The 55,340-nt window shown below is 64.0% G+C and carries 55 protein-coding genes and 1 pseudogene (1 of these 56 cut by a window edge); 34 read left to right on the plus strand and 22 right to left on the minus strand.

All coding sequences use genetic code 11. From position 1 onward, the window contains the following. From DBIPINDM_RS14755 to DBIPINDM_RS14820, 14 genes are all read left to right on the plus strand, one after another. On the plus strand, positions 1-643 hold the end of the coding sequence (locus DBIPINDM_RS14755; protein WP_318036938.1) for a sensor histidine kinase. It extends 1,142 nt beyond the left edge of the window; 643 of the gene's 1,785 nt are visible here — the last part of the coding sequence; the start codon falls outside the window, past its left edge; its stop codon occupies positions 641-643. An 84-nt stretch (positions 644-727) separates the two neighbouring features. After that, positions 728-1,189: an HPr kinase/phosphorylase gene (locus tag DBIPINDM_RS14760; RefSeq protein ID WP_258587941.1), complete on the plus strand. Its 462-nt coding sequence runs from the start codon at positions 728-730 to the stop codon at positions 1,187-1,189. A 164-nt stretch (positions 1,190-1,353) separates the two neighbouring features. Then, entirely contained in the window at positions 1,354-1,755 is a 402-nt protein-coding gene (locus tag DBIPINDM_RS14765; RefSeq protein ID WP_010912939.1) for a PTS sugar transporter subunit IIA, read from the plus strand. Then, positions 1,752-2,063 carry an HPr family phosphocarrier protein gene (locus tag DBIPINDM_RS14770; RefSeq protein ID WP_258587942.1) on the plus strand — a complete coding sequence of 104 codons (312 nt, stop codon included), beginning with the start codon at positions 1,752-1,754 and terminating at the stop codon, positions 2,061-2,063. The genes DBIPINDM_RS14765 and DBIPINDM_RS14770 overlap by 4 nt, the downstream gene beginning before the upstream one ends. Before the next feature lie 181 nt (positions 2,064-2,244). Continuing rightward, a complete protein-coding gene (gene ahcY, locus DBIPINDM_RS14775; protein ID WP_027040652.1) occupies positions 2,245-3,645 on the plus strand; it encodes an adenosylhomocysteinase in 1,401 nt (466 codons plus the stop codon). A gap of 199 nt (positions 3,646-3,844) precedes the next feature. Beyond that, complete coding sequence (locus DBIPINDM_RS14780) at positions 3,845-6,400, plus strand: sensor histidine kinase (RefSeq protein ID WP_258587943.1); 2,556 nt, start codon at positions 3,845-3,847, stop codon at positions 6,398-6,400. An 8-nt stretch (positions 6,401-6,408) separates the two neighbouring features. Beyond that, complete coding sequence (tsaE, locus tag DBIPINDM_RS14785) at positions 6,409-7,920, plus strand: tRNA (adenosine(37)-N6)-threonylcarbamoyltransferase complex ATPase subunit type 1 TsaE (protein WP_258587944.1); 1,512 nt, start codon at positions 6,409-6,411, stop codon at positions 7,918-7,920. Beyond that, positions 7,917-8,663 carry a nucleotidyltransferase family protein gene (locus tag DBIPINDM_RS14790; RefSeq protein ID WP_258587945.1) on the plus strand — a complete coding sequence of 249 codons (747 nt, stop codon included), beginning with the start codon at positions 7,917-7,919 and terminating at the stop codon, positions 8,661-8,663. The genes tsaE and DBIPINDM_RS14790 overlap by 4 nt, the downstream gene beginning before the upstream one ends. Beyond that, positions 8,660-11,794: a double-strand break repair protein AddB gene (addB, locus tag DBIPINDM_RS14795; protein WP_258587946.1), complete on the plus strand. Its 3,135-nt coding sequence runs from the start codon at positions 8,660-8,662 to the stop codon at positions 11,792-11,794. Before DBIPINDM_RS14790 ends, addB begins: the two co-directional genes overlap by 4 nt. Next, positions 11,791-15,303, plus strand: coding sequence for a double-strand break repair helicase AddA (gene addA, locus DBIPINDM_RS14800; protein ID WP_258587947.1), 3,513 nt, complete (start codon positions 11,791-11,793; stop codon positions 15,301-15,303). The genes addB and addA overlap by 4 nt, the downstream gene beginning before the upstream one ends. Before the next feature lie 76 nt (positions 15,304-15,379). Continuing rightward, complete coding sequence (gene trxA, locus DBIPINDM_RS14805) at positions 15,380-15,706, plus strand: thioredoxin (RefSeq protein WP_258587948.1); 327 nt, start codon at positions 15,380-15,382, stop codon at positions 15,704-15,706. Positions 15,707-15,839: 133 nt separating this feature from the next. Then, a complete protein-coding gene (locus DBIPINDM_RS14810; RefSeq protein WP_019862676.1) occupies positions 15,840-16,121 on the plus strand; it encodes a cupin domain-containing protein in 282 nt (93 codons plus the stop codon). Between the two features lie 120 nt (positions 16,122-16,241). Then, positions 16,242-16,490, plus strand: a complete 249-nt coding sequence (locus DBIPINDM_RS14815; RefSeq protein WP_172220780.1) for a type II toxin-antitoxin system VapB family antitoxin — start codon at positions 16,242-16,244, stop codon at positions 16,488-16,490. Further along, positions 16,487-16,900 (plus strand): type II toxin-antitoxin system VapC family toxin, encoded by a 414-nt coding sequence (locus DBIPINDM_RS14820; protein WP_258587949.1) that lies wholly within the window; start codon positions 16,487-16,489, stop codon positions 16,898-16,900. The genes DBIPINDM_RS14815 and DBIPINDM_RS14820 overlap by 4 nt, the downstream gene beginning before the upstream one ends. A 47-nt stretch (positions 16,901-16,947) precedes the next feature. Here DBIPINDM_RS14820 and DBIPINDM_RS14825 read toward each other — a convergent pair whose 3' ends face one another. From DBIPINDM_RS14825 to DBIPINDM_RS14850, 6 genes are all read right to left on the minus strand, one after another. Beyond that, positions 16,948-18,273 (minus strand): bifunctional folylpolyglutamate synthase/dihydrofolate synthase, encoded by a 1,326-nt coding sequence (locus DBIPINDM_RS14825; protein ID WP_258587950.1) that lies wholly within the window; start codon positions 18,271-18,273, stop codon positions 16,948-16,950. Continuing rightward, entirely contained in the window at positions 18,270-18,407 is a 138-nt protein-coding gene (locus DBIPINDM_RS14830) for a hypothetical protein (RefSeq protein WP_258587951.1), read from the minus strand. Before DBIPINDM_RS14830 ends, DBIPINDM_RS14825 begins: the two co-directional genes overlap by 4 nt. Positions 18,408-18,461: 54 nt before the next feature. Further along, the gene (gene accD / locus DBIPINDM_RS14835; protein WP_258587952.1) at positions 18,462-19,388 is read right to left on the minus strand and encodes an acetyl-CoA carboxylase, carboxyltransferase subunit beta; all 927 of its coding nucleotides are present in this window, start codon (positions 19,386-19,388) and stop codon (positions 18,462-18,464) included. 48 nt (positions 19,389-19,436) lie between these two features. Next, positions 19,437-20,276, minus strand: coding sequence for a tryptophan synthase subunit alpha (trpA, locus tag DBIPINDM_RS14840; protein ID WP_258587953.1), 840 nt, complete (start codon positions 20,274-20,276; stop codon positions 19,437-19,439). 2 nt (positions 20,277-20,278) lie between these two features. Further along, positions 20,279-21,529, minus strand: coding sequence for a tryptophan synthase subunit beta (gene trpB / locus DBIPINDM_RS14845; protein WP_258587954.1), 1,251 nt, complete (start codon positions 21,527-21,529; stop codon positions 20,279-20,281). Between the two features lie 87 nt (positions 21,530-21,616). After that, positions 21,617-22,276: a phosphoribosylanthranilate isomerase gene (locus DBIPINDM_RS14850; RefSeq protein ID WP_258587955.1), complete on the minus strand. Its 660-nt coding sequence runs from the start codon at positions 22,274-22,276 to the stop codon at positions 21,617-21,619. A gap of 132 nt (positions 22,277-22,408) precedes the next feature. On the opposite strand from DBIPINDM_RS14850, the gene DBIPINDM_RS14855 reads away from it, so the two are divergent. Further along, positions 22,409-22,627, plus strand: a complete 219-nt coding sequence (locus DBIPINDM_RS14855) for a hypothetical protein (protein ID WP_258587956.1) — start codon at positions 22,409-22,411, stop codon at positions 22,625-22,627. Here the strand turns inward: DBIPINDM_RS14855 and DBIPINDM_RS14860 are convergent, their stop codons facing one another. From DBIPINDM_RS14860 to DBIPINDM_RS14875, 4 genes are all read right to left on the minus strand, one after another. After that, entirely contained in the window at positions 22,628-23,386 is a 759-nt protein-coding gene (locus DBIPINDM_RS14860; RefSeq protein WP_258587957.1) for a M48 family metallopeptidase, read from the minus strand. A 98-nt stretch (positions 23,387-23,484) separates the two neighbouring features. Continuing rightward, positions 23,485-23,967, minus strand: a complete 483-nt coding sequence (locus tag DBIPINDM_RS14865; RefSeq protein ID WP_258587958.1) for a DUF2852 domain-containing protein — start codon at positions 23,965-23,967, stop codon at positions 23,485-23,487. A gap of 117 nt (positions 23,968-24,084) precedes the next feature. After that, positions 24,085-25,227: a benzoate/H(+) symporter BenE family transporter gene (locus DBIPINDM_RS14870; RefSeq protein ID WP_258587959.1), complete on the minus strand. Its 1,143-nt coding sequence runs from the start codon at positions 25,225-25,227 to the stop codon at positions 24,085-24,087. 2 nt (positions 25,228-25,229) lie between these two features. Further along, positions 25,230-26,000 carry an alpha/beta hydrolase gene (locus tag DBIPINDM_RS14875; protein WP_258587960.1) on the minus strand — a complete coding sequence of 257 codons (771 nt, stop codon included), beginning with the start codon at positions 25,998-26,000 and terminating at the stop codon, positions 25,230-25,232. Between the two features lie 221 nt (positions 26,001-26,221). Between DBIPINDM_RS14875 and infC the strand changes: the two genes are divergently transcribed. The 8 genes and pseudogenes from infC (at position 26,222) to DBIPINDM_RS14915 (ending at position 33,345) form a co-directional block, all read left to right on the plus strand. Beyond that, entirely contained in the window at positions 26,222-26,758 is a 537-nt protein-coding gene (infC, locus tag DBIPINDM_RS14880; protein ID WP_010912915.1) for a translation initiation factor IF-3, read from the plus strand. Between the two features lie 294 nt (positions 26,759-27,052). Next, positions 27,053-27,679 (plus strand): methyltransferase family protein, encoded by a 627-nt coding sequence (locus tag DBIPINDM_RS14885; RefSeq protein ID WP_258587961.1) that lies wholly within the window; start codon positions 27,053-27,055, stop codon positions 27,677-27,679. Between the two features lie 183 nt (positions 27,680-27,862). After that, a complete protein-coding gene (gene rpmI, locus DBIPINDM_RS14890) occupies positions 27,863-28,066 on the plus strand; it encodes a 50S ribosomal protein L35 (RefSeq protein WP_006201248.1) in 204 nt (67 codons plus the stop codon). Positions 28,067-28,154: 88 nt separating this feature from the next. Then, a complete protein-coding gene (gene rplT / locus DBIPINDM_RS14895; protein ID WP_006201247.1) occupies positions 28,155-28,556 on the plus strand; it encodes a 50S ribosomal protein L20 in 402 nt (133 codons plus the stop codon). Between the two features lie 142 nt (positions 28,557-28,698). Then, positions 28,699-29,796 carry a phenylalanine--tRNA ligase subunit alpha gene (pheS, locus tag DBIPINDM_RS14900; protein ID WP_258587962.1) on the plus strand — a complete coding sequence of 366 codons (1,098 nt, stop codon included), beginning with the start codon at positions 28,699-28,701 and terminating at the stop codon, positions 29,794-29,796. Beyond that, positions 29,793-30,215: a GFA family protein gene (locus DBIPINDM_RS14905; protein ID WP_258587963.1), complete on the plus strand. Its 423-nt coding sequence runs from the start codon at positions 29,793-29,795 to the stop codon at positions 30,213-30,215. The genes pheS and DBIPINDM_RS14905 overlap by 4 nt, the downstream gene beginning before the upstream one ends. Continuing rightward, complete coding sequence (gene pheT, locus DBIPINDM_RS14910) at positions 30,212-32,620, plus strand: phenylalanine--tRNA ligase subunit beta (RefSeq protein WP_258587964.1); 2,409 nt, start codon at positions 30,212-30,214, stop codon at positions 32,618-32,620. Before DBIPINDM_RS14905 ends, pheT begins: the two co-directional genes overlap by 4 nt. A 123-nt stretch (positions 32,621-32,743) precedes the next feature. Further along, a pseudogene (locus DBIPINDM_RS14915) lies at positions 32,744-33,345 on the plus strand (nucleotidyltransferase family protein). An 811-nt stretch (positions 33,346-34,156) separates the two neighbouring features. Here DBIPINDM_RS14915 and DBIPINDM_RS14920 read toward each other — a convergent pair. Then, complete coding sequence (locus DBIPINDM_RS14920; RefSeq protein WP_258587965.1) at positions 34,157-35,152, minus strand: aldo/keto reductase; 996 nt, start codon at positions 35,150-35,152, stop codon at positions 34,157-34,159. 96 nt (positions 35,153-35,248) lie between these two features. On the opposite strand from DBIPINDM_RS14920, the gene DBIPINDM_RS14925 reads away from it, so the two are divergent. The 9 genes from DBIPINDM_RS14925 to dapA all read left to right on the plus strand — a co-directional run bounded on the left by DBIPINDM_RS14925 (position 35,249) and on the right by dapA (position 42,343). Beyond that, entirely contained in the window at positions 35,249-36,139 is an 891-nt protein-coding gene (locus tag DBIPINDM_RS14925; protein WP_258587966.1) for a LysR family transcriptional regulator, read from the plus strand. 183 nt (positions 36,140-36,322) lie between these two features. After that, positions 36,323-36,895, plus strand: a complete 573-nt coding sequence (locus DBIPINDM_RS14930) for a cytochrome b (protein ID WP_258587967.1) — start codon at positions 36,323-36,325, stop codon at positions 36,893-36,895. Positions 36,896-36,963: 68 nt separating this feature from the next. Continuing rightward, on the plus strand, positions 36,964-37,539 hold the full coding sequence (locus DBIPINDM_RS14935; protein ID WP_258587968.1) for a YceI family protein: 576 nt from the start codon (positions 36,964-36,966) through the stop codon (positions 37,537-37,539). 78 nt (positions 37,540-37,617) lie between these two features. Continuing rightward, positions 37,618-38,604, plus strand: a complete 987-nt coding sequence (locus DBIPINDM_RS14940; RefSeq protein ID WP_258587969.1) for a Gfo/Idh/MocA family protein — start codon at positions 37,618-37,620, stop codon at positions 38,602-38,604. Positions 38,605-38,647: 43 nt separating this feature from the next. Next, entirely contained in the window at positions 38,648-40,306 is a 1,659-nt protein-coding gene (locus DBIPINDM_RS14945) for an FAD-binding dehydrogenase (protein WP_258587970.1), read from the plus strand. A gap of 191 nt (positions 40,307-40,497) precedes the next feature. After that, entirely contained in the window at positions 40,498-40,689 is a 192-nt protein-coding gene (locus tag DBIPINDM_RS14950; protein ID WP_258587971.1) for a hypothetical protein, read from the plus strand. A 16-nt stretch (positions 40,690-40,705) separates the two neighbouring features. Then, positions 40,706-40,927 carry a hypothetical protein gene (locus DBIPINDM_RS14955; protein WP_258587972.1) on the plus strand — a complete coding sequence of 74 codons (222 nt, stop codon included), beginning with the start codon at positions 40,706-40,708 and terminating at the stop codon, positions 40,925-40,927. A 38-nt stretch (positions 40,928-40,965) separates the two neighbouring features. After that, a complete protein-coding gene (locus DBIPINDM_RS14960; RefSeq protein WP_258587973.1) occupies positions 40,966-41,550 on the plus strand; it encodes a hypothetical protein in 585 nt (194 codons plus the stop codon). Next, positions 41,471-42,343, plus strand: coding sequence for a 4-hydroxy-tetrahydrodipicolinate synthase (dapA, locus tag DBIPINDM_RS14965; RefSeq protein ID WP_258589272.1), 873 nt, complete (start codon positions 41,471-41,473; stop codon positions 42,341-42,343). Before DBIPINDM_RS14960 ends, dapA begins: the two co-directional genes overlap by 80 nt. Here dapA and DBIPINDM_RS14970 read toward each other — a convergent pair. The 8 genes from DBIPINDM_RS14970 to DBIPINDM_RS15005 all read right to left on the minus strand — a co-directional run bounded on the left by DBIPINDM_RS14970 (position 42,302) and on the right by DBIPINDM_RS15005 (position 51,124). Further along, the gene (locus DBIPINDM_RS14970; RefSeq protein WP_258587974.1) at positions 42,302-42,622 is read right to left on the minus strand and encodes a hypothetical protein; all 321 of its coding nucleotides are present in this window, start codon (positions 42,620-42,622) and stop codon (positions 42,302-42,304) included. The genes dapA and DBIPINDM_RS14970 overlap by 42 nt on opposite strands. Before the next feature lie 674 nt (positions 42,623-43,296). After that, positions 43,297-44,235, minus strand: coding sequence for an alpha/beta hydrolase (locus tag DBIPINDM_RS14975; RefSeq protein WP_258587975.1), 939 nt, complete (start codon positions 44,233-44,235; stop codon positions 43,297-43,299). Between the two features lie 118 nt (positions 44,236-44,353). Then, complete coding sequence (locus tag DBIPINDM_RS14980; RefSeq protein ID WP_258587976.1) at positions 44,354-45,136, minus strand: carnitinyl-CoA dehydratase; 783 nt, start codon at positions 45,134-45,136, stop codon at positions 44,354-44,356. Then, positions 45,129-47,207, minus strand: coding sequence for an acetate--CoA ligase family protein (locus DBIPINDM_RS14985; protein WP_258587977.1), 2,079 nt, complete (start codon positions 47,205-47,207; stop codon positions 45,129-45,131). Before DBIPINDM_RS14985 ends, DBIPINDM_RS14980 begins: the two co-directional genes overlap by 8 nt. An 86-nt stretch (positions 47,208-47,293) precedes the next feature. Continuing rightward, positions 47,294-48,457: an acyl-CoA dehydrogenase family protein gene (locus DBIPINDM_RS14990; RefSeq protein ID WP_023772121.1), complete on the minus strand. Its 1,164-nt coding sequence runs from the start codon at positions 48,455-48,457 to the stop codon at positions 47,294-47,296. A 4-nt stretch (positions 48,458-48,461) separates the two neighbouring features. After that, the gene (locus DBIPINDM_RS14995) at positions 48,462-49,556 is read right to left on the minus strand and encodes a carnitine 3-dehydrogenase (protein ID WP_258587978.1); all 1,095 of its coding nucleotides are present in this window, start codon (positions 49,554-49,556) and stop codon (positions 48,462-48,464) included. Further along, on the minus strand, positions 49,553-50,185 hold the full coding sequence (locus tag DBIPINDM_RS15000) for an HD domain-containing protein (protein ID WP_258587979.1): 633 nt from the start codon (positions 50,183-50,185) through the stop codon (positions 49,553-49,555). The genes DBIPINDM_RS14995 and DBIPINDM_RS15000 overlap by 4 nt, the downstream gene beginning before the upstream one ends. 15 nt (positions 50,186-50,200) lie before the next feature. After that, complete coding sequence (locus DBIPINDM_RS15005; RefSeq protein ID WP_258587980.1) at positions 50,201-51,124, minus strand: 3-keto-5-aminohexanoate cleavage protein; 924 nt, start codon at positions 51,122-51,124, stop codon at positions 50,201-50,203. Positions 51,125-51,202: 78 nt separating this feature from the next. Here DBIPINDM_RS15005 and DBIPINDM_RS15010 point away from each other — a divergent pair, with 78 nt between their 5' ends. Continuing rightward, a complete protein-coding gene (locus DBIPINDM_RS15010; RefSeq protein ID WP_258587981.1) occupies positions 51,203-52,183 on the plus strand; it encodes a GlxA family transcriptional regulator in 981 nt (326 codons plus the stop codon). Here DBIPINDM_RS15010 and DBIPINDM_RS15015 read toward each other — a convergent pair. The 3 genes from DBIPINDM_RS15015 to xylA form a co-directional block, all read right to left on the minus strand. After that, positions 52,164-52,925: a TIGR01458 family HAD-type hydrolase gene (locus tag DBIPINDM_RS15015; RefSeq protein ID WP_318036939.1), complete on the minus strand. Its 762-nt coding sequence runs from the start codon at positions 52,923-52,925 to the stop codon at positions 52,164-52,166. The two genes, DBIPINDM_RS15010 and DBIPINDM_RS15015, sit on opposite strands and share 20 nt — an antisense overlap. 60 nt (positions 52,926-52,985) lie before the next feature. Further along, positions 52,986-53,189 (minus strand): hypothetical protein, encoded by a 204-nt coding sequence (locus tag DBIPINDM_RS15020; RefSeq protein WP_258587983.1) that lies wholly within the window; start codon positions 53,187-53,189, stop codon positions 52,986-52,988. A gap of 205 nt (positions 53,190-53,394) precedes the next feature. Continuing rightward, positions 53,395-54,720 (minus strand): xylose isomerase, encoded by a 1,326-nt coding sequence (gene xylA / locus DBIPINDM_RS15025; protein ID WP_258587984.1) that lies wholly within the window; start codon positions 54,718-54,720, stop codon positions 53,395-53,397. 107 nt (positions 54,721-54,827) lie between these two features. Between xylA and DBIPINDM_RS15030 the strand changes: the two genes are divergently transcribed. Beyond that, positions 54,828-55,190 (plus strand): nuclear transport factor 2 family protein, encoded by a 363-nt coding sequence (locus DBIPINDM_RS15030; protein ID WP_258587985.1) that lies wholly within the window; start codon positions 54,828-54,830, stop codon positions 55,188-55,190. Positions 55,191-55,340 lie beyond the last annotated feature (150 nt).

The raw sequence follows: 55,340 nt of genomic DNA on the forward strand, positions 1-55,340 counted from the left end.
GGAAACCTTGCCGCTGGCCAAGAACGACAATTCGCGCAGCCGGCTGATGGACATCATCCAGCATGACGTCCGGCGGCTGGACCGGCTGATCACCGACATCTCCGACGCCTCCCGTCTCGACGCCGAACTCGCGCGTGAGGATGCCGGGACGGTGGACCTGAAGAAATTCATCACCGACCTCGTCGCCGTGTCGCGCGAGGCCACGCGCAACAAGAAGGCGGTTGAGATCGAACTCAAGGTCGCCAAGCTGCCGCAGGGCGTCAAAGGCTATATCGTTGTCGGCCATGATCTGCGCATCGGCCAGGTCGTCACCAATTTGATCGAGAATGCGCGCTCCTTCGTTCCCGAGGACCATGGCCATATCAGCCTGTCGCTGGCGCGCGCCGGCAAGTTCAATATCCTCACCGTCGACGACAATGGTCCAGGCATCCGCGCCGACAACATCGACCGCATCTTCGAACGCTTCTACACCGACCGGCCAGCCGGCGAGGCGTTCGGCCAGAATTCGGGGCTTGGCCTGTCGATCTCCAGGCAGATCGTCGAGGCCCATGGCGGCACGCTGACCGCCGAGAACATTCCCGGCACCAAGCCCGGCGAGATCAAGGGCGCGCGCTTCGTCGTGACGCTGCCCGCCGAAGCATGATCCCGAAAAGTGGACACCGGTTTTCTCGGACGAACGGTTCCGTTCGTCCAGAGATCATGTCCAAAAACATGATCGGGCAAGATCGTGCCTGATCCAGTTGCGCCGCCAGAAAACATTCACGGAACCGCGATCCTGATCGGCGAGCGCGGCGTCCTTATCACCGGGCCGTCCGGCGCCGGCAAGACGACGCTGGCGCTGACACTCCTGGACCATTGCCGCGCGCGCGGGCTGTTCTCGCGGCTGATCGGCGACGACAGGCTGCTTGCCGCGGCTCGCGCCGGGCGGCTGGTCTGTCGCGTGCCGGCGACCATCGCCGGTCTCGCCGAAGTGCCTGGGTTCATGCCGCGCCCGCTGCCGTTCGAGCCGGGCGGAGTGATCGACCTGCATGTGAGGCTGGTGCCAAAGGCAGAGATGGCCCGTTTCCAGGAGGAAATCAGCGAGCCGGTCGCAGGCTGCCCAGTGCCGCGTATCGACCTTGCCGAGCGTAACGCCGCCACAGCCCTGCCTGCCGTGATGGCGCGGCTGTCGATCCCGCCTTTTCTATGATCCGCCCCGGGTTTTTTGCTGCAATGCGTCAAAATGGCATGGGCCGGCGCAATTTTGGGCTTGTCAACGGGCCGCGCGTCGACAAGATAGCGCTCCCGCCGCCTGGAATGGCTGGCGAGCATAAAATGCGCCTGTGAAGCGGCGATGACGGGAGCCACCAAAGAATGATCGGACTCGTGCTTGTAACGCACGGTCAACTGGCCACCGAGTTCCGACATGCCGTCGAACATGTCGTCGGGCCACAAGACAATTTCGAAACCGTGGCGATCGGTGCCGACGACGATATGGAACAGCGTCGCCGCGACATCGTCGACGCCGTCGCCCGTGTCGATACCGGAGCGGGCGTCATCGTGCTGACCGACATGTTCGGCGGCACGCCGTCGAACCTCGCCATCTCGGTGATGGAGTCCGGCCGCACAGAAGTGATCGCCGGCATGAACCTGCCGATGCTGATCAAGCTGTCCTCGATCCGCAAGGGCGACAACATGGCAGCGGCTCTCGACGAGGCGCAGGCCGCCGGCCGCAAATACATCAATGTCGCCAGCCAGCTTCTGAGCAGCAAATGAACGCGCTATCCCCGGAAAGAGACCAGATCGCCAAAGATCCGATCACCAGGGAGTTTCCGATCGTCAACCAGCGCGGCCTGCATGCGCGCGCCTCGGCCAAATTCGTCCAGCTCGCCAGTGGCTTCAACGCCGCGGTCCATGTCGAGAAGGACGGCGTCAAGGTCGGCGGCACGTCGATCATGGGCCTGATGATGCTTGCCGCCAGCCCCGGCTATTCGATCCGCGTCACCGCCAGCGGGCCGGAAGCACTCGAAGTCATGGACGCGCTTGAGCAGCTTGTAGCGTCGCGCTTCGGCGAGGAATGCTGATCCCGTACACCGCCCAATCATGTCCGAGAGACATGCAGGGATAAAGATTTCTTTATATCCCATTGTCGTCTCGATGCCGATCTGCTAGTCAGGCCGGCAATTCGCGCCCTTCGACGCGCCGACCGGCGCGGGCGCATCCGCAACCAATTCGCAGCATAACAATTCGCATCGGAGCACTGCCATGACGGGTAGCAAGGATTATGTGGTCGCCGACATCTCGCTTGCCGGCTGGGGCCGCAAGGAACTCGATATCGCCGAAACCGAAATGCCGGGCCTGATGGCCTGCCGCGAGGAATTCGGCGCCAAGAAGCCGCTGAAGGGCGCGCGCATCACCGGCTCGCTGCACATGACCATCCAGACCGCGGTGCTGATCGAGACGCTGAAGGCGCTCGGCGCCGACATCCGCTGGGCCTCCTGCAACATCTTCTCGACCCAGGACCATGCCGCCGCGGCGATCGCCGAAGCCGGCATTCCGGTCTTCGCCGTCAAGGGTGAGAGCCTCGAACAGTACTGGGACTACACCGACCGGATCTTCCAGTGGACCGACGGCGGCCTCTCCAACATGATCCTCGATGATGGCGGCGACGCCACCATGTACATCCTGATCGGCGCCCGCGCCGAGGCCGGCGAGGACGTGCTGTCCAACCCGCAGAGCGAGGAAGAGGAATATTTCTATGCTCAGGTCAAGAAGCGCCTGAAGGCTTCGCCCGGCTTCTTCACCAAGCAGAAGGCCGCGATCCGCGGCGTCACCGAAGAGACGACCACCGGCGTCAACCGGCTCTATCAGTTGCAGAAGAAGGGGCTGCTGCCCTTCCCCGCCATCAACGTCAACGACTCGGTCACCAAGTCGAAGTTCGACAACAAGTATGGCTGCAAGGAATCGCTGGTCGACGGCATCCGTCGCGGCACCGACACGATGATGGCCGGCAAGGTCGCGGTCGTCTGCGGTTATGGTGACGTCGGCAAGGGCTCGTCGGCCTCGCTCAAGGGTGCCGGTGCCCGCGTTAAGGTCACCGAGGTCGACCCGATCTGCGCCCTGCAGGCGGCGATGGACGGCTTTGAGGTCGTCACGCTGGAAGATGCGGCTCCGACCGCCGACATCGTCATCACCACCACCGGCAACAAGGATGTCGTCACCCTCGACCATATGCGGTCGATGAAGGACATGGTGATCGTCGGCAATATCGGCCACTTCGACAACGAGATCCAGGTGGCGTCGCTGCGCAATCTGAAATGGACCAACGTCAAGCCGCAGGTCGACATGATCACCTTCCCGGACGGCAAGCGGATGATCCTCTTGTCGGAAGGCCGCCTGCTCAATCTCGGCAACGCCACCGGCCATCCGAGCTTCGTCATGTCGGCCTCCTTCACCAACCAGGTGCTGGCCCAGATCGAACTGTTCAGCAAGGGCGAGCAGTACCAGAACCAGGTCTATGTCCTGCCCAAGCATCTCGACGAGAAGGTCGCGCGCCTGCACCTCGACAAGCTCGGCGCCCGCCTGACCGAATTGTCGGGTGAGCAGGCCGCCTATATCGGCGTCACGCCGCAGGGTCCGTTCAAGCCGGAACACTACCGCTATTAACCAAAGCTAATTTTACTACCAGATATTGACGCCGGGCGATTGACTTTTCGCCCGGCTTTATTTTTGCGCGCGATCAGCCTTCACGGCGATTCGGCGAGGGTTTATTGTCACGTGATTCGCGACGCTTCCGGCCCGAGAGGGGATCAGAGAGGCGCGTTTCAGGGCGGTCTTGCATTCAGGCGGCGGAGAGGACCAAGACATGCCGGGGCAAAACCCGCACGGAGCGGGATCGGCCGTTTCCGGCGGCCATGACGATTCGGGGACTGTAAGCTCGGCCACCCAGGGCGGGCGCCTTTCCTGGCGTGCCCGCGCGGGCGTTTTCCTGGCCAGCTCCGCGCTGGCCGGTCCGTTGGCCAGCGCTGTCGCGCATGCCGAGAACGCCGCCGTGGCCACCGCCGGGCTGTCGATCAACACGGTCGAAGTCATGCAGCTTGCCGTGTTCGTCGGTGTGACCGGCGCGGCATTTCTGTCGGCCATCGTTCTCATCCGCGAACGGGCCCGCACCTCGGCGGAGAATGTCGAACTGAGAAGCCGCGTAGCCGACGTCAACGCAGCACTGCGCCGTTCGGAAGCGCTGCTCAATCTGCGCGACCAGCGTGTGGTCGTCTGGGCCTCGGAAAACAAGAAACCCGAACTCATCGGCACATTGCCGGTCGAAAGCGGCGCACCAGAGGAGCGGGCGGCTTTCCTTGCCTTCGGCCGTTGGCTGATGCCGCGCTCGGCGGCGGCGCTCGAGCATGCCATCGCGGGCTTGCGCGAAAAGGCGAGGCCGTTCGACCTGGTCATCGAATCGCAGGCCGGCGCTCCGCTCGAAGTGCATGGCCGCAAGAGCGCCGCGCACATCCTGGTGCGGTTTGTCTCGCTTTCCGAGACACAGCGCAGCCAGGCCCGGCTGAAGATCGACAACCAGCGGCTGGCCGCCGACCATGACACGATGATCGGCCTGCTCGAGGCGCTGAAGATGCCGGCATGGCTGCGCGACGAGCACGGACGCCTGAAATGGGTCAACCGGGCCTATGCCGACGCGGTCGAAGCCGAGAGTGCCGAAGCCGCCGTTCGCGACGCCAAGGAGTTTCTTGGCGGCCAGGCGCGCGAGGCGATCGGCGCCCAGCACAAATCACATCCGGTCTTCGAGCAGTCGCTCTCCACGGTGATCGAAGGCGACCGCCGCGTCTTCGCGGTGACCGACTTCGCCGGTGCCGACGGTTCAGCCGGCCTTGCCTGCGACACCAGCGCCATCGAGACCATTCGCGGCGAATATGAGCGGACGGTGCGCAGCCACGCCGACACGCTCGACCAGCTCAACACCGCCGTCGCCATCTTCGACACCGACGAGAAGCTGCGCTTCTTCAACCAGGCCTTCCAGAAACTGTGGGGGCTGGACAGCGGCTTCCTGCACAGCGCGCCTGACAACGCGCTTTTGCTCGACCGGCTGCGCAGCGAAGGCAAGATCGCCGAGCAGCCCGAATGGCGCCGCTGGAAGGAAGGCCTGCTCGGCGCCTACCGCGCGGTCGAATCGCAGGAACATTGGTGGCATCTGCCTGACGGCAAGACCATCCGCGTCGTCGCCAACCCGCAGCCCAAGGGCGGCGTCACCTGGGTGTTCGAGAACCTGACCGAGAAGATGGACCTGGAAAGCCGCTATCGCACAGCGGTGCGGGTCCAGGGCGAGACGCTCGACAATCTCGCCGAAGGCGTGGCGGTGTTCGGTCCCGATGGTCGGCTCCGCCTGTCGAACCCGGCCTTTGCCACGCTCTGGGGATTGAGTGGCGACGCCGCCAAGCCCAATGTGCACGTCTCCACCATACGCGACCTTTGCGACCGCCAGGCGGTCGACAGCCCCTGGCCCGGCTTCGTCGCCGCCATCACCGGTTTCGACGACGAGCGCCGCGAACGCCATGGCCAGAGCGAGCTCAACAACGGCACCGTGCTGCGTTACGCCGTGATTCCACTGCCCAACGGGCAAGTGATGATGACCTTCGTCGACGTCACCGACAGCGTGAATGTCGAACGCGCGCTGAAGGACAAGAACGAGGCGCTGGAAAAATCAGACCAGCTCAAGAACGACTTCGTCCAGCACGTGTCCTACGAACTGCGTTCGCCGCTGACCAACATCATCGGCTTCACCGAACTGCTTTCCGTGCCGACGACCGGCCCGCTGAATCAAAAGCAGCGCGAGTATGTCGAGCATGTCAGCTCGTCCTCCTCGGTCCTGCTGACCATCGTCAACGACATACTCGACCTTGCGACAGTCGACGCCGGCATCATGCAGCTCGACATTTCCGAGGTGCATGTCGACCGCACCATCGCGGCGGCTGCAGAACTGGTTGCCGACCGGCTGCAGGAGCATTCGATCCGGCTCGAGGTCGATGCCGCTGCTGCGCCGAAGACGTTCCACGGCGACGAAATCCGCATCCGCCAGATCCTCTACAATCTGCTCAGCAACGCCGCCAACTACGCGCCGGAAGCCAGCACCATCCGTCTCGCCTGCCGCCATCTGGCGGATGGGGTGGAATTCTCGGTGCATGACGACGGTCCCGGCATGCCGCCGGATGTTCTGGATTCGGTGTTCCGCCGCTTCGAACCGCGTACAAATGGCGGACGCCGGCGAGGTGCCGGCCTCGGTCTGTCGATCGTCAAAAGCTTTGTCGAACTGCATGGCGGCCACGTTCGCATCGAAACCGGCAAGGACAAGGGCACGACCGTCATCTGCACCTTCCCCGACATGCCGGGCATCCGCGCCGCGGCCGAGTAGCGCGCTCGATGACGGGCCTGGTGCTGGAGCGGTTGCTCATCGACGAGACACAGACAGCGCGATTGGGTGAAGACCTGGCGCTGGCATTGCGTGCCGGCGACGTGCTGGCGCTCAAGGGCGATCTCGGCGCCGGCAAGTCCACTCTCGCACGGGCCCTGATCCGGACGCTGGCGGACGACACCAGCCTCGACGTGCCAAGCCCGACCTTCACTTTGGTGCAGAGCTACGACACGCGCATCCCGGTCCATCATTTCGATCTCTACCGCTTGTCCTCGGCAAGCGAGCTCGACGAGCTCGGCTTCGACGAAGCGCTGACGCAAGGTGCTGCCCTGGTCGAATGGCCCGAGCGGGCCGAAGGCTATCTGCCTAAGACAACGCTTTCGATCGAACTCGTCCAACATGGCGAGGGCCGGCTGGCGCGAGTGTCCGGGCAAGGGGCGACCTTCGACCGCGCAGCGCGATCGCTGGCCATGCGCGGTTTTCTGGAAGATGCTGGCTGGGGCGAAGCGCGGCGGCGCCATTTCATCGGCGACGCCTCGGCCCGCTCCTATGAGATCGTCACGCTCGCCGGCCACGAGCCGCGCGTGCTGATGAACTCGCCGCGGCTGCTGCTCGGCCCCCCTGTGCGCGACGGCAAACCCTATGCCGTGATCGCGCACACCGCCCAGTCGGTCTCCGCCTTCGTCGCCATTGACCGCGCCTTGAAGGCCGGCGGCGTCAGCGTTCCGGAAATCCATGCCGAGGACCAGGACCAGGGCTTCCTGCTCATCGAACATCTCGGTGCTGAAGGATTTCTCGGCAAGGACGGCGAGCCCATAGCGGAACGCTACGCCGCCGCTGCCGAACTGCTGGCCATGATGCATGGCCGGACCTGGCCACGGCGCCTGCAAGCCGGACCAGGCAGCTTCCACGAGGTGCCGCCCTTCGACCGCGACGCGATGATGATCGAAGCCGATCTGCTGGTCGACTGGTATGTGCCGGCGATATCGGGCGACCCGGCCAGCGACGATCTGCGCACTGGCTACGCCAGGGAATGGAATGCGCTTTTCGACCGGCTGCATGGCAGCGAATACACGCTGATGCTGCGCGACTTCCATTCGCCCAACATCATCTGGCGTCGCGACCGCGCCGGCCATGACCGGCTGGGCATCGTCGATTTCCAGGATGCGCTGATCGGGCCTTCAGCCTATGACGTGGCTTCACTGGCCATGGATGCCCGCGTCACCCTATCGCCCGAAATCGAAAAGCGGACGCTCGAAGCCTATGTCGCGGCGCGCCATGCAGCGGGTGCCTTCGACGAAGCGGGTTTCCTGGAAGCCTATGCAATCATGGCCGCACAGCGCAATTCCAAGATCCTCGGCATTTTCGTGCGGCTCGAAAAGCGCGATGGCAAACCTTATTATCTGAAGCACCTGCCGCGCATCCGCGACTATCTGCGCCGGGCGCTGTCCCACCCAGCGCTCGCCAGCCTGCGGGATTTCTATCACGCGCATGGCTTGCTTGAGGAACGAACGCTGTGACAGCAAGACCGGACACTGCCATCGTGCCCAAAACTGCAATCGTACTCGCCGCCGGGCTCGGCAAGCGCATGCGGCCGATCACCGACACCATCCCCAAGCCGCTGGTCAGGATCGCCGGCAAGACGTTGCTCGACTGGGGACTCGACAGCCTCGCCGCCGCTGGCGTCGCCAAGGCCGTGGTCAACGTCCACTATCTGCCAGAACAGATCGTCGCCCATGTCGCCGCGCGCCATCTGCCCCACATCATCATTTCCGATGAGAGCGACCGGCTGCTCGATTCGGCCGGCGGCATCGTCAAGGCGCTGCCGGAACTGGGCGAGCAGCCCTTCTACATCCTCAATGCCGACACGTTCTGGATCGACCACGGTCCGCTCAATCTTGGCCGCCTCGCCCTTGCATGGGACGCCGCGAAAATGGATATTCTGCTGATGCTGGCGGATCTCCATCAGGCGACAGGACACTGTGGCAGCACCGATTTCCTGGTGGCGCCGGACGGTGCCCTGCGGCGTTCGAAAGGCGATCCCGCTGGGCTGATCTATGCCGGCGCGGCGATCATCCATCCGCGCCTGTTCGCGGACGCATCGGCCGAACCGCATTCGCTCAACGCCTATTTCGACAAAGCCATTGCCGCCGGCCGCCTGTTCGGCATGCCGATGCACGGCCATTGGATCACCGTCGGCACGCCCGATGCCATTCCGCAGGCGGAAGCAGCGGTCGCCGGCGCGTTAGCCGAGATGCAATGAGCGGCTCGAGCCGCGTTTTCTCGATTCCTTCCGGAGCGCCGTTTCTGCCGACGCTGGCCGAGGCGCTGCTTGCCGGCCGGCTGGTTCCGGGATTTCGGTTCGACGGCGACCCGCTCGCTCTGGCCGATGTCACCATCTATGTGCCGACGCGCCGCGCCGCGCGTGCTTTGCGCGGTGTCTTCGTCGACAGCTTGAAAGCACGCGGCGGTGGCGGTTCGGCGATCCTGCCGGTCATCCGTCCGCTCGGCGAGTTCGATGAGGACGAGGCCGCGTTCGACGCCGAACCATCGGCGGCAATCGATCTCGCGCCGCCGATCTCGGCAACCGAACGCCTGTTGCTGCTGACGCCGCTGGTGCGGGCGTGGAAACGCCGGCTGCCGGAACATGTGGTGAAGCTTTTCGCGGAGGAAATCGTTATCCCCGCTTCCACCGCCGACGCGATCTGGCTGGCGCGCGATCTTGCCGGGCTGATGAATGAGATCGAGACGGAAGGCACCGACTGGGCAAAGCTCAAGGACCTGGTGACCGGCAGCCTTGCCGGATGGTGGCAGGTGACGCTCGAATTCCTCGGCATCGTCACCGATGCCTGGCCGAAATTCCTGAGCGAGAGCGACCGCTCCAATCCGGCCGCGCATCGCAGCGCGCTGATCCGCTTCGAGGCGGAGCGGCTGCGGCGCAACCCGCCGGCCGGACCGGTCATCGCCGCGGGATCGACCGGTTCGATACCGGCGACGGCTGAACTGCTTGCGGCGATCGCCCGCTTGCCCGGCGGCGCCATCGTGCTGCCCGGGCTCGACCGGACGCTGGACGAAGCGTCTTTCCAGGCGCTCGTCGCACCCGGCGCGCGGCCGGCCGTGCTTGGCCACCCGCAATATGGCCTGGCCAGGCTGATCGGCAAGATCGGCGTGCTGCGCTCAGATGTCGAGGAGATCGGCGTGGCCGAACCGCGGCTGGCGCTACGCGCCGCCCTTGTCGGCGAAGCGCTGCGGCCGGCCGAAACAACTGAGCTATGGGCCGAGACGCGCAACGGGTTTTCGGCGTCCGACATTGCCGGCGCCTTCGCCGACGTGACGCTGCTCGAGGCAGCCAGCGAACGCGACGAAGCGGTCGCCATTGCGGTCGCGCTGAAGCAGGCCGTCGAACAGCCCGGCCAAAGGGCGGCTCTCGTTACCGGCGACCGGGCGCTGGCGCGCCGTGTCTCGGTCGAACTCCAGCGCTTCGGCGTCGTCGCCGACGATTCCGGCGGCACGCCGCTCGCCAACAGCCCAGCGGCCAGTCTGCTCCGACTGGCGCTGGAAGCGGTGTTCCGGCCGGGCGATCCGGTCGGCCTTTTGTCGCTGCTCAAGCATCCGCTGCTCGGCCTCGGCCTCGAACGCGCCGCTGTGCGCCACGCGGCGGAACTGGTCGAACTGGTGGCACTGCGCGGCGGCACCGGCCGCCCCGACATCGTTTCGCTGCCGGAATTGTTCGAAAACCGTCTCACCGGACTGGGCGATGACAGCCGGCCGCCCTTCTGGTTTTCCCGGCTGACCGTACGTTCAATAGAGGATTCGCGGAACCTTCTTGCACGCCTGGCAGAAGCGCTGGCGCCGCTTTCGGCCTTTCGCAGCCAGGCGGATGCCGATCTTGCCGCACTGGTCGAAGCCAGCGTCATGGCCCTGGAAAATCTCGGCCGTTCCGCCGATGGCGGCCTGGGCGACCTCTATGCCGGCGACGCCGGCGAAAAGCTCGCCGACTTGTTGCGCGGGCTGGTCGCGGCATCGGCGCCGCTGTCGTTTGCCGCCGGCGAATGGCCCGATGTGATGGACGCGCTGGTCGCGCCCGAGACGGTCAAGCCGGCGCAAGGCACCGACAGGAACATCGCCATCTGGGGTGCGCTGGAAGCGCGGTTGCAGGATGTCGACACGCTGGTCATCGGCGGCCTCAACGAAGGTGTCTGGCCGCGCAAGCCGGAGAGCGACCGCTTCATGTCGCGGCTGATGAAGACCGGCATCGATCTCGAACCGCCCGAACGGCGCATCGGCCTTGCCGCGCATGATTTCCAGATGGCCATGGGCGCGAGACATGTGGTGCTGGCCCGCTCGGCGCGTTCCGGCGACGCACCGGCCGTGCCATCGCGCTGGCTGCAGCGCCTCTTGACCTTCATCGGCAATGACCATGCGGCAACCTTGCGCCGGCGCGGCGACGAGCTGCTTGCCTGGGCACGCGCGCTCGATACCGGTCCAAAGCAGGATTTCGCGCCGCGGCCGCAACCGAAGCCGCCGCTTTCAGTGCGCCCAACGCATTTCTCGGTCACCGAGATCGAGACGTTGCGTCGTGATCCCTACGCCGTCTATGCGCGAAGAATCCTCGGCCTGATGCCACTCGACCCGGTCATCCGCGATCCCGGTGCCGCCGAGCGCGGCACGCTTTTCCACGCCATCCTGCATCTGTTCTCCAGCCGCGTGGCCGATCCGCGCGCGCCCGATGCGCTGACCAGCCTCATTGCCGCCGGCCGCGCCTGTTTTGCCGAGGCCGCCCTTCCGGCCGATGTCGAGGCGGTGTGGTGGCCGCGCTTCGAAAAGCTCGCCGCCAACATCATCGAGTGGGAGCGCACGCGCGCCGATGCGGTGGTTCGCCGACATGCCGAGGAGCGCGCGGGGAAGACCACCGTCGGACAGTCCGGCGTCACGCTGTCCGGTTATGCCGACCGCGTTGATCTGCTGGCCGGCGGCATGGCCGATATTTTGGACTACAAGACCGGTTCTTCGCCCTCCAAGGCGCAGGCGCACACGCTGCTGACGCCACAACTGGCGCTGGAAGGCGCACTGCTGCGGCGTGGCGCGTTCAAGGATTTGGGCGCGCGCGAACCGTCGCAGCTGGCCTTCATCAGGCTGAAGCCGAATGGCGAAGTGTTCGAAGAGTCCATCCTTGAACACAACCGCCAGCCAAGGACCGCCGCCGATCTTGCCGAAGAAGCCTGGGCGCGGCTGGAAAAGCTTTTGATCCACTATGGCGACCCGGCGACCGGCTATCTGTCGCGCGCTCTGCCGTTTCGCGAAGGCGAGACCGACGGCGACTACGACCATCTCGCCCGTGTGCTCGAATGGTCCGCGGGCGGCGATGCCGGTGACGAGGGAGGGGAGGCATGAAGAAGGCCTATCCCATCCCGAGCGATACCGCGACCAGCCAGGCCCGTGCCGCCGATCCCCAGAATTCCGCCTGGGTGTCGGCCAATGCGGGCTCGGGCAAGACCCATGTGCTGGCCCAGCGCGTCATCCGGCTGCTGCTCAACGGCACCGACCCGTCGAAAATCCTGTGCCTGACCTATACGCGCGCCGCCGCCGCCAACATGTCGAACCGGGTCTTTTCCACGCTGTCGGACTGGACGGTCCTCGGTGACGCCGAGCTGGCCGCGAAGATCGAGGCGCTGGAAGGACGGCGGCCCGACCGTGACACCATGCGCCGGGCGCGACGTCTGTTCGCCGAGGCGCTGGAAACGCCTGGCGGGCTGAAGATCCAGACCATCCACGCCTTCTGCGAATCCGTGCTCCACCAGTTCCCGCTGGAGGCCAACATCCCGGCCCATTTCGAGATGCTCGACGGCCAGATGGAGGCCTCGCTGTTCGCCGCAGCGCGCCGCGAGATGATTTCCGGCACGGCTGCCGGCAACGCGGATCTTGCCGACGCCTTCGCCACCGTGCTGGAACGTGGCGGCGAGGCCGGTCTCGACGCCTTGCTTAGCGAGATCGTGCGCAAGCGCGACGGGCTGCGCCAGTTCCTCGATGCGGTCGGGCTTGACGGATTCCAGCCACTATTCGATGAATTCCATTTCCGCCCCGGCCAGACCGCTGAAGGGCTGGCGGCATCGGTGTGGCCGCTGCCCGGCTTCCTGCCGGACTATTTCGTCGGCTTCGCTCAAGCCGCCGAAGCCACCGACGCCAGATCGGTGTTGAACAACATCCTGCCCTATGCGCGTCAGGCTTTTGCAGAGAGCGATCCCGTTCGCCGGCTGCAACTGCTCGCCAGAGCCTTCCTGAAGACCGATGGCGATCCCTACGATCCGTCAAAGGCCTTCAAGAAAGCCCTGACCGATCGCCTGCCCGATCTGGCCGAGCGCTATCTCTCGGCATCCAGCGCCATCATCGAAACCGTCGACCGGCTGGCGCTGTTCCGCATGCTGGAAGGCACCCGCGCGGCGCTGACCATCGCCGACTGGCTGATCGCCCGCTACGAAGTGCTGAAGCGCAGCCGCGGCTTTCTCGACTTCAACGATTTGATCACCCGCACCGTCAACCTTCTGGCACGGCCCGATGCCGGCCCCTGGGTGCAGTACAAGCTCGACCAAGGCATCGACCACATCCTGCTCGATGAGGCGCAGGACACCAGCCCGGATCAATGGGAGGTGGTGAAGCGGCTGGCGGAGGAATTCTTTGCCGGCTTCGGCGCGCGCGACCGGGTCCACCGCACGGTGTTTGCCGTCGGCGACGAAAAGCAGTCGATCTACTCCTTCCAGGGGGCTGCCCCGGACTCGTTCGCCGACAGCCGGCTGCTGTTCGCGGGACGGGTGCGCGATGCCGAAGCGTCCTTCGCCGACCTCAAGCTGACCTGGTCGTTCCGCTCGACCGACGACGTGCTGGCCGCCGTCGACCGCGTCTTTGCCGATCCGATCGTACGGCGGGGCATCAGCCATGATCCCGACCCGCTGAGCCACAAGGCGATCCGCACCGATGCGCCGGGCTATGTCGAAGTTTGGCCATCGATCGGCGCCGATGTGGTCGATGAGCCCGACGACTGGACGCAGGCGATCGACCATGCTCACGCGCCGGCGGTGCGCGTTGCCGAGAATGTGGCGGCGACCATTGCCGGCTGGATCGGCAAGGGCGAAATCATCGAAGGCCGAGGCAAGCGGCTGCGGCCAGGCGATGTTCTGGTGCTGGTGCGCAAGCGCGACAGTTTTGTCCATGCGCTGACGCGAGCCCTCAAGCGCCGCGACATCCCGGTCGCTGGCGCCGACCGGCTGAGCTTGCCGGGCCATATCGCGGTCAAGGACCTGATCGCGCTCGGCCATCTGCTGATCCAGCCACAGGACGATCTGTCGCTCGCCGCCGTGCTGCGCAGCCCGATCTTCGACCTGCCTGAGGAGACGCTGTTCACGCTCGCCGCGCAGCGATCGCCCGGCGTGTCGCTGGCCGCTTCGCTGCGCCAGCGCGCCGGCGAAAGCGAAGCCCTCGCAAAGGTCGTCGCCCAGCTTGATCTCTGGTCTAATGAGGCCGCCTTCAAGCCGGTGTTCGAGTTCTATGCTGGCCTGCTGGCTCGCGATGGCGTGCGCCGAAAAATGATCGCGCGGCTCGGTCCGGAAGCCGGCGATATTCTCGATGAGTTCCTGAGCTTCTGCCTTGCCGAGGAACGGACCGGCCTGCCCGGACTGGAAGCTTTCCTGTCGACGCTGGAGAACGCCGGCCCCGAGATCAAGCGTGAGATGGACCAGACGCGTGACGAGGTGCGCGTCATGACCGTGCACGCCGCCAAGGGGCTGGAGGCGCCGGTGGTGTTCCTGGTCGATGGCGGCTCCGCCCCATTCAGCGACCAGCATCTGCCGCGCCTGATGCCCTTCGGCGGCTCGGGCCGCAACTTTGACGGCAAGGGCTATCTCTGGCGCTCGGCCAGCGATGTCGCCAACGGCTTTTCGAAAGCGGCGGCCGCGCGTGCACGGGAACTCGCCGACGACGAATACCGCCGGCTGCTCTATGTCGGCATGACCCGTGCCGAGGACCGGCTGATCGTCTGCGGCTATCACGGCAAGCGGGCGCCGAACACCGGCACCTGGCATTCGATCGTCAGCCGTGCGCTGATCGGTGCGCCCGAGAGCGAACAGCGTCCGCACCCCGCCGGCGGCGACCCGGTGCATCGTTTCCATGTCACCAACCTGCCCCCGGTCGCGCCAGGCGTCAGTGAACAGGCGCGGCAGGCCGATGCTTTCGAGCCGTTGCCGGTGACCCTGTTCCGGCCCTTGCCGCCTTACGAGGACTTGCCGCGTCCGCTGTCGCCATCCGGTGCCTCGGCGCTGATCGAGGAAGGTAAGGAAGCCGTGGTCGACAAGGCCTCGCCGGTGCTGGACGCCGACGCCGAGCCTGGCTTCGCCGTGCTGCGCGGGCTCGCCCTGCACAAATTGCTGCAGATGTTGCCTGGCATTGCCGAGGATGAGCGCCCTGGCGCAGCGGAGCGCTACCTTGCGCGGGTCGGTGCAGAATGGTCCTCGTCTGAACGGGAAAAGGCTCTGGCATCGGTCATCACCATCCTTGCCGACCCACGCCTCGGCCAACTGTTCGCGCCATCGTCGCGCGCCGAAGTGGCGATCATGGGTAGCCTGGAGGTCCGAGGAAAAAAGCGTTCCATTTCCGGCAAGATCGACCGGCTGGCGGTGACAGCGGACACGGTCTCGATCGTCGATTACAAGACCAACCGGCCGGCGCCGGCCTCGCTGGCCGAGGTTCCACCGGCCTATCTGCTGCAACTGGCGCTCTATCGCGCCCTGCTGCAGCCGCTTTATCCCGGGCGCGAGGTCAAGGCGGCCTTGCTGTTCACCGAAGCGCCACGGCTGATCGAACTGCCGGCCAGCGCTATGGATGACGCCCTTGCCCGACTCACAGGAGCGTGACACAAGACCTGCTTGAAGAAGGGCGCGACAACCACCACATTTGGTGCGACAAAGAACTCTCGAAAGGATTTTCCGCATGGGTGCCACCGTCAAGGTTGACAAGAACAATTTCCAGGCCGACGTGCTCGATGCCAACGTCCCGGTCGTCGTCGACTTCTGGGCGGAATGGTGCGGCCCGTGCAAGATGATCGCGCCGGCGCTCGAAGACATCGCCACCGAACTTGGCGCCAAGGTCAAGATCGCCAAGCTCAACATCGACGAGAATCCCGAGCTGGCCGCGCAGTTCGGCGTGCGTTCGATCCCGACTCTGATGATCTTCAAGGGCGGCGAAATGGCCGACATGAAGGTGGGTGCGGCACCGAAGACCGCGCTGTCGCACTGGATCAATGGCAACCTCGCCTGATCCCAACTGAATTCCCGATGTCAAAGCCCGGCCATCGCGCCGGGCTTTTTGTTGGCGCCATCGCTAGGCCGTTCTGGCCCTCACGTCTGGCCACTCCATGTCTTCTGTTGGCAGCAGAACCAGGGAGAACGCTATGACCGGATCCGCCAAGGCCACCGTCTTCATCGACAATGAGCGCGTCATCGTCACCGAGTACCGCTTCCAGCCGGGCGACAACACCGGCTGGCATCGCCACGGCCACGACTATGTCGTGGTGCCGCTGATGGATGGCAAGCTGAAGCTGGTGACCAAGGACGGCGAAACCTTCGCCGAGATGAAAAAAGGCGCGCCCTATTTCCGCAAGGAGGGCGTCGAACATGACGTTATCAGCGCCAATGACGGCGAGTATGCATTCATCGAGATCGAGTTGAAGTGAATCCGCTTATCGCGCACTGGAAATCCATCAGCCGGTCGAGCAGGTGATGGCGTGCCATCACCTGCCATCTTGATGGCAAGGACGGATCGGCCTATATTTCTTCCAGCAAGGGAGTTTTACATGGCCGAACCACAGCTCTCAGTCCGCAGCGCAAAAGCACGCGACCTGGCTCATAGGCTTGCTCGTCGTGAAAATCGTTCGATAGCCGACGTGGTCGAACGCGCGCTTGAATCCTACGAGATTCGTGAAGCTGGACGTGAACCCGCCTCCACCTTCTACGCCAGCCTGACCGCAAGCAGTGGTGTCGACATCGATCTGGAGAAAGTTATTCGCGAAGGGCGCGAGGTTCATCCAGGAGTTGAGCTTTGATTTTCGTCGATACCAACGTGATTTCGGAGTCTCTGAAGAAGGCGCCAAACTCGGCAGTGCTGGCGTGGCTTGTCCGTAATGACGCTGAACTGGCCCTTCCCACAGTGACGATCGCTGAAATCGCCTTCGGTATTCAAAAGATACGACCTGATGAGCGTGCCGATCGGCTGGAACAGGGACTTTCCCGATGGCGCCATCGATTTGCCGGCCGGATTTTTGGACTGACGGAAGATGCGGCTTTGGCTTACGGCGAGATCATGGGGGCCGCGACGCGCCAAGGTCGCGGCATGTCGGCTCCCGATGGCATGATTGCGGCGATAGCGCGCGTGAATGGAGGCCGGCTGGCAACACGCAATCTCAGCGACTTTGGCACCACCAGCCTTGACCTGATCTCACCGTGGGATTTCTGATCGGGCTCTCGGACCACTCGGATTAAAGCCGAACCATCTAAGGCACCTCAGGTCGGTGGCGTGCCGTTCTCGGCCAGCACCGCCCCAGCCAGGTAAAGCGACCCGCCAATCAGGATGCGCGGCGGCGGGCCGTCCCAGGTGTCGCGCAGCAGCATCAGCGCACTGGCGACGGAACTCACCGGCTCGGCCGTCAGCCCGGCTTCCGTGGCGCGGATCGCCAGTTCGTCGTTGGGCACGCCGGCATCGCTCAGGCTCACCGGCACGGTGTAGACATGCCGGACGAGGCCCTTGAAGGCGCGGAAATAGCCGCTCTGGTCCTTGGTGTTGATCATGCCCGAAATGAGGAACAGCGGGCGCGGGTTCTTTTCCTCCTGCTCGGCCAGCGCTTCGGCAACGACCACGCCGGCGCCCGGATTGTGGCCGCCGTCGAGCCAGATGTCGGCGCCCTTCGGTGCCAACTCCGCCAGCCGGCCCTGCGCCAGTTTCTGCATGCGGCCGGGCCAGGCGACATGGGTCATCGCCTTCTCGGCGGCGCGGTGGCTGATCTCGAAGCCGGCCGCCTTGACCGCGGCGATCGCGGCGGCCGCATTGGCGAACTGGTGGCGCCCGGGCAGCCGCGGCGGCGGCAGGTCCATCAGGCCGTCCTCGTCCTGGTAGACCATGCGGCCGTTTTCCTCGAAGGCGAGGAAATCCTGGCCGTAGACGAAGGTCGGGCACTCCAGCCGCTCGGCGGTTTCGATCAGCACCTGCAGCGCCGTCTCGCTCTCCTGCGCGCCGATCACCACCGGGCAGCCGCGCTTCATGATGCCGGCCTTTTCGGCGGCGATCAGTTCGACACGGTCGCCGAGATAGGCCTCGTGGTCCATCGACACCGGCATGATCACCGACACGGCGGGTCTCGCGACAACATTGGTGGCGTCGAAGCGGCCGCCAAGACCGACCTCGATGATGGCGACGTCGGCCGGATGTTCCGAAAACAGGATGAAGGTGACGGCGGTGAGGATCTCGAAGACGGTGATCTTCTGGCCGTCATTGGCCTTGGCGACGCGGGCGATGGCCTCGGCGAAGACATCGTCGTCGACCAGCCTGCCGCCACCCTCGGCGGCAAGCCGGTAGCGCTCGTGCCAGCTGACCAGGTGCGGCGAGGTGTGGACGTGGACAAGACTGCCTGAAGCCTCAAGCAATGCCCTGGAGAAGGCGGCGCAGGAGCCCTTGCCGTTGGTGCCGGCGATGTGGATTACCGGCGGCAGCAAGTCCTGCGGGTTGCCAAGCCGCTCCAAGAGCCGCGTGATGCGGTCGAGCGAAAGGTCGAAGCCTTTCGGGTGAAGCGCCATCAGGGCTTCGATTTCGCGGTCGGCGGCAAGCGTTGTCATGGCAGAATCCCGGCGCATGGCCCGAGGACCAGAATCAATCCCGGAATGGCCATGGCAATCAAAAGGCTACAGCGCGCCATGGACATGACGCAATCGCTGTTCGCGGCGGCCAAAGCCGCCTTGTTTTTGTGCATGTCGTCTTCCCAAAACCGAGGTCACTTTTGGGCGACATACACAGTGTCGCGTCCTCAGACCTGCGGCCTGGCTTCGGCCGCAATGACGGCGGGCGGCAGGATTTCCGGCTCGAGCGGCTTTTGCTCGACCGGCATCTTGAGCAGCATCTTCAACAGCCGCGCGATCGTTTCGCGCATCTCAAGCCGCGACACCACCATGTCGACCATGCCGTGCTCCATCAGATATTCGGAGCGCTGGAAGCCATCCGGCAGTTTCTCGCGGATGGTCTGTTCGATGACGCGCGGTCCGGCAAAACCGATCAGCGCACCAGGCTCGGCGATGTGCACGTCGCCCAGCATGGCGTAGGAGGCGGTGACGCCGCCGGTGGTCGGGTTGGTCAACACGACGATGTAGGGCAGGCCGGCTTCCTTCAGCCGGTCGACGCCGACCGTGGTGCGCGGCAATTGCATCAGGGACAAAATGCCTTCCTGCATACGGGCGCCGCCGGAGGCGGCAAACAGGATCAGCGGCCGCTTGCGCTGCAAGGCGACTTCGAAACCGTGGACAATGGCGTCACCGGCGGCCATGCCGAGCGAGCCGCCCATAAAGGCGAAATCCTGCACCGTCACCACCACCGGCAAGCCTTCGACGGTGCCCAGTGCATTGATGATCGCGTCTTCCAGGCCGGTCTTGGCCTTTGCATCCTTCAGTCGGTCGACATAGCGCTTCTCGTCGCGGAATTTCAGCGGATCCTGCATGACCTTGGGGTTGTCCAGGGTCTCGTACTTGCCGTCGTCGAAGAAGAATCTCAGCCGCTCCTTGGCCGAGATCTTCATATGATGGCCGGATGACGGGATGACGAACTGGTTGGATTCCAGGTCCTTGTGGAACACCATTTCGCCGGTCTCGGGATCCTTGATCCAGAGATTCTCGGGCATGTCAGTGCGCCGGCCGAGCATCGAGTTGATCTTCGGGCGAACGTAATTGGTGATCCAGTTCATCGCTTCGGCTCCTGTCCTGACGAAGAGTTGGGTAAAGAGGTAGGAAAACTATTCGGCGGCAGCAAGGCGGGCCGAGCGCACGCCTTGCGCCAGGCCGCTGACCAGCGTCGCGACGGCCTCGGCCGGGTCTGCGGTCTTTTCGCCCTTCGGCCCCAGCACATTGGCGACCGCGTTGACGATCGCGGTGCCGACGACGACGCCATCGGCATTGGCGCCGATGACACGCGCCTGCTCAGCGGTCTTGACGCCGAAGCCAACGCAGACCGGCAGGTCCGTGTGGCTCTTGATGCGCTTGACCGCCGCCGCCACCTTGCCGGTGTCGGCCAGCGCCGAGCCGGTGATGCCGGTCATCGACACGTAATAGACGAAGCCGGACGTGTTCTGCAGCACCTTGGGAAGGCGCTTGTCGTCGGTGGTCGGCGTCGCAAGCCGGATGAAGTTGATGCCGGCTTTCAGTGCCGGAATACACAGTTCCTCATCCATCTCCGGCGGCAGGTCGACGACGATCAGGCCATCTATGCCGCTGGCCAGCGCGTCTTTCAGGAAACGGTCGACGCCGTAGATGTAGATCGGGTTGTAATAGCCCATCAGCACGATCGGCGTTTCGTTGTCACTGGTCCGGAATTCGGCCGCCATCTTCAGCGTCTTGACCAGCGTCTGACCGCCTTTCAGCGCGCGCAGGCCGGCGGCCTGGATCGCCGGGCCGTCGGCCATCGGATCGGAAAACGGCATGCCGAGTTCGATGATGTCGGCGCCGGCCGTCGGCAGCGCCTTCATGATCGACAGTGAGGTGTCGTAGTCGGGGTCGCCGCCCATGAAATAGGTGACGAGCGCCGGACGGCCTTCGTTTTTCAGCTTCGCCATGCGGCGGTCGATGCGGGTCGTCATGATCAGATCTCCATGCCCAGCATCGAGGCCACCGTATGCACGTCCTTGTCGCCACGGCCGGACAGGTTGACGATGACGATCTGGTCCTTGTCCATTCCCGGTACGATCTTCACCGCGTGCGCAATGGCGTGCGCGGATTCCAGTGCCGGGATGATGCCTTCGACGCGCGTCGTCAGCTTGAAGGCTTCGAGCGCCTCATCGTCGAGGATCGGCACATATTCGACGCGGCCGGAGTCACGCAGCCAGGAATGCTCCGGGCCAACGCCGGGATAATCGAGACCGGCCGAGATCGAATGGCCGTCCATGATCTGGCCATCGGCATTCTGCAGGAGATAGGTGCGGTTGCCGTGCAGCACGCCGGGCGCGCCGGCATTCATCGAGGCGCAATGCTCGATGCCGTCGAGGCCACGGCCACCAGCCTCGATGCCGATGATGCGCACATCCTTGTCATCGAGGAAGGGATGGAACAGGCCGATGGCGTTGGAGCCGCCGCCGACAGCGGCGATGATGGTGTCCGGCAGCCGGCCTTCCTGTTCGAGGATCTGTGCGCGCGCCTCGGTGCCAATGACCGACTGGAAGTCGCGCACCAGCTCCGGATAGGGGTGCGGGCCGGCGGCGGTGCCGATCAGGTAATAGGTGTCCTCGACATTAGTCACCCAGTCGCGCAATGCCTCGTTCATGGCATCCTTCAGCGTGCCGTGGCCAGCTGTGACCGGCCGCACTTCGGCGCCGAGCAGCTTCATGCGGAAGACGTTCGGGCTTTGCCGGGCAACGTCGGTGGCGCCCATGTAGACGACGCAGGGAAAGCCGAAGCGGGCGGCGACGGTGGCGGATGCCACGCCATGCTGGCCGGCGCCGGTCTCGGCGATGATGCGCTTCTTGCCCATGCGCTTGGCGAGCAGGATCTGGCCGAGGCAGTTGTTGATCTTGTGCGAGCCGGTGTGGTTCAGGTCCTCGCGCTTGAAATAGACCTTTGCGCCACCCCCAAGGCCCTTTGCCGAGGAAACCTCACGAAGATGCTTGGTCAGGCCTTCGGCGAAATAGAGCTTGGACGGCCGCCCGGCATAGTGGGTCGAAAGATCGGTCAGCTCAGCCCGGAAATCCGGATCGTTCTTGACCTCGTTCCAGTGCCGTTCCAGGTCGAGGATCAATGGCATCAGCGTTTCGGCGACGAAACGACCGCCGAAAATGCCGAACATGCCCTGTTCGTCGGGTCCGGTACGGAAGGAATTGGGTGTCGCCGGCTTGTTCATAGCCGATCTCCTAAATCTTATGTTTGAACATGTCCTTGTCGGAAAACCGGTTCCCACTTTTCCGGAACATGCTCTGTTGAACCCCGATCAGGCGGCGCGGTCGTCGCGTGCTGCCCGGACGGCCCGGAAAAACTGTTCGATCAGCGCCGGATCCTTGACGCCCGGCGCGCTTTCCACGCCGGAGGAAATGTCTATTCCGGGCGGGTTGGCAAGCCGAAGGGCGTCGCCGATGTTGGCGGCGTTGAGCCCACCGGAAAGCATGTAATCGACGCCGGCGTCAAGGCCGGCGAGGATGCGCCAGTCGAAGGCCACGCCATTGCCGCCCGGCAGCTCAGAGCCCTTCGGCGGCTTGGCATCGAACAGGAAGCGGTCGGCGACGCCGATGAACGGCTTGATCCGGTCGAGATCGGCGGCCTCGCTGAGCGGCAGCGCCTTCATCACCGGCAGGCCATAGCGGGCTTTCAGTTCGGCCACCCGCTCGGGTGTTTCCGAGCCGTGCAGCTGCAGCATGTCGGGCTGCATCTTTTCGACAATCCCGTCCAGGAAGGTGTCGCTGGCGTCGACGGTAACCGCGACCGCCAAGGCCTTGCCGCGCGCCGCTTCGCGCAGGCGCCCGGCTTCAGCCGGCTCGACGTAACGCGGGCTCTTGGCAAAGAAAATAAAGCCGACATGGCTGGCGCCGCCGGCGAGGGCCGCAGCCATTGCCTGGTCGGTCTTCAAGCCGCAGATTTTGATGTCGAGCGCCATGGCGCGGGAATTGGCATGAAACGCGCCAAGAGTCGAGAAAAAGCATGCTGTTTGCCAGCACGGCCAAAGGCGCTACCTATTGATGGACAGCATGTAGATTGGATTGACAGCATGCCGGGCGGGAGAAAGATCATGGCTGACAGAACCATTGCTGAACTCAGGCAGAAGATCGCCCAGGCGCGCGAGGTCATCGCGCATCTGATGGACAAGGCCGCCTTCAACGGCGCCGAGGCGCATCGCGCGCTGGATTATTTCGGTGGCGATGAATTCGACGGCAACTTCCTGCCATGGCCGCATCATGGCGACGAGGGTCTGCGGCCGGATGAGCTCAACGCCGCGAACGATGATTGACTACTCGAACACGATCGCTTGCAGGGCGCCACCATTGCGCTTCAGCCAGTCCTTGCAGCGGTCGGTGTCGGGGCAGAGTTTTTCGCACAATTTCCAGAATTTCGGGCCGTGGTTCATCTCCTTGAGATGCGCCACCTCATGCGCGACGAGATAGTTTATGACCGGCTGCGGCGCCATCATGATGCGCCAGGAGAAGGAGAGATTGCCTTCCGAGGTGCAGGAGCCCCAGCGGCTGGAGGTGTCCTTGTAGCGGATCGCCTTGGCGCGCTTGCCGAGCGCCTCGGTGTGTTTGATCACCAGCTTCTCGATCTCCTTCTTGGCCTCGCGCTTCAAGAAATCGGCGATGCGGCGCGGCAGATGTATGCGATCGCCATGCACGATCAGCAGCGGACCGCGCTCGTCACGTGATATGGTGACAGTGCCGCGCTTTGACGGCTCATGGACGATGCGGTGCGGTACGCCGCGCACCGGGATCTTGATGCCCGGCCGCACTTGTGGGCGCGTCGGCACCTTGGCGAGGCGCTGTTCCAGCCAGTCCTGATGGCGGTCGAGGAACCTGTCTACCTCGCCCCGGCGCAAGCCCGGCGGGACGGTGATGCGCAGGCCCTGGCCGCCGGAATCGATGCGCAGCGTCAGGCGTCGTGCCCGGGCACTCTCGACGATCTTGAGCGGCAGCGTGCGACCGGCGACGCAATATTCGCGCTCCACGACAGGCGTGGACTTGGGCTTCGTCAGATTGCGGAAGAATCCGAGGGTCATGGCGGGACGATACGCGATTCGAGAAAAACGACTAGAACAAAAAAGAAACGGCGCCGCTCGCGCGACGCCGTTCTCATACCTTGGCGTGTCGCTCGGCCTTAGTCGTCAAGCAGGTTCGAGCCCTTGCCACGCTTGGTGGTGGTGGTGCCGGTGTTCGGATCGGTCTTCGCCGGTGCAGTCGACTTGTTGCGGTTCGCCATGAAGCGATCGAACTCGTCCTGATCCTTGGCGCGGCGCAATTCGCGGGCGTACTCGTCGAACTGCGTCAGCATCTCGTCGAGCTTGCGGCGCTCTTCGTTCAGGCGCTCAAGCTCCTTTTCGCGCCAGTCGTCGAAAGCGACGTTGCCGGTGCGGGCGGAGCCATTGCCCCAGCGCGCGGCCTTGTCGGAACCGCGGCGGCAGCCGGCGAAGATGCCGTCGGTCGCGCGGTTGACGTCACGCTTGAAGCCGTCGAGCCGGTCGCCCCAGATGATGTAGGCGAGCATGGCGAAGCCGAGCGGCCAGAACACCATGAAGCCGATCACCATCAACGCGATGGTTGCCGGCGTCCAGGCCGGGCGGATCAATGCAGATGTGTTCATTTTCTCCCATTCCTTCGGTTGGAGACAGCCAGGAACGGCTGCGTGGAATCGAAATGGGAAGGCAAAAACGGCGATTCAAGACAATGTCCGCCAAAACCGGACAAGCTTCTGAAATGATTATCGCTTTTTGAGCATGTCGAGGAAAAGCACGACCAGCCCGGCGATCAGCCCCCAGAATGCGGCGCCGACACCGAACAGCGTCAGCCCGGAGGCGGTGACGACAAAGGTGACGGTGGCGGCCATGCGGTCGCCCTCATCCTTCAGCGCGATCGCCAGCGCATTGGCGAGCGACGCCATCAGCGCAAGCCCCGCCACCAATACGATCAGGCTCTGCGGCAGGACGGTGAAGATCGCCACCAGCGAAGCACCGAAAATCGCAAAGACGAGATAGGCAAGCGCATAGAACGGCCCGGTCTTCCAGCGCTCGGCGGGGTCGGGATGGACGTCCGGCCCGGTGCAGATCGCCGCCGAGATCGCCGCCAGGTTGGTGGTCGAGCCGCCGAACGGCGCCGACAGCAGGGAAAACAAGCCGGTGACACCGATCAGCGGGGCGGGCTCTGGGTGGTAGCCGGCGGCGCGCAGCACGGCGAGGCCCGACAGGTTCTGCGAGGCCATGGTGACGAGGTAGAGCGGCAGCGCCAGACCGATCATCGCCTTGGCGGTGAAATCAGGGGCAATCAGCGTCAGCGTCGATAGTTCCGGTGTCGGCAGACCGCCGACACGGCCCGTCAGGAAGGCGGCGAGACCGCCACCGATCAGCACCGCCAGCACCGACAGCGCCGGGTTGAACAGGCGGATGACGAAGAAGGCTGCAATCAGCGGCAGGATCAGCCATGGATCGACCGGAACGGTCTTGACCGCATTGAGGGCGAAGGTGACGACGATGCCGGCCAGCATGCCGGAAGCCACCGAGGGCGGTATCCTGGAGATCAGCTGTGTCAGCGGCCGAAACAGGCCGGTGGCGATCAACAGGATGGCGGTGATGATGAAAGCGGCCACCGCCTCGCCGATCGAAAAGCCGGTCGACGCCGCCATCAGCGCCAAGCCTGGTGTCGACCAGGCGGTGATGACAGGCATTTTCGTGCGCCAGGACAGCCACAGGCTCTCAATCGCCATGGCGAGGCAAATGGTCGTCACCCAGCTTGCCGTCTGAATTTGCGTCGCACCGACCGCGTGGGCGGCGGCAATGACGATGGCCAGCGTGCCGCCAAAGCCGACGATGGCGGCGACAAAGGCCGAGATCGGGATGGAAAGGCGCATCGTCACTTGCTCCGCGCGGCCATGTCGCCGACCGCCCGCAGCAGCATGTCGAGATCCTGCGGCCGCGACAGGCGGTGGTCGCCGTCAGGGATCAGTGATAGCGTGACATCGTCGGCCGGCAGCAGGCTGACCAGTTTCAACGCATGGCTCGACGGCACGTCCGGATCGGCCAGGCCTTGCAGGATGTGGACAGGGCAATGCGTGTCGATCGGCCCGGTCATAACCCGGTTGGCGCGCCCATCTTCGATCAAAGCGCGTGTGTAGATATACGGCTCAGTGGAATAGTCCGACGGCTCGGCGAAGAAGCCCTTCTCGGCGAGGTCGCGCTTCTGCGCCACTGTCAGCACCGGCTCGACCAGCTCAGAGGTAAAATCCGGCGCCGGTGCCAGCAGCACCAGGCCGACGACGTTTGCGTCGCCCGCCTTGCGCAATTCCTGCACCATGCGCAGCGCGATCCAGGCGCCCATCGACGAGCCGACCAGGATCTGATCGCCCTTGGCAAAATGGCGGAACACGGCAAGGCTTTGCGACAGCCATTTCGAAATCGTGCCGTCGGCAAATGCGCCACCGGATTCGCCATGGCCGGAATAGTCGTGGCGCAGGAAGGCGCGGCCCTCTTTTGCCGCCCAGTCCGACAGCGTCTCGGCTTTCGTGCCCAGCATGTCCGACTTGTAGCCGCCCAGCCAGACAATGCCGGGCGTCGAACCCGCCATATGGCGCACGGCAATGCGCGATCCATCGACATCGAGAAAGGTTGGGGGCGTGGCGGTCATGGCTTTTTCCTCAGGCCCCTCTTTTGGCTCGGGGTTCTTGTGGCACAGCCACAGGCGTGGCGAAAAGTGCTCGCGCTGTTTCTTTGTTTGGTGCAGGCCAGTGATCAGGGTGATTTTCTGTCAATGCTGTGCTATTGACTCCGCCCGCGCGCTCACCACATTGCGCGTCCACGCATCAAGACTGACAAATCCTGAACGAAACGGCCAAGGAGACCACGACCATTCGCAGACCTTTCAAAGCAGCGGCGCCGACCAAGGATGGGCCGCGCTCCAACCGTGACATCCGGGTTCCCCGGGTCCAGCTTATCGACGCCGAAGGCCAGAACCGCGGCGATGTTTCCATAAACGACGCATTGCTGCTCGCCGAAGAGGCCGGGCTCGATCTCGTCGAGATATCACCCAATGCGGTACCCCCCGTCGTAAAGATCCTCGATCTCGGCAAGTTGAAATACGCCAACCAGAAGAAGGCGGCCGAGGCGCGCAAGAACCAGAAGGTCATCGAGATCAAGGAGATCAAGATGCGCCCGAACATTGACAGCCATGACTATGAGACCAAGATGAAGGCGGTGCGCCGCTTCTTCGAGGAAGGTGACAAGGTCAAGCTGACGTTGCGCTTTCGTGGCCGCGAGATGGCGCATATGGAACTCGGCATGCAGCTTCTGAACAAGGTGCGCGAAGAAGTGGCGACCATCGCCAAGGTCGAGGCGGAGCCGAAGCTCGAAGGCCGCCAGATGATGATGGTGCTGGCGCCGCGCTAGGCAGACTCCGCTCGCTTCGCCGGGCGTCGTCTGCTCAGGTTCCCTGATTGTCAAAGGTCCCACGGCAGAATCGCGGGACACTTTTTCAAAGCCTGGATCACGTTAAGGTTAGGCGCCGCCGTCGCGCTCCAATTTCGCCTGAATTGTGCTACAGGGCGTCCCGACGATCGGCGGGACGCCTGTTTCTCGGCCACAGCTGCGATCGCCGGCTTTGTTTTTATGCATGTCGTCCTCCCAAAACCGGGGCCACTTTTTGGGCGACATGCAATAGGCTCCTCGACGATCGGATACCTCTTGGACAAAGAACTCAAATACGGGCTGGGTAACTACCAGCAGATGCGTCGGCTGGTGCTTGCCGTGCTCGTCGTGGTGCTGTTTTTAGCGCTGCTGTTTGGCCAGTCGACCTTCCCGCCCGAAACGCCGGTGCATGAAACGATCGAGATGTTCGGCGTGCTCTTGATTTTCCTCGGCATCGTCGGGCGACTCTGGGCGACGCTCTATATAGGCGGGCGCAAATCCTCCGAGGTCGTGACGGGCGGGCCCTATTCGATCACCCGCAATCCCCTCTATGTCTTCTCGACCGTGGCCGCGGCCGGCGTTGGCGCGCAAATCGGCTCGTTCTCGGGCATCATCCTGTTCGCGCTGCTCTGCGCCGGCGCCTTCCATATCGTCATCCTGCGCGAGGAGAAATTCCTCAAGGAAGCGCTCGGCGCGCCGTATGCGGCCTATCTGGCGCGGGTGCCGCGCTTCTTCCCGAAGCTTTCCCTCTACCAGGAGGGCGATACGGGCAGCTTCAAGCCGCGCCTGTTGTTGACCACGCTGCTCGACGGCCTGGTGTTCCTGATCGCGCTGCCGGCCTTCGAACTGATCGACGGCGCCCAGCAGTCGGGCATGCTGCCAGTGTGGTTCACGCTGCCCTGACCGGGGACAGAGCGTCGCACGGCCTGAGGGTGTTGCACAGCCGCCGTCTTTGACGTATAGGACCGCCGTTCAAGAAAACCGCCCGGCAGGGCATGCCGTGGCGGTTTCATTTGCTTTTCGGGCTTTGGTCGGCCCGAAGCGAACAAGAAGCGCGATAGTGCGCCAACAAGACGGAGTAGCAAAATGCCCAAGATGAAGACCAAGTCGGCCGCCAAAAAGCGGTTCAAGATCACAGGTACGGGTAAAGTCCTGTCGGCTGCGGCCGGCAAGCGTCACGGCATGATCAAGCGTTCCAACAAGTTCATTCGAAATGCCCGCGGCACGATGGTTCTGGCTGAACCGGATGGCAAGAAGGTCATCAAGAATTTTCTGCCGAACGGCCTCTGAGGCATTCGGTCCGGACACGCATTTGTTTTACGCAATTCCGAACGGAAAGCCGTCGGGCACCTGGAATTGCTTTTAAGGAGATCATGACATGGCACGCGTAAAGAGAGGCGTCACCTCGCACGCCAAGCACAAGAAGGTCCTGAAAGCCGCGAAAGGCTTCTACGGCCGTCGCAAGAACACCATCCGCATCGCCAAGCAGGCGGTGGAAAAGTCGCTGCAGTACGCTTACCGCGACCGCAAGAACCGCAAGCGCTCGTTCCGCGCGCTGTGGATCCAGCGCATCAACGCCGCGACCCACGAACATGGCCTGACCTATGGCCGCTTCATCGACGGCCTCAACAAGGCCGGCATCGAGATCGATCGCAAGATCCTGTCCGACATGGCCATCCACGAGCCGCAGGCTTTCGCAGCCCTGGTCGCCAAGGCCAAGGTGGCGCTCGAATATCTGAAGAACACCACGCCGAACGCTTTTGAAAGCGCTGTCGCCTAAGACCAGCGCTTCCCAAGCATTCGCAATTCTGATTTGGGGAACCCGCGCTGGCACGGCTGGCGCGGGTTTTTCTTATGCCTGAATACCCAACTCAAACGTGACTTTCACGTTAGCGCAGATTTCCAACGTAGCGAGTTTGACCGTGAACGACGCAACCACCGGCCTGGATACGCTTGAAAGCTCACTTCTGGCCGACATCGCATCGGCCGCCGACGAGCCGGCCATCGAGGCTGTGCGCATCGCGGCCTTCGGCAAGAAGGGCACCGTGTCCGAGATGCTGAAGACGCTTGGCGCCATGACCGCCGAGGAGCGCCAGATCAAGGGCCCCGTCATCAACGGCCTCAAGAACCGCGTCACCGAGGCGCTGACGGCCCGCAAGGCCGAACTCAGGGATGTTGCGATCGCCGCGCGACTGGCCGCCGAAAAGGTCGACGTGACCTTGCCGGTGCGGCAGTCGCCGGCCGAACGCGGCCGCATCCATCCGATCAGCCAGGTCATCGACGAGATCGCGGCGATCTTCGGCGATCTCGGTTTCGCCATCGCCGAAGGTCCCGATATCGAGACCGACTATTACAACTTCACCGCACTGAATTTCCCCGAGGGACATCCGGCGCGCGAGATGCACGACACCTTCTTCTTCCAGCCGGACGAGAAGGGCGAGCGCAAGCTTTTGCGCACCCACACCTCGCCGGTGCAGATACGCACCATGGAGAAGCAGAAGCCGCCGATCCGCATCGTCATCCCCGGCAAGACCTACCGCCAGGATTCGGACGCCACCCACTCGCCGATGTTCCATCAGGTCGAGGGTCTGGTGATCGACAGATCAGCCAATGTCGCCAACATGAAGTGGGTGTTGGAGGAGTTCTGCAAGGCGTTCTTCGAGGTGCCCTCGGTCAAGATGCGCTTCCGGCCCTCCTTCTTCCCGTTCACCGAGCCAAGCCTCGAGGTCGACATCCAGTGCGACCGCTCGCGACCCGGCGAAGTGCGCTTCGGTGAAGGCTCCGACTGGATGGAGATCCTCGGCTGCGGCATGGTGCACCCCAACGTGCTGAGGGCCGGCGGGCTCGATCCCGACGAGTATCAGGGCTTTGCCTGGGGCATGGGCATCGACCGCATCGCCATGCTGAAATACGGCATGCCAGATCTGCGCGCCTTCTTCGACGCCGACGTGCGCTGGCTGTCGCACTACGGTTTCAGGCCACTGGACATGCCGACACTGTTCGGCGGCTTGAGCGCATGACAGCGCCCCACACCGGTGGCTGCCGCTGCGGTGCCGTGCGGTTCGAGGCTTCGGCTGAACCGCACCACGTCAGCTATTGCCATTGCGGTGATTGCCGGCGGGCGAGCGGTGCGCCGGTATCGGCCTTTGTCGGCTTCCTGGCCGATCAGGTCGCCTTCACCGGCAAGGCGCTGAAGATGTACGAGAACGGCCCGGTGACGCGCTCCTTCTGCGGCGTCTGCGGCTCGCCGATCGCCTATGTCGACGAGCGGCTGGAAGATCACATCTATTTCATGCTCGGCGCCATGGACATGCCGGCCGATTTCGAGCCGACGCACCATGCCTATGTCGGCGAGCAGCTACCTTTCCTGCATATGTCCGACGACTTGCCGAGACACCTGAAATCAAGCGTCAAAAGACCAGACGGAACAGCCCCATGAAAATCACCCTCTCCTGGCTCAAGGATCATCTCGAGACCGACGCCTCGCTCAACGAGATCGTCGAGCGGCTGACGTCGATCGGCCTCGAAGTCGAGCATGTCGACGACAAGTCGAGCCTGAAACCTTTCGTCATCGCCAAGGTGCTGACGGCGGTGCAGCATCCCGATGCCGACAGGCTGCGCGTGCTGACCGTCGATGCCGGCGACGGCAAGGCACCTGTTCAAGTGGTGTGCGGAGCGCCCAACGCCCGCGCCGGCCTGATCGGCGCCTTCGCCGCGCCCGGCACCTATGTGCCCGGCATCGACGTGACGCTGACGGTCGGCAAGATCCGTGGCGTCGAGAGCCATGGCATGATGTGTTCCGAGCGTGAGCTGGAACTGTCCGACGAGCACAACGGCATCATCGACCTGCCGGCCGACGCGCCGGTCGGCACCAGCTTTGCGTCCTATGCGCATCTCGACGATCCGGTCATCGAGATCAATTTGACGCCGAACCGGCCTGATGCCACCAGCGTTTACGGCATTGCCAGGGATCTGGCGGCAAGCGGGCTCGGACGGCTTGTGGGTGGCGCGATCATGCCGCATGTCGGCGAGGGGCTGTGCCCCATGAAGGTCACGATCGAGGCGCCGGAACTCTGCCCCGGCTTCGCGCTGACGATGGTGAGTGGCGTCAAGAACGGCCCATCACCAAAATGGTTGCAGCAGCGCCTGATCGCCATTGGTTTGCGCCCGATCAGCGCCCTGGTCGACATCACCAACTATGTCACTTTCGACCGCGGCCGGCCACTGCATGTGTTCGACGCCGCGAAGGTGGCCGGCAACCTCGTGGTGCGCCGCGCCAGGGACGGCGAAAAGGTGCTGGCGCTGGACGGCCGCGAGTACACGCTGACGCCGGAGATGTGCGTGATTGCTGACGACAATGGCGTCGAATCGATCGCCGGCATCATGGGCGGCGAACATTCGGGCTGCGATGAGAGCACCACCGACGTGCTGATCGAATCGGCGCTCTGGGACCCGATCGCAACCGCCCGCACCGGCCGTGCGCTCGGCATCATCACCGACGCCCGCTACCGCTTCGAGCGCGGCGTCGACCCCGAATTCATGGTGCCGGGCGTCGAACTCGCGACCAGGTTGGTGCTCGATTTCTGCGGCGGAACGCCGACGGAAATGGAAGTGGCCGGCTATGCCGGGCACAAGCCGAAGATCGTGTCCTTCCCGCTGTCGGAAGTGAAGCGGCTGACGGGCATCGAGGTGCCTAAGGCGGAAAGCCTCGACATCCTGTCGCGCCTCGGTTTCAAGCCGCTGGGTTCGGGCAATGTCGTCGATGTGGCGGTGCCGTCCTGGCGGCCGGATGTCGACGGCAAGGCCGACCTTGTCGAGGAGGTGATGCGCATCCACGGCGTCGACAACATCGCCCCGCAGCCGCTCGGCGCGCATGACGCGGTCAATTCGAAGATCCTGACCACGCTGCAGGTCCGCACCCGCACCGCCAAGCGGGCGCTTGCCGTGCGCGGCATGATGGAGGCCGTCACCTGGTCGTTCATCCCGGCCAAACATGCCGAACTGTTCGGCGGCGGCCAGACGGCGCTCAAGCTCGCCAACCCGATCGCCGCCGACATGTCCGACATGCGGCCATCGCTGCTACCGGGGCTGATCACCGCCGCCCAGCGCAATGCCGACAAGGGCATTGGCGACGTGGCGCTGTTCGAGGTCTCGGGCACGTATGAAGGCGACGGCGCCGACCAGCAGCGGCGCGTGGCCGCCGGCGTGCGCCGGGGCACCGCCAAGCTCGACGGCTCCGGCCGCAACTGGGCCGGCAATTCAGGCCCGGTCGGCGTGTTCGACGCCAAGGCCGATGCGATCGCCGCACTCGAAGCCTGCGGCGCGCCCGTCGACCGCCTCCAGATCGAAGCGGGCGGTCCGACCTGGTACCATCCCGGCCGCTCCGGCACGATCAAGCTGGGGCCGAAAACCGTGCTTGGCACGTTCGGCGAATTCCATCCGAAGACGATGGAAGGTCTAGACGTGTCCGGACCGCTGTGCGGCTTCGAAGTGTTCGTCGATGCCGTGCCCGAGCCGAAGGCCAAGCCGACCAAGACCAAGCCGAAGCTCGAGCTGTCCGCCTTCCAGGCCGTGAAGCGCGACTTCGCCTTCGTCGTCGACAAAACGGTCGAGGCCGGCACGCTGGTGCGCGCGGCGTTGGCGGCCGACAAGAAACTGATATCAGGCGTCTCGGTGTTCGATATCTTCGAAGGTGCGTCGCTCGGCGAGGGCAAAAAATCGATCGCCATCGAAGTGTCGATCCAGCCCGTCGAGAAGACGCTGGCCGACGAGGATTTCGAGGCGCTGGCCAAGCGCATTGTCGAAAATGTCGGCAAGCAGACGGGTGGTGTGCTGAGGACGTAGAGCGGCTAACGCCGCCCTACGCACTTTGCCCTTACGCAATTCCGGACGGAAAACCGCTACGCACTTTTCCTGGAATTGCTTCCGAGGATTGCCGGCAGGTGGCGAATCGCCCTCCAAAGGGCGATGGACCATCTGCGCTATTCCGGTCTGCCGTTCGAAGCACAACGGTCGGCGTTTCTCGACATCGTCGTGGCGGATCCGCTGGTCCGCGACGCGCTAGTCCGGGCTCGCGCGCTAGCTCTGCCGGACTGGCTGGTGGTTTCAGGGGCGCTCTATAACAGCGTCTGGAACCATCTGACGGGAAAGCCGTCCGGCTACGGCATCAAGGACGTCGACCTGTTCTATTTCGACGACACGGACCTGTCCTATGAGGCCGAGGACGCTGTCATTCGCCGGGCGGCGCGGCATTTCGAAGGGCTGGCCCTGCCGGTCGAGGTGCGTAACCAGGCTCGGGTGCATCTGTGGTATCCGCAGAAATTCGGACAGCCCTGCCATGCTATCTCAGTTCAAGCCAATCCGTCAGCCATTTCGCCTCGAAGACGCATGCGGTTGGGGTGCGCTACGACGCTGGCGGGCAGTTGGAGCTGGTGGCGCCGTTCGGGCTGGATGATCTCTTTTCGTTTCGCATCACGCCGAACCGGGTGACGGATAATCAGCGCACGCATGAGGCCAAGGGCGCTCGGGCGAAGGAGGCTTGGCCGGAGATCACTGTCTCGCCCTGGTAGGATCAACCCGTTCGAAGCCCCCGGGCGCGCCGGCGTGACCGCTACAATCGTCACCGGCGTTGTGTGAATCTGAGCGAGGCCATCTATTTTGAACATAGACAGCCGTGTCCGCATGTGAAGAATGGACCTCACCGATGGAGAGGCACCCAATGATCGCTGACAAAGCCGGATACAAGAGGGAGCGGAGCTATGTCCTTCGGAAATATGGCAGGTCCGTCGAAACCTGCCATGTCGCTCACGTTAAGCGCGTGTTAGGCCTTACAAAGGGGCCAGCGCCAAACCGGATTGACCCCAGCGTCGGCGTTAAGGACTGCCCGCTCGCTCTATGGCCCATAGTCGAGGAAGCCGTCCGACATGTCCACGCCGCCAAGCTGGCGAGTATGTAAAGTTTATGCCCAATCGGAACCTCACAATTGACGAACTAGGAAGGGCCAATGAGCTACTGACGAAGGTCAGGGCACAACTTGCGGAATTGGCCGGCGACGACCCTCTGCTGCTTTTTGCCTATCGCCGAAAAGTGGTGATGAAAGAAGCAAACCGGCCCACCGTAACAAACTCAAAGCGCTGAAATGGGGATTGCAGGAGCGAAAGTGCGCTCACTGTGGCGAAGAAATGCCGCTCAAATATTCTGAGCTAAGATCGACAGAACGCGGCTGACGGCTACACGGAAGAAAATACCGAACTCGTACATGCCAAGTGCCACTATGAACGGCAGGCCGCCAAGCGCTATACGTGATTGTTGGCTTGCAAAGGTTAATCGGTCCGAAAAGGGGCGCCTCGGCGCCCTTTTTGATGTTTGCTCGATCACCGGTTATCCATTCACCAGCGCCAATAGTTCCTCCGTGTAGCGCTTGCCCATGACCTTGTCCGGCGAAAGCGCATCGCCAATCGTAGCCACCTCGGCAGCACTCAGTGCAATCCCGGCCGCCGCCGTGTTCTGCTCCAGATGACGGATTTTTCGCGCACCGGGGATCGGCACGATGAAATCGCCCTGGTGCAGCACCCAGGCCAGCGCCAGCTGCGCCGAGGTTACGCCCTTCTCCGTCGCCAGCTTTTCCAGCGTGGCGATGACCTTGGCATTGGCTTCCATGGCCTCGGCCTGGAAGCGCGGCAAGGTCCGGCGCCAGTCGCCGTCATCAAGCGTTTCGGGCTTGGCGATGGTGCCGGTCAAAAGGCCACGGCCGAGCGGGCTGTAGGGAACGAAGCCGATGCCGAGTTCGCGGCAGACGGCGAACACGTCTTCTTCCGGGTCGCGGCTCCACAGCGAGTATTCGCTCTGCACGGCCGCGATTGGGTGCACGGCATGCGCCCGGCGGATGGTCGCGGCACTTGCCTCCGACAGGCCGAGCGCGCGCACCTTGCCTTCGCGGACCAGTTCCGCCATGGCCCCGACCGTATCCTCGATCGGCACGTTGGGGTCGACGCGGTGCTGGTAGTAGAGGTCGATGACATCGGTGCCCAGCCGCTTCAGCGAGGCTTCGGCCACCGCCTTGACGTGCTCGGGGCGGCTGTCGACGCCGGCCATGCGGTCGATGCCGGTGCCCTCTTCCAGGATCTTGAAGCCGAATTTGGTGGCGATGGTCACCTTGTCACGAACCGACTTCAGCGCCTTGCCAAGCAGGATCTCGTTCTCGTAGGGGCCATAGACTTCCGCCGTATCGAAAAAGTTGACGCCGATCTCGACGGCGCGGTGCAACGTGGCGATCGCCTCGGCCTCCGGCTGGCCGCCATAGACAAAACTCATGCCCATGCAGCCGAGGCCGACCGGGAAGACTTCAAGTTCAGTACCGAGTTTGCGGGTTTGCATCACGCGTCTCCTTGTTGTGATGGGAAGGATTTAGTGCCTTGCCTTGTGTTCGATAATCGGCTCATCTGAGCACGGGCCGTTCTATAAAATAGATCAATGAACCGAGCACATCTTTCACAGCTGGCGGTGCTGGCAACCGTTGCCCAGTGCGGCAGCTTTCGCGGCGCGGCCAGGGAATTGGCCATCGCGCCGTCGGCTGTCAGCCACGCCGTGTCCAGCCTGGAGGCGCGGCTTGGCGTGCGGCTCTTGGCGCGCAGCACCCGCAGCGTCGCTCCGACCGAGGAAGGCGCGCAGTTGCTGGAGAGGCTGCGTCCGGCTCTGTCGGAAATCGACCTAGCGCTGGAGACGGCGGTCGAGGCGCGCGACCGGCCGGCCGGGAACCTGCGGCTCAGCGTGCCGCGTACCGCCGCCCATCTGGTATTGACGCCACGGCTCAGCGCCTTTGCCGCCGCCTATCCCGACATCGTGCTGGAGATCGTCATCGAGGACCGCTTCACCGATGTCGTCGAGGGCGGTTTCGATGCCGGTGTGCGGCTCGGCGAGAGCCTGCAGCGCGACATGATCGCGGTGCGCATCGGACCGGACATGCGCGGCGCGGTGGTCGGCGCGCCATCCTATTTTGCCGAGCGCCCCAAGCCGCACCACCCGCGCGATCTTGCCGGCCATCGCTGTATCCGCTTCCGCTTCTCCAGCGGCATCCTCTACCGCTGGGAGTTCGCGAAAAGCGGTGAGGAGATCGAGATTGCCGCGCAGGGGCCGCTGATCCTCGACGAGGACCATCTGATCGCGCAGGCTGCGGTCGACGGCGCTGGGCTCGCCTTCGTTTTCGAGGACTATGTCCGCGCCCCGCTCGCCGACGGCAGGCTGATCCGCGTGCTGGAGGACTGGTGCCCGTCCTTCGACGGGTTCTTCGTCTATTATCCGAGCAGTCGCCATATGCGGCCAGCGCTGAGGGCGTTTGTCGATTTCTTCAAGGTGAGTGGGTAGGGAACCCTCCCCCTTGTGGGGAGGGTCGGCTCGCAGTCGCAGCGAAGCGGAGATTGCGAGCCGGGGTGGGGGTAGCGCCCTACGAGGCCCCCCACCCCGATCCGCTTCGCGGATCGACCCTCCCCACAAGGGGGAGGGTGAAGAGCGCTGGAAGAAAGCTGTCCCTGCATTCGTTCGCCTCCCATGCAGGCATCAATCACCAACACACCAACCCGCTACGGCTGGGCGATGATCATCCTCCACTGGCTGATCGGGATCATCTTCATCGGCCAGTTCGCCCTCGGCTTCATCATGGTGCGACTGACCAGCCAACGCACCGCCTTCGAGCTGATCCAGCTGCACAAATCCCTGGGTTTTCTGCTGCTTGGCCTCATCATCCTGCGTATCGCCTGGCGGCTCGGCAATGCGGCGCCGCCGCTGCCGTCTTCGGTCGGCGCCCTGGAGCGGAGTTCAGCACCGCTCGCGCATCTGGCGCTCTATGCCTTCCAGATCGCCTTGCCCTTGTCGGGCTGGGCGCTGGTTTCGGTCTCGACGCTGGAAATCCCGACCATGCCGTTCAACCTGTTCGTGATGCCCAATCTGCCGCTCGCCGAATCCGATGCCGCCGAAAGCTTCTGGGCGGCAGCGCACTGGTATCTCGCCTATGCCGGCATCGCGCTCGTCGCGCTCCATGTCGGCGCGGCCCTGCGTCACCACTTCCTGCTGCGCGACAGCGTGCTCACGCGCATGATCACGCCTTCGTCAGACGGGGAATAGACCGGCGACCACGCTCGTTTGTGGGGTGAGGACGCGAAAAGCGTTGCCTCCAGGAAAGGATCAATCCCATGCATGCGCGCATCCTTGGATTCGCCGCTTTTGCCGCATGCCTTGCCGTGCCCGCAGCCGCGGCAGTGGCGCTGAGCGACGCCGCCGGTAGCTACACGGTCAGCCCGGCAGGCTCCAGCATCCGTTTCACCATCGGCAAGGCCGGTGGCGGCGGCTTCGATGGCGCCTTCGCCCGCTTCAAGGGCACGATCCGCATCGACAATGGGGATGTCGGCCGCTCGAAGGTCGACCTCACCATCTATCCGGAAAGCGTCGGCACCGGCCAGGGCCGCATCGATGCGTTCCTGCGCTCCGACGCGGTGTTCGATGCGGCCAACAGCCCCGAGATCCAGTTCCGCTCGATCAGCGTGACCCGCACCGGCGACACGTCAGCCCTCGTCACCGGCAGGCTGACGGCGCGCGGCAAGACGTTTCCGGAAAAATTCACGGCCGAGCTCAACGGGTTGAAGGGCGGCACGATAAAATTCCATGTCACCGGCAAGGTGCTGCGGTCGCGCTACGGCATGGATGTCGGCACGCCGCTCTATTCCAACGTCGTCGACTTCGACATGACGCTGACGGGCAAGCGGGGTTAGTTGCTACGGCACTTCGCATTGGCTTTTCCATCGATTTCGGGCAAACCTCGTCTGATGTAACCGACATGGAGATGCGTGATGTTCCGATGGGGTGTGTTGTCGACGGCCAAGATCGGCCGCGAGCAGTTGTTGCCGGCAATCGTCGAGGCGGAGAACGGCGTGCTGTCGGCGATCGCCAGCCGCGACCTGTCGAAGGCCAAGGCCTTGGGTGAGCGGTTTGGCGCGCGCCATGCCTTCGGCTCCTACGAGGAACTGCTCGCTTCCAAAGAAGTCGATGGCGTCTATATCCCGCTGCCGACATCGCAGCATGTCGAATGGACGGCGAAAGCCATCGAAGCGGGAAAACATGTGCTGGTCGAGAAGCCTCTCGCGCTCGACGCCAAAGACATCGCGCCGCTGATCAAGCTGCGCGACGCCAAGAAAGTGCTGGTCTGCGAAGCCTTCATGGTCATCTACCACCCGCAATGGATCAAGGTGCGCGACCTCATCGCCAGCGGCGCCATCGGCCGGCTGCGCCATGTGCAGGGCGCGTTCTCCTACTACAATGTCGACCCCAACAACATGCGCAACCAGCTCGACCTCGGCGGCGGCGCGCTGCCCGACATCGGCGTCTATCCGACGGTGTCGACGCGCTTTTCGACCGGCAAGGAGCCGCTGCGCGTTCAGGCGACGATCGAGCGCGACAAGAAATTCGGTACCGACATCTATTCCTCGATCCGCGCCGATTTCGGCGACTTCGAACTGTCCTTCTATTTGTCGACGCAGATGGCGGCGCGCCAGGTGATGGTGTTCCACGGCGAGAAGGGTTTCATCGAGGTCTTTTCCCCGTTCAATGCCGGGCTCTACGATCATCACCGCATCGAATTGCACAACCAGAACCACACCGAGGCGCAGGTGTTCCGCTTCCCCGGCACGCAGCAGTACCGGCTGGAGGTCGAGACCTTCGCGCGCGCCGCACAGGGCGGCAAGGAGCGTGTCTTCACGCTGGAGGAATCCGTGCTCAACCAGAAGGTCATCGATGCCATCTTCCGCGCCGGCGGCAAGGACGGCTGGGAGGCCGTCTAACTCCTCTCTGCAATAAAATAGCCGGCTAATTCTGGGAGGAAAAATGGCTGACGATGCGGACGTGATCATTGTCGGCGCCGGCCTTGCCGGGCTGGTTGCCGCCGCCGAGCTTGCCGAGGCCGGCAAGAAGATCATCATCGTCGACCAGGAGCCGGAGCAGTCGTTGGGCGGCCAAGCGTTCTGGTCGTTCGGCGGGCTTTTCCTCGTCGATTCGCCTGAGCAACGGCGCATGCGCATTCGCGATTCGCATGATCTGGCGCTTGAGGACTGGATGGGCACCGCCGCTTTCGACCGGCCGGAGGATTTCTGGCCGCGCAAATGGGCCGAGGCCTATGTCGGCTTCGCCGCCGGCGAGAAACGCTCCTGGCTCCTGCAACGCGGCCTGAAATTCTTTCCCGTGGTCGGCTGGGCCGAGCGCGGCGGCGGCAATGCCATCGGCCACGGCAATTCGGTGCCGCGCTTCCACATCACCTGGGGCACGGGGCCGGGTGTACTCGAGCCCTTTGTCCTGCGCGTGCGCGAGGCGCAGAAGCGTGGATTGGTCAGCTTCAAATTCCGCCACCGGGTCAATGAACTGACACGGACGGGCGCTGTCGTGACCGGCGTGCGCGGCGAAATCCTGCAGCCGAGCATGGTCGAGCGCGGCCACCAGAGCTCACGCGATGTCGCCGGCGATTTCGAGCTGCATGCGCAAGCGGTGATCGTCGCCTCCGGCGGCATCGGCGCCAACCATCAGCTGGTGCGGGAAAACTGGCCCAAGCGGCTCGGCGCCGCACCAAAACGCATGATCACCGGCGTGCCCGACCATGTCGATGGCCGCATGCTGGCGATCACCGAGGCCGCCGGCGGTTCGATCATCAACCGCGACCGCATGTGGCACTATGTCGAGGGCATCAAGAACTGGGCGCCGATCTGGACCGAGCATGCGATCCGCATCCTGCCCGGCCCGTCGTCGCTGTGGCTCGACGCACATGGCAAAAGGCTACCGGTGCCGCTCTATCCCGGCTTCGACACGCTGGGCACGCTCAGCCACATCATGAGCACCGGCTTCGATTATTCCTGGTTCATCCTGACCAAGAAGATCATCCAGAAGGAGTTCGCGCTGTCGGGCTCCGAACAGAACCCGGACCTGACCGGCAAGAGCTGGCGCCAGGTGCTCGGTCGCGCCACCTCAGGCATTCCGGGTCCGGTGAAGGCCTTCATGGAGAAGGGCGAAGACTTCATCGTCGAGGCCGACCTTTCGACGCTGGTGGCCCGCATGAATGCGCTGGCCGGTGGCGAGCCGCTGCTCGATCTCGCCCAGGTCGAGCGCGAGATCCGCGCCCGCGACAGGCAACTCGACAATCCGTTCTCCAAGGACATGCAGATCACCGCCCTGCGCGGCGCCCGCGCCTATCTCGGCGACAAGCTCATCCGCACGGCCAAGCCGCACAAGATGCTCGACCCGGCGAATGGCCCGCTGATCGCGGTGCGCCTCAACATCCTGACCCGCAAGACGCTGGGCGGCCTCCAGACCGATCTCGACAGCCGCGTGCTGGGTGAGGATGGTCAACCGGTGCCCGGCCTCTACGCCGTCGGCGAAGCCGCCGGTTTCGGTGGCGGCGGCGTGCATGGCTATGCGGCACTGGAAGGCACCTTCCTCGGCGGCTGCATCTTTTCCGGCCGCAGCGCCGGCCGATCGGCGGCACGCTCGGTGGCGTGAAACGGCGCCATAGCTGTTGCCTGGGCCCTATACGCCCGGGCGATAAACATATGACTTTTTTATATTTTTCAGATTTCGCCCGCCTCGAATACAAATGCCGATGCTTTTATCTTTCTGAGTGCAGCCGGTGCTGAGCCGCTGCAGGCGGCCGCCAGCTCGTGGCGGCGGTACCAGAAAGAAGGAAGTCTTCGATGTTCCTCTCAGACGGGCTTTATCTGCCCACCCATCGCCCTTTGCCGGCGTCGCAGGTCGAACAGATCAGGCGTGCGGCCAACAGCAATCGCCGGCCGGTCAGCCTGGTCGCGCCGTTCACACCGACATGGTGGCTTCTGGTCGTCGGCGCCTTGCTGGCCGCCGCCGCGATCGCTGCCCAGCTTTCCTGAGAGGCAGGAGATGACCATGCAAAGCTCCCCTATGTCCCCTGACGGAAACGCGCTTCACCGCTTTGTCGTCGGGCGCGATGGCGAAGGCCACTGGATCGCGCGTGACGAAGAAGGCCAGACCGGCGGCGTTTTTGCCGACAGGAATTCCGCCGTGCGTTTCGCCACGATGGAAAGCGGCCATCGCGCCGGTGCGATACGCTTCGCGCCGGCAAGTGTGCGGCTTTCCCTGTTCAACTGAGCCGCACCCGGTTCCGAACTGATCGGAACGATCTGGCCATGGACAATTCCAACGACACTGCCGGGCCAAACAGCGCCGATCTCGCCGGATTGCTTGATCGCCTCCCGCATGTCGGCAGGCTGCTTGAACACCAGCTTTGGGAGGCGGCACGCGCCCTGTCGCTCGACAGATCGTCCCGGCAAGGCCGGCGATTTGCCGGTCTGATGGAGGTCGGCGCCATTCTAGACGCCGTCCTCCTGCTGGTCGCTTCGTCGAAGCCGGAGCGTTCGGTGTCGGCCATCAGCAAGATCGGCGAGCGCTGGTTTTGCTCCATTGAAATCACGTCCGTAGGGCCGCCGACCAAGGCCAGCGTGGCCGAAGCGGACCACATCGATCTGGCTGCCGCGCTGCTGTCAGCCCTGCTTTCCTCGCACCTCGAAAAGACGGTGCATCCAAGAATTCACTCAGGAGACTCTGATTGCCATGACACCAGAACAAGCCCGAATGCGCCTGACCGGAGCGATGATCGCGCTGGTAACGCCGTTCACCGACGGCGAGGTCGATCTGAAGCAACTAACCGCGCTGCTACGCTGGCAGATCGAACAAGGGATCAACGGGCTGGTGCCGTGCGGCACCACAGGTGAGGCGCCGACGCTGTCGTGGGAGGAGCGCCTCGACATCATCGCGCTGTGCGTGAAGATCGCCGGCGGCAGGGTGCCTGTTGTCGCCGGCACCGGAACGAACAGCACCGAGACGACGATCGCCTTTTCGACAGCCGCCGAAGCCTTTGGCGCCGACGCCGCCCTCATCGTCACGCCCTACTACAACAGGCCGAGCCAGGAAGGGATCTTTCGCCACTTCGAAGCGGTCGCAGCCAAGGTCAGGATACCGATCATCGTCTACAATGTGCCGGCACGAACCGGCGTCGACCTGGCCGAGGAGACGATCGAGCGCCTGGCGCAGATTCCGACCATCGTCGGCATCAAGGACGCCACCGGCGATGTGAGCCGGCTATCCACGCTTCCGGCTGTGCTCAGGCGCCGCTTCATCTGCCTCTCCGGCCATGACGCGACGGCGTTCGGCTTCAACACGATGGGCGGGCGTGGGACGATCTCGGTGGTCTCCAACGTCGCGCCGCGTCTGTGCGTCGAGATGCATGATGCGTGCCGGCAGGGCGACCACCACACCGCGCGGGCGATCCATCATCGCCTGCGGCCGCTGATCGCGGCGCTTGAGCTGGAGAGCAATCCGGTGCCGGTCAAGTATGCGCTGAGCCTGGCGCTGAGCATGAGCCCGGATGTCCGCTTGCCGCTGACTCCGGTCCGCCCTGAAACCGAGGTCGCGATACGCGAGGCCATGTTGACGCTGAATGGCGGTAGTGCCGGCGTTGTGCAATCAGGACCGGCGCTTGCCTCGTCCACGCCGTGGCGGCTTTGACGAAGGCGCTTTGCCATCGATGGCGTAAACCAGCCCCGGCTGGACGATCCATTCACCGGTGCGGAGCGCTTCGACATCGAAGCGCCCTGTGCGGTCGCGCAGTACGACGCCGACGAAATGGTATCGCAGTCCGCTCGCATCGACGACCGTATCGGCGATCGGGTGATCGGCGAGCTGGCCGATAATTGCGCCTTGTTCCCTGAGGTTTGCCAGGACGAAATACTCCGTCGGCACCCTGTGGTTGACCCCGGAGGTCAGCCAGGCTGAATGTGATTTCATGGTCGTCTGAAGCCAGTCTGTTGGTCGGGCCGCCGGTCAAACGGCGGCCCGGAATTACATAGTCGCTGGCTGCATAGGAATTCGAGAGCAGGTTTTGGCCTTAGATATAAAGGCCGCATATGTCCTGCCGCAGTCAGGGTTCCTGCCGACGCGGCCGGCGCGGCTCGATACAGTCAGGCGACGGCGTCGTCGCCGGACCGCCAGCGCAGCCCGGGCCGCCGGGTTGCATGTCCGGCCGCGGCGCGCAATCGATTGCTGGTCCGCCGCAATCAGGCCGATCCGGCCTATCGGGTCTGTCTGGTCGATCGGGCCGATCCGGGCGATCTGGTCTGTCCGGCCAGTCGGGCCTGTCCGGACGATCCGGCCTATCAGGTCTATCGGGGCGCCATGGCCTGTCCGGCCTATCGGGACGCCAGGGCCTCCATGGCCTGTCGGGCCGGTGGTCACGGTCGCGCCAATGGTGGTCGCGCCAGGGGCGGTCGCGGTAGTCGTCCGTATCGACGCATGCGCTGAGCGTCGCGGCGCAGATGATGAGCGCCAACGCGCTTCGAAGCCTGGTCATGCCTGTGATGTCCTGCTGTCGGTCAAACCCAGCGTGGTCTGCACCGCCTGCATTGCACCTGCATTACGCGTCCCTATCCGATCATGCCCAACTCACAGGATAGGGGAAACGCTCACCACAGCCAGGTGCCCTTCCCCAAGGCTGCCACCGCGTCGACGATCCGTGTGAAACTTTCACGGGCGCGGCCGACCGTGTGCCGGGCCCTGAGATAGCCGTGCACCAAACCCGGTTCCTCGAACCAGATGGCACGCCCGCCCGCCGCGATGATGCGGTCGCGATAGGTCTCGCCGTCGGAAGACAGCGGGTCGCATTCGGCAGTGATCAGCACCGTTGGCGGCAGTTTGGCGAAATCGGTGTCGGCCAGCGGCGAGAGCGTTACATCGCCGGTCCGGTCCGCACCGCCGGTGCGGATGTGCTTGTAGAATTCGAGATCGCGCATGGTCAGCATCGGCGCTTCGGCGTGCGTCACGTAGGAGCCGCTTGAGCGGTCGCCGCCAAGGCCGGGATAGATCAGCACCTGGCCCACCGGTCGTTTCGTATGGCCGCGTGTGGCGTGAGCGACGGCAGCGCAGAGATTGCCGCCGGCGCTGTCGCCGCAGAGCAGGATGGGGTGATCACGGGTGGACGCAACCCATGCGAAGGCGCTCATCGCGTCGTCGAAGGCGGCCGGATGCAGATGCTCCGGCGCCAGCCGGTAATCGACCGAGACCACCTCGTAGCCGGTGCGGGCGCAGAGTTCGGCGCAGACGTCGTCATGGCTGTCCAGCCCGCCGAGGATGAAGCCGCCGCCATGGATATAGAGCACCGTTGCTGCCGGTTGCGGAGCGGTGCGGTAGATGCGGATCGGAATGTGGTGCGTGGGCGTTGCTATGGAAGAGGTTTCGACCGCGACACCTTCGGGATAGCCGGCAAAGAATTCCCTGCACATGCGGTCGTAGATCGCGCGCTGCTGGGTGATCGTGTAGTCGATCGTATCGGGCGGATAATAGGAGTTGGTCTTCTCGATGAAGGCCCAGGTTTCGGCGTCGATGAGGGTCTTGTAGTCGGTCATGGAACTCCTTTACCTCCCCCTTCATGGAGGAGGTCGCCGCGGAACGGCGGGTGGCGGCGCTTCACCCCACCCCGGACCTTCGGTCCGACCCTCCCCATCAAGGGGAGGGTAAAGTGGGTCACTTCCCCTTCCACACCGGATCGCGCTTTTCGGCAAAGGCGCGGAAACCTTCCATGTTGTCTTCCGAGCCATAGAGCGCATCGACCGTGGCCAACTGGCGGCGCGTCACCCGGTTCATCGCGTCCTGGAAGGTCAGCGCTTCGGCCACGCGCGCCGTCTCCTTGATCGCGGCGAACACCAGCGGCGGGCCGCTGGCGAGGAGGCGGGCGATCTCCCAGACGCGGTCTTCGAGCTTCTCCTTCGACAGCACCTCGTTGACCAGGCCCCAACGATGCGCCTCGGCGACATCCATCCAGCGGCCGGTGAGCAAAAGGTCCATGGCGACATGGTAGGGAATGCGCTTCGGCAGCTTGATCGTCGCCGCATCGGCCAGCGTGCCGGCGCGGATTTCGGGCAGCGCGAAGGAGGAATGATCGGAGGCGTAGATGAGGTCGCAGGACAGCGCCAGCTCGAAGCCGCCGCCGACCGCCATGCCGTTGACGCAGGCGATGACCGGCTTGTTGAGGTCACGCAGTTCCTGCAGGCCGGCGAAGCCGCCGACGCCATAGTCGCCGTCGACCGCGTCGCCGCCGGCGGCCGCCTTCAGGTCCCAGCCGGCGCAGAAGAACTTGTCGCCTGATGTCTTGACGATGGCGACGCGCAATTCCGGATCGTCACGGAACGCCTTGAAGGTCTCGCCCATCAGCCGCGAGGTCTTGAGATCGATGGCGTTGGCCTTGGGCCGATCAAGCGTGACCTCGAGGATCGAGCCTTCGCGGCGGGTCGAAATGACGTCAGACATTCTTGTTCTCTCCCAGCACCAGCAGCGCGTCGGCGATCCAGGCGCCCTTGCCTTCGACGCAAACGATCAGCGGGTTGATGTCGAGTTCCTCGATCTCGCCGGCATTCTTCTGCACGAATCCGGCAATGCCCGCGATAGCGTCGATGGCGGCCGCGACGTCGGCTTTCGGCCGGCCGCGATAGCCTTCGAGCAGCGGGAACAGTTTGAGGCCGCGCAGTGCGGCCTCAATGTCGTCGCGCGTCGCCGGCAGCATCAGTGTCACGCTGTCGCGCAACAATTCGACCAGCACGCCGCCGGTGCCGAGCGTCATCACCGCGCCGAACATCGGATCCCTGGTGAAGCCGACGATCAGCTCGGCGACACCGTCGCGCACCATGCGCTCGACATAGAGCCCGGTGCCGAGTGGCAGCAGATCATGCGCCGCCGTGCTGACGGATTCCGCATCCTTGAGGTTGAGCCTGACAGCGCCGACCTCGGACTTATGGGCGACGCCCAGCGCCTTCAGAGCGACAGGAAAGCCGAGCGCCATCGACGAGATGACCGCCTCGACCGCATTGCCGGCGCGCTCGCCCTTCGGCACGGGAAGCCCGGCCTTGATCAGCCTAGCCTTCGCTTCAGCCTCATCAGGCGTGACATGATCGCCGCCGGCAGCGCCGGAAGCAGACGTGTCGATCGGCTGCGCCTGCGGTTCAGCCCACGCCCAGCCGATGAAGGCCGCTGCGCCTGCGGCATCCATCGCCTCGGAAATGCCGAACAGCGGCACCATGCCGCGCGCCATCAGTTCGGCGGTGTATTCCTCGGGCAGGTTCTCCGGCAGCGAGGAGACGATCGCACCATGCGCCTTGTTGGTCTTCAGCGCCGATTCGAAGGCGCGCAGCGTCGCCCACCAGTCGGTGACCGAGCAGCGGTCCGGGCGCGGAAAGTCGAGCACCAGCATGTTGAGGTCGAAACCGCCCGACACCATGGCGGTGAAGGTGGCTGTCATCGCCGGCTCGTTGTTCCAGATGAAGGTGTGGTAATCCAACGGGTTGGCGACCGCGACCAGCGGCCCGAGCGTCGACTTGACATGGGCGCGGTGTGTTTCCGTCAGAACCGGGAAGTTGACCCAGCGGCCTTCGGCACTGTCGGCCATGACGGAGGCCTCGCCGCCCGAACAGCTCATCGACGACAGTCTGTAGCCGGGCAGCGGACCGGTGATGTGCAGCAGCTTCAGCGCCTCGATGAAGGCCGGGATGGAATCGACGCGGGCGATGCCGAGCCGCCTCAGGAAAGCGCCCGAGGCCGCATCCGAGCCGGCGAGCGAGGCGGTATGCGAGACAGTCGCTTGCCGCGCCTGTTCGGAGCGGCCGACCTTCATGGCGATGATCGGTTTTTTTAGCTCGCGCGCCCTGGCGGCCAACCGTTCGAAGCCGGCTACGGAGTCAAAAGCCTCGATGTGCAGGCCGAGCGAGGTGACCCGATCGTCCTCGATCAGGCCGAGCGCCATTTCGGACAGGCCGGTCTGCGCCTGGTTGCCGGCCGTCATCAGGAAGGCGATCGGCAGGCCGCGTTTCTGCATCGTCATGTTGATGGCGATGTTGGAGGACTGGGTGATGATGGCAACGCCCTTGCCGCCTTCCTCCAGCCTGATGCCGCCATGCTGGTCCGGCCACAAAAGCGCACCGTCGGCATAGTTGATCAGGCCATAGCAATTCGGGCCGATGATCGGCATCTGGCCAGCGGCGGCGACCAGTTCGGCCTGCAGGCGCTCGCCATCGTCGTCATAGGCCTCGGTTTCGAGGAAGCCGGCGGCAAAGCAGACGGCTCCACCGGCGCCGCGTTCGGCCAGCGCCTTGACGACCTCGATGGTGAGGTGCCGGTTGACGCCGACAAAGGCGGCATCCGGCGCGCCGGGCAGATCCGCGACGGACCGATAGGCCTTGCGGCCGGCAACCTCGTCCTTGGTCGGGTGCACCGGCCAGATTTCGCCGGCAAAACCCATCTTGATCGATTGCGCCACGACGGCGGCGGCCTGCACACCACCGAACACGGCGATCGATTTCGGGCGCAGGAGACGTTCGAGTTTATGCATGGTCATCTTTTCGTTTGAGCGCGATCTCAGGACAAACGATCTCGTTTGTCCAACAAAACCGAATCCCGGCTTTGGGCGATCATGCTCTAAGCTCCGAACGGACGCAGCAGCGCCCGCGAAATAATATGTCGCTGAATCTCCGAAGTGCCTTCCCAGATGCGCTCGACGCGGGCGTCGCGCCAGATCCGCTCCAGCGGCAGGTCGTCCATCAGCCCCATGCCACCATGGATCTGGATGGCTTCATCAGCCACGAAAGCCAGCATTTCGGTGGCCTTCAGCTTGGCCATGGCCATGTCCTGGTCGGTGACGGTGCCCTGATCGTACTTCCAGCCGGCTTCGAACACCATCAGGTCGGCGGCCTTCAGTTCCGTCGCCATGTCGGCGAGCTTGAACGACACACCCTGGAACTTGCCGATCTGCTGGCCGAACTGCTGGCGCTGCGCGGCATATTCGACGGCATGGCCGAGCGCCCGCTCGGCGCGGCCGAGACAGGTAGCGCCGACCTGCAGGCGGGTGGCGCCGAGCCAGGAATTGGCGACATCGAAGCCCTTATGCACCTCGCCAAGAACCTGGCTTGCCGGCAGCCGGCAATCATCGAATTCGAGGATGGCGTTGGTGTAGCCACGATGCGAGACGTTGCGATAGCCGTCGCGCACCGTAAAGCCCTTGGTGCCCTTGTCGACGAAGAAGGCGGTGATCTTCTTGCGTTTTCCGCGCGGCGAATCCTCTTCGCCGGAAGCCATGAACACGATGGCGAAATCGGCAAGATCGGCGTGGCTGATAAAATGCTTGGTGCCATTCAGCACCCAATCGTCGCCATCCTGCACCGCGGTCGCCTTCATGCCGCGCAGGTCGGAGCCGGCGCCCGGCTCGGTCATCGCGAGGCAGTCCCATTTCTCGCCACGGATGCAAGGGAAAAGATACTTTTCGCGCTGCTCCGGCGTGCCGGCAAGCAGGATGTTGGAGGGGCGCGCCACGCAGGTCCAGTGCAGCGCGTAATTGGCGCGGCCGAGTTCCTTTTCGTAGAGCAGCCAGGTCACCGTATCGAGGCCCGCGCCACCGACATCGGCCGGCATGTTGGCGGCATAGAGCCCGGCTTCGATAGCCTTGGCCTTGATCTCTTCGATCAGCTCTCGGCGCAGCACGCCGGTGCGCTCGACCTCGCGCTCATGCGGATAAAGCTCGTTCTCGACGAAGGCGCGCGTCGTCTCGACGATGAGTTTTTGTTCCTCCGAAAGACCGAAATCCATGGTCTCAGCCCTTCTTCTTTTTCTTCGGCTTTTCCGCTTTCTTCACCGGCTTCGAGGCCTTGGCCTTCTCGGCCGCCTTGGAGGCCGCCGGCTTCTTTGCCGCCAGCTTGGCCAACTGCTTCGTATAGTCCTTGTGCAGCGCGCCGGCGCCCCAGCCCTTGCCTTTGTTCTGCTTCGACAGCGCATCCATGATCGCGACCAGATTGTCGTCGCGGATCTTTTCCAGCTCGCGGATCGACAGGCCATGCGCCTGGTCGTCCGACTGGGTGGCGATCAGATCGACCAGCTCGTCGTTGAATTCCGGCACGTCCATCAGCTTGGTCCACGGCCATTTCAGGCACGGCCCGAACTGCGCCATGAAGTGGCGCATGCCGGCCTCGCCGCCGGCGACGCGATAGACCTGGAACATGCCCATCTGCGCCCAGCGCAGGCCGAAGCCGTAGCGCATGATGTCGTCGAGTTCCTCGACCGTGCAGATGCCATCCTTGATCAACCACAGCGCCTCGCGCCACGCCGCTTCGAGCAGGCGGTCACCGACGAAGGCCTCGATCTCCTTGCGGATGACGACCGGCTTCATGCCGATCGAGGCGTAGATCTCCTTGGCGACCTCGATCGCCTCGGGAAAGGTCTGTTCGCCGCCGACGATTTCGACCAGCGGCAGGAGATAGACCGGGTTGAACGGATGGCCGACGACCAGCCGCTCGGGGTGCTTCTTCATCGCCACCTGCATGTCGGTCGGTTTGATACCGGAGGTGGAGGAGCCGACAATGGCGTTGGCCGGCGCATTAGCGTCGATCTCGGCCAGCACCTTGTGCTTGAGGTCGAGCCGTTCCGGCACGCTTTCCTGGATGAAGTCGGCATCCGCAACCGCCTCGGCAATGGTCTTGGCGAAGGTCAGCTTGCCCTCTTTCGGCAAGCCGCCGGGCACCATCTGCTTGTAGGCGCGGCGCGCGCCCTTCATCACTTCCGAGACCTTGCGCGAGGCCTCGGGGTCGGGGTCGAAGATCGACACGTCGATACCGTTGAGCAGCAGGCGCGCCACCCAGCCGGCGCCGATGACACCGCCGCCGATGGCGGCAGCCTTGTTGATGATGCTCATGCTGAGGCTCCGGTTCTTGTCTTGGCTATAGTGGGATCTAGGAGGGGCACGCGCTCGCCGGCGCGGATCACGGATGCGTCGTAGGCCTTGCGGGCGAAGACTTCGAGCACGAAGGGCCGGAAGAAGTCGATCGGCAGCGTCTCATAGTCGGGATCGAAGCTCGATTGGTCCCAGCGTTCGCAAAACTGGTCGCAGTCATCGAAATAGGCGTGGCCGGCGAAGCGGCTGCGGGCATGGCGATTGCCGCTGAGATGGTGGGCATAATAGAGGCGCTGGAAGTCGCCGTGCTTCTCCACCACCCAGGTGCATTGCTCGCGCACGAAGGGCTTCAGGATCGACGCGGCATATTCGTCGTGGTTGTAGGGCGCATAGATGTCGCCGATGTCGTGCAGCAGCGCGCAGGCGATCCAGTCGGTATCGGCGCCGTCACGCCAGGCGCGCGTCGCCGCCTGCAGCGAATGGCCGAGCCGGGTGATCTTGTAGCCCGACAGGCCTTCATCGAGCTGCACCAGCGCGTCGAGCAGACGATCGCCGGTCTTGGCGGCATAGTCGATTTCATGGGCGGTCAGGAACTCGTAATCGTCCTTGTCGCCATCCTTCATCGCGGTGAATTTGACGGTATCAGCCATCACCAAACTCCCGCCTTACGCCGCGGCTGCGATCGGTGCCCGCTTGGTCAGGTTCAGCTTCTTGCGCACTTCCTCCGGCCCCAAAATCCTGGCGCCGAGATTGGTGACGATGCTGGCGGCACGCTCGACCAGTTGCGCGTTGGTGGCGAGCACGCCCTTGTCGAGCCACAGATTGTCTTCCAGCCCGACACGGACATTGCCGCCGGCCAGCACCGCGGCTGCGGCATAAGCCATCTGGTTGCGGCCGATGGCGAAGGCCGACCAGTTCCAGGTCGACGGCACGTTGTTGACCATGGCCATGAAGGTGTTAAGGTCGTCAGGCGCGCCCCACGGCACGCCCATGCAGAGCTGCACCAGCGCGTCGGGGTTCAGCACCTTTTCCTCGACCAGCTGCTTGGCGAACCAGAGATGGCCGGTGTCGAAGGCCTCGATCTCCGGTTTGACGCCGAGTGCCGTCATCATGCCGCCCATGGCGCGCAGCATGCCTGGCGTGTTGGTCATGACATAATCGGCCTCGGCGAAGTTCATGGTGCCGCAGTCGAGCGTGCAGATTTCGGGCAGGCACTGGCGCACATGTTCCATACGGTTGGTGGCGCCGCCCATGTCGGTGCCCTTTTCGTTGAGCGGCAGCGGCGCTTCCGGCGAGCCGAACACCATGTCGCCGCCCATGCCGGCGGTGAGGTTCAGGATCACGTCGACTTCTGCCGCGCGGATGCGCTCGGTCACTTCGCGGTAGAGATGCACGTCGCGCCTGGGCTTGCCAGTTTCGGGGTCGCGCACATGGCAGTGGACGATCGCGGCACCGGCCTTGGCCGCATCGATGGCCGAATCGGCGATCTGCTTGGGCGAACGCGGCACATGCGGGCTGCGATCCTGCGAGCCGCCAGATCCGGTCACGGCACAGGTAATGAAAACCTCACGGTTCATCGCAAGCGGCATGGAATTCTCCTCCCAATCGAACAGAGGCACAACATTGCGCGACTTGCCGGCGACTGTTTTACGCTTTACGAAGACGACATGATAAAAAACGAAAAGATGACAATCTTTCGCTCGGAGCAGTCGCCGCTCAAGGTGACGCTCCTGGTGTTTTCGGGGGCATCCATTATGTGCGTGGCATGCGCCGTCGATCCGCTGCGCGCTGCCAACCGCATCGCCGGCGAAACCCTGTTCGACTTCAAACTGGTTTCGGTGACCGGAGAGGCGCCGGTCACGACATGCGGCCTGCCCGTGGCGGTCAGCGGCCGGTTCGATGCGACGGAACCGACCGATGTCCTGGTCGTGGTCGCGGGCTTCGGCACGCAGAACTATGCCACGTCTGCCTTGCTTGCCGGCCTGCGCCGGGCGGCGCGGTCGGCCCGCGCCTGCGGCGGCGTCGAGGCCGGCACATGGCTGGTGGCGCGCGCCGGCTTGCTGGAAGGACGCAGCGCCACCACCCATTGGGAAGACATGGAGGACTTTTCGTCCGCCTTTCCGGGCGTCGACGTGCGCCCCGATCGGTACATCATCGATGGACCGGTCTTCACCACGGGCGGCGCGTCGCCGACCCTGGACCTGATGCTGCACCTGATCCGCACCCGGCTCGGCATGGCCGTGGCGCTGGATGTGGCAAGCGCGTTCATCTACGACCAGGCGCGCGTGGCGACCGATGCGCAGCCGCTGGTCTCGCTTGGCCGGCTCGATGGCTACGACCCACGCCTGGCGCAGGCCATCCGGCTGATGGAGGCGCATGTCGACCAGCCGCTGACCATAGAAGCCATCGCAAAACGTGCCGGGGTGACGGCGCGAACCCTGGAAAGCATCTTTCGCAAGTCGATCGGCGAGACGCCGGGCGCCTATTATCTCAGGCTGCGCCTGGGTGCGGCGCGACGGCTGGTGGTCGACACGCGTGTGGCCATGGCGGATATTGCCGGGCGGACAGGGTTCTCGTCCGCCGCGGCATTTTCCAGAGCGTTTTCAAGAGCTTTTGGCGAAGCCCCAGTCAGGCTGCGGCGCGGTTGAGTATCCAGTCCGCGGCAGCGGCGAGATCGTAGACGATCGCCGTCGGAGGCGGATCGAAGCGTGTTTCATCGCCCGGGCGATACTTGCCTGTCCGAACGAGCAGTGCCGCGCCAAGTCCCGCACGCAGCGCGCCGGCGACATCGCTTTCCGCATCGTCGCCGACCATGACCGCATCGGCCGCCGGGCAGTTCACGTCGGCGAGCGCCGAAAGGAAGAAATCCGGCGACGGCTTGCCGAGCACCACGGGGGTCCGGCGGCTGGCGAATTCGAGCGCCGCAACAAACGCGCCGGCGTCGAGGCTAAACAGGCCGTCCGCATCCCTGAAGGTACGGTTGGTGGCAAGCGCCACGAAATCGGCGCCGGCAACAAGTTTGCGAAACGCTCGGTTGAGACTGGCATAATCGAAGGCGTCACCGGCATCGCCGACGACGACAGCACACCCGTTCCCGCCCTCCAGTCCGGAGAACTCGGCTTCCAGGTCAGGATGGACGAGCAAATGGGGCCGGCAGTCATGGCGGCGCAGCCATTCGACAGCGGCACGGGCCGGCGTCAGCAATTCCGCATCGGTCACCTCGATTCCCAGAGCGGCAAGCTGCTCGATCATTGCTTTGCGCGGCGTGCGTGTCGTGTTGCTGACAAAGCGGAGCGGCAAGCCAGCCCGGCGCAGGCGCTCGACCGCGGCCACGGCGCCCGCGATCGGGGTGTCGGCATCATAGACGACACCCAGAAGATCCAGGAGCACCGCGCGTATCATCGGTGAAGGATGGAGAAACAGCCTCCGTTCGTCAAATCAAGGAGATTGTCAGGCGGCGTTGCGACTTTCGCCGACAATGCGCGAGCGCATGCTATTGGCCAGCACTATTTCAAGTCGCGCGGCGACCGCGCGATCCCATTCATTTGCTTTGCGGGCACTGTCCTTCGAATGCGGCAGCGCCATCAGCCGATCGATGATCGATCCGGCCTCGCCAGAGGAGAGCAGGGCGTCGATTTCGCGCTCGTGCTGCATGTGTTCGCCTCCTTCTTTCCTTCCCGCCACATGCCAACACTATACGAGGTACGTGACGGCTGTTTGAAGGCAAGAGCGGGGCGATTGAGGGGCAGTGCGGGGCAGAACCTTGTCGTAGGTCCCGCCTCGTGCGCAAAGGCGTTCCGGGTGACGGTTTGGCTATCCCGCCGCCCGGGAAACGGTACAAATTGGCGAGAGTCCGCCGTCAGACGTAGCGGTTGACGATGTTTTCCAGCAATTCCTGGCGGCCGGAGCGCGGCTGCGGCTCGATCTTCTTCTTCACCACGCGCTCGGCAATGTCTTCCAGCGTGCGCTTGCCCGACAGCATCGCCTTGGCCTCAGTGCTGTTCCAGCCAGCATAACGCTCGGCCAGCGGACCCGACAGCGCCTTGTCCTCGACCATGCGCGCCGCAGCCTTCAGACCGCGTGCGCAAGAGTCCATGCCGCCGATATGGCCGATCAGCAGGTCCTGCGGGTCGAGAGACTGGCGGCGCAGCTTGGCGTCGAAATTGGTGCCGCCGGTCTTGAAGCCGCCGGCCTGCAGGACCTGGTAATAGGCCAGCGCCATTTCCGGCACGTTGTTGGGGAACTGGTCGGTGTCCCAGCCGGACTGGTAGTCGTTGCGGTTCATGTCGATCGAGCCGAAGACGCCGAGCGCGTTGGCCAGCGCCAGTTCGTGCTCGAAGGAATGGCCCGCCAGGATGGCATGGCCCTGCTCGATGTTGAGTTTTACCTCCTTCTCCAGGCCGAAGCGCTTGAGGAAGCCGTAAACGGTGGCGACGTCGTAATCGTACTGGTGTTTTGTCGGTTCCTGCGGCTTCGGCTCGATCAGGATGGTGCCTTTGAAGCCGATCTTGTGCTTGTAGTCGACGACGAGGCTGAGGAAGCGGCCGGCCTGTTCCTGCTCGCGGGCAAGGTCGGTGTTGAGCAGCGTCTCGTAACCCTCGCGCCCGCCCCACAGCACATAGTTCTCGCCTTTCAGCCGCTTGGTGACGTCGATGCAGCTCTTCACCGTCGCCGCCGCATAGGCAAAGACATCCGGATCGGGATTGGTGGCGGCACCCGACATGAAGCGGCGATTGGAGAACAGGTTCGCCGTGCCCCACAACAGCTTGACGCCGGTCTGCTTCATCTTGGCCGAAAAATAGTCCGCGATCTCGTCGAGGCGGGCCGCACTTTCGGAGAAATCCTTGCCCTCGGGCCGCACATCGGCGTCGTGGAAGCAGAAATAGGGCGCGCCGAGCAGCGAGAACATCTCGAAGGCGACATCGGCCTTGAGTTTTGCCAGTTCCATCGTGTCGATGCCGCCGGCCTTGGGGAACCAGGGACGGTCGAAGGTCTGGCCGCCGAAGGGGTCGCCGCCCGGCCAGGCGAAAGAATGCCAGTAGGCGACGGCGAAGCGCAGATGGTCTTCCAGCCGCTTGCCGGCGACCATCTCGTCGGGATTGTAGAACCTATAGGCCAGCGGATTGGTCGAATCCGGCCCCTCATATTTGATCTTCTGGATGTCGCCGAAAAATCCGCTGCTCATGATTTCTGTCCTCTCTCGAATAGTTCGCCCTGATTACCTCAGGCGTAATTGGTTTCGGTCCTGGGCTGTTTGAAAAGGCTGATGTCAACAAACAAAGGAGACAGACCATGACCGACCTCAACAGAATTGCCGAGGACTACATCACCGCCTGGAACGAAAGCGATGCCGGCCGCCGCGCCGAATTGCTCAAGGCCACCTTCACCGAAGACGTCAGCTATCGCGATCCGCTCATGCAGGGCGATGGCCATGAAGGCGTCGCCGCGCTGATCGATGGCGTGCAGCAACGCTTTGCCGGCTTCAGGTTCTCGCTGAAAGGCACGCCGGACGGCTTTGCCGACAAGATCCGCTTCTCCTGGAATCTCGGCCCGGAGGGCGTCCCTTCGGTCATCGAAGGCACCGATATCGGTGTGATTGAGAACGGCCGCCTGAAGAGCGTCACCGGGTTTCTGGACAAGGTGCCGGCGCAGTGAGGCTAACTGGGTAAGGGAGGCGCCAGGCACCCCCCTCTGGCCTGCCGGCCATCTCCCCCGCAAGGGGGGAGATTGGTTGGCATCCGCGCCTTCGCCAATCAACCACCTTACAAGACTGGCATACCCGCCGGCGCTGCTAATCTCCCCCCT

The organism is Mesorhizobium sp. AR02 (genome assembly GCF_024746835.1).
In the GTDB taxonomy this organism is placed as follows: Bacteria; Pseudomonadota; Alphaproteobacteria; order Rhizobiales; family Rhizobiaceae; genus Mesorhizobium.

What these genes read in the sequence shown, in the direction of transcription:
- DBIPINDM_RS14950 (WP_258587971.1), top strand. Translation starts at nt 40,498, where the DNA reads ATGTTCCTCTCAGACGGGCTTTATCTGCCCACCCATCGCCCTTTGCCG.
- trpB (WP_258587954.1), bottom strand. Translation starts at nt 21,529, where the DNA reads ATGAACAAGCCGGCGACACCCAATTCCTTCCGTACCGGACCCGACGAA.
- DBIPINDM_RS14855 (WP_258587956.1), top strand. Translation starts at nt 22,409, where the DNA reads ATGGCTGACAGAACCATTGCTGAACTCAGGCAGAAGATCGCCCAGGCG.
- rplT (WP_006201247.1), top strand. Translation starts at nt 28,155, where the DNA reads ATGGCACGCGTAAAGAGAGGCGTCACCTCGCACGCCAAGCACAAGAAG.
- DBIPINDM_RS15000 (WP_258587979.1), bottom strand. Translation starts at nt 50,185, where the DNA reads ATGGCTGATACCGTCAAATTCACCGCGATGAAGGATGGCGACAAGGAC.
- tsaE (WP_258587944.1), top strand. Translation starts at nt 6,409, where the DNA reads ATGACGGGCCTGGTGCTGGAGCGGTTGCTCATCGACGAGACACAGACA.
- DBIPINDM_RS14810 (WP_019862676.1), top strand. Translation starts at nt 15,840, where the DNA reads ATGACCGGATCCGCCAAGGCCACCGTCTTCATCGACAATGAGCGCGTC.
- DBIPINDM_RS14975 (WP_258587975.1), bottom strand. Translation starts at nt 44,235, where the DNA reads ATGACCGACTACAAGACCCTCATCGACGCCGAAACCTGGGCCTTCATC.
- DBIPINDM_RS14985 (WP_258587977.1), bottom strand. Translation starts at nt 47,207, where the DNA reads ATGCATAAACTCGAACGTCTCCTGCGCCCGAAATCGATCGCCGTGTTC.
- DBIPINDM_RS14815 (WP_172220780.1), top strand. Translation starts at nt 16,242, where the DNA reads ATGGCCGAACCACAGCTCTCAGTCCGCAGCGCAAAAGCACGCGACCTG.
- trxA (WP_258587948.1), top strand. Translation starts at nt 15,380, where the DNA reads ATGGGTGCCACCGTCAAGGTTGACAAGAACAATTTCCAGGCCGACGTG.
- DBIPINDM_RS14830 (WP_258587951.1), bottom strand. Translation starts at nt 18,407, where the DNA reads ATGCACAAAAACAAGGCGGCTTTGGCCGCCGCGAACAGCGATTGCGTC.
- DBIPINDM_RS14970 (WP_258587974.1), bottom strand. Translation starts at nt 42,622, where the DNA reads ATGAAATCACATTCAGCCTGGCTGACCTCCGGGGTCAACCACAGGGTG.
- DBIPINDM_RS14920 (WP_258587965.1), bottom strand. Translation starts at nt 35,152, where the DNA reads ATGCAAACCCGCAAACTCGGTACTGAACTTGAAGTCTTCCCGGTCGGC.
- DBIPINDM_RS14990 (WP_023772121.1), bottom strand. Translation starts at nt 48,457, where the DNA reads ATGGATTTCGGTCTTTCGGAGGAACAAAAACTCATCGTCGAGACGACG.
- DBIPINDM_RS14770 (WP_258587942.1), top strand. Translation starts at nt 1,752, where the DNA reads ATGAACGCGCTATCCCCGGAAAGAGACCAGATCGCCAAAGATCCGATC.
- DBIPINDM_RS14865 (WP_258587958.1), bottom strand. Translation starts at nt 23,967, where the DNA reads ATGAACACATCTGCATTGATCCGCCCGGCCTGGACGCCGGCAACCATC.
- DBIPINDM_RS14860 (WP_258587957.1), bottom strand. Translation starts at nt 23,386, where the DNA reads ATGACCCTCGGATTCTTCCGCAATCTGACGAAGCCCAAGTCCACGCCT.
- trpA (WP_258587953.1), bottom strand. Translation starts at nt 20,276, where the DNA reads ATGACGACCCGCATCGACCGCCGCATGGCGAAGCTGAAAAACGAAGGC.
- DBIPINDM_RS14765 (WP_010912939.1), top strand. Translation starts at nt 1,354, where the DNA reads ATGATCGGACTCGTGCTTGTAACGCACGGTCAACTGGCCACCGAGTTC.
- DBIPINDM_RS15030 (WP_258587985.1), top strand. Translation starts at nt 54,828, where the DNA reads ATGACCGACCTCAACAGAATTGCCGAGGACTACATCACCGCCTGGAAC.
- DBIPINDM_RS14780 (WP_258587943.1), top strand. Translation starts at nt 3,845, where the DNA reads ATGCCGGGGCAAAACCCGCACGGAGCGGGATCGGCCGTTTCCGGCGGC.
- DBIPINDM_RS14940 (WP_258587969.1), top strand. Translation starts at nt 37,618, where the DNA reads ATGTTCCGATGGGGTGTGTTGTCGACGGCCAAGATCGGCCGCGAGCAG.
- DBIPINDM_RS14925 (WP_258587966.1), top strand. Translation starts at nt 35,249, where the DNA reads ATGAACCGAGCACATCTTTCACAGCTGGCGGTGCTGGCAACCGTTGCC.
- DBIPINDM_RS15005 (WP_258587980.1), bottom strand. Translation starts at nt 51,124, where the DNA reads ATGCCGCTTGCGATGAACCGTGAGGTTTTCATTACCTGTGCCGTGACC.
- DBIPINDM_RS14870 (WP_258587959.1), bottom strand. Translation starts at nt 25,227, where the DNA reads ATGCGCCTTTCCATCCCGATCTCGGCCTTTGTCGCCGCCATCGTCGGC.
- xylA (WP_258587984.1), bottom strand. Translation starts at nt 54,720, where the DNA reads ATGAGCAGCGGATTTTTCGGCGACATCCAGAAGATCAAATATGAGGGG.
- DBIPINDM_RS14995 (WP_258587978.1), bottom strand. Translation starts at nt 49,556, where the DNA reads ATGAGCATCATCAACAAGGCTGCCGCCATCGGCGGCGGTGTCATCGGC.
- DBIPINDM_RS14825 (WP_258587950.1), bottom strand. Translation starts at nt 18,273, where the DNA reads ATGACAACGCTTGCCGCCGACCGCGAAATCGAAGCCCTGATGGCGCTT.
- DBIPINDM_RS15010 (WP_258587981.1), top strand. Translation starts at nt 51,203, where the DNA reads ATGATAAAAAACGAAAAGATGACAATCTTTCGCTCGGAGCAGTCGCCG.
- rpmI (WP_006201248.1), top strand. Translation starts at nt 27,863, where the DNA reads ATGCCCAAGATGAAGACCAAGTCGGCCGCCAAAAAGCGGTTCAAGATC.
- DBIPINDM_RS14930 (WP_258587967.1), top strand. Translation starts at nt 36,323, where the DNA reads ATGCAGGCATCAATCACCAACACACCAACCCGCTACGGCTGGGCGATG.
- ahcY (WP_027040652.1), top strand. Translation starts at nt 2,245, where the DNA reads ATGACGGGTAGCAAGGATTATGTGGTCGCCGACATCTCGCTTGCCGGC.
- DBIPINDM_RS14875 (WP_258587960.1), bottom strand. Translation starts at nt 26,000, where the DNA reads ATGACCGCCACGCCCCCAACCTTTCTCGATGTCGATGGATCGCGCATT.
- DBIPINDM_RS14945 (WP_258587970.1), top strand. Translation starts at nt 38,648, where the DNA reads ATGGCTGACGATGCGGACGTGATCATTGTCGGCGCCGGCCTTGCCGGG.
- DBIPINDM_RS14960 (WP_258587973.1), top strand. Translation starts at nt 40,966, where the DNA reads ATGGACAATTCCAACGACACTGCCGGGCCAAACAGCGCCGATCTCGCC.
- pheT (WP_258587964.1), top strand. Translation starts at nt 30,212, where the DNA reads ATGAAAATCACCCTCTCCTGGCTCAAGGATCATCTCGAGACCGACGCC.
- addA (WP_258587947.1), top strand. Translation starts at nt 11,791, where the DNA reads ATGAAGAAGGCCTATCCCATCCCGAGCGATACCGCGACCAGCCAGGCC.
- DBIPINDM_RS14955 (WP_258587972.1), top strand. Translation starts at nt 40,706, where the DNA reads ATGCAAAGCTCCCCTATGTCCCCTGACGGAAACGCGCTTCACCGCTTT.
- DBIPINDM_RS14850 (WP_258587955.1), bottom strand. Translation starts at nt 22,276, where the DNA reads ATGGCGCTCGACATCAAAATCTGCGGCTTGAAGACCGACCAGGCAATG.
- DBIPINDM_RS15020 (WP_258587983.1), bottom strand. Translation starts at nt 53,189, where the DNA reads ATGCAGCACGAGCGCGAAATCGACGCCCTGCTCTCCTCTGGCGAGGCC.
- DBIPINDM_RS14935 (WP_258587968.1), top strand. Translation starts at nt 36,964, where the DNA reads ATGCATGCGCGCATCCTTGGATTCGCCGCTTTTGCCGCATGCCTTGCC.
- DBIPINDM_RS14980 (WP_258587976.1), bottom strand. Translation starts at nt 45,136, where the DNA reads ATGTCTGACGTCATTTCGACCCGCCGCGAAGGCTCGATCCTCGAGGTC.
- addB (WP_258587946.1), top strand. Translation starts at nt 8,660, where the DNA reads ATGAGCGGCTCGAGCCGCGTTTTCTCGATTCCTTCCGGAGCGCCGTTT.
- accD (WP_258587952.1), bottom strand. Translation starts at nt 19,388, where the DNA reads ATGAACTGGATCACCAATTACGTTCGCCCGAAGATCAACTCGATGCTC.
- DBIPINDM_RS14905 (WP_258587963.1), top strand. Translation starts at nt 29,793, where the DNA reads ATGACAGCGCCCCACACCGGTGGCTGCCGCTGCGGTGCCGTGCGGTTC.